Annotated in this window: 48 protein-coding genes and 1 tRNA gene (1 of these 49 cut by a window edge); 15 read left to right on the top strand and 34 right to left on the bottom strand. The window is 68.0% G+C overall.

Annotated features, from left to right (window positions below; translation table 11 throughout):
• A protein-coding gene (locus MF270_RS12950; RefSeq protein ID WP_238366319.1) for an NAD(P)-binding domain-containing protein crosses the window boundary here: on the top strand, window positions 1-726 show its 3' end. 894 nt of this gene lie to the left of the window's left edge; the window shows 726 of its 1,620 coding nt (coding positions 895-1,620); its start codon lies off the left edge, out of view; its stop codon occupies window positions 724-726.
• Between the two features lie 109 nt (window positions 727-835).
• Window positions 836-2,074, top strand: a complete 1,239-nt coding sequence (locus tag MF270_RS12945; protein ID WP_238366318.1) for an MFS transporter — start codon at window positions 836-838, stop codon at window positions 2,072-2,074.
• Here the strand turns inward: MF270_RS12945 and MF270_RS12940 are convergent.
• From MF270_RS12940 to MF270_RS12930, 3 genes are all read right to left on the bottom strand, one after another.
• Window positions 2,071-2,991 carry an alpha/beta fold hydrolase gene (locus MF270_RS12940; RefSeq protein WP_238366317.1) on the bottom strand — a complete coding sequence of 307 codons (921 nt, stop codon included), beginning with the start codon at window positions 2,989-2,991 and terminating at the stop codon, window positions 2,071-2,073. The genes MF270_RS12945 and MF270_RS12940 overlap by 4 nt on opposite strands.
• Complete coding sequence (locus tag MF270_RS12935) at window positions 2,988-3,902, bottom strand: ornithine cyclodeaminase family protein (protein ID WP_238366316.1); 915 nt, start codon at window positions 3,900-3,902, stop codon at window positions 2,988-2,990. Before MF270_RS12935 ends, MF270_RS12940 begins: the two co-directional genes overlap by 4 nt.
• 72 nt (window positions 3,903-3,974) lie before the next feature.
• Window positions 3,975-4,427, bottom strand: a complete 453-nt coding sequence (locus tag MF270_RS12930; protein ID WP_238366315.1) for a YaiI/YqxD family protein — start codon at window positions 4,425-4,427, stop codon at window positions 3,975-3,977.
• 119 nt (window positions 4,428-4,546) lie between these two features.
• On the opposite strand from MF270_RS12930, the gene MF270_RS12925 reads away from it, so the two are divergent.
• Window positions 4,547-4,972, top strand: coding sequence for a c-type cytochrome (locus MF270_RS12925; RefSeq protein WP_238366314.1), 426 nt, complete (start codon window positions 4,547-4,549; stop codon window positions 4,970-4,972).
• An 18-nt stretch (window positions 4,973-4,990) separates the two neighbouring features.
• On the opposite strand, the gene MF270_RS12920 is transcribed toward MF270_RS12925, so the two are convergent.
• Window positions 4,991-6,319: a DUF1963 domain-containing protein gene (locus tag MF270_RS12920; protein WP_238366313.1), complete on the bottom strand. Its 1,329-nt coding sequence runs from the start codon at window positions 6,317-6,319 to the stop codon at window positions 4,991-4,993.
• Between the two features lie 133 nt (window positions 6,320-6,452).
• On the opposite strand from MF270_RS12920, the gene MF270_RS12915 reads away from it, so the two are divergent.
• From MF270_RS12915 to MF270_RS28185, 5 genes are all read left to right on the top strand, one after another.
• Window positions 6,453-7,574 (top strand): THUMP domain-containing class I SAM-dependent RNA methyltransferase, encoded by a 1,122-nt coding sequence (locus MF270_RS12915; RefSeq protein ID WP_238366312.1) that lies wholly within the window; start codon window positions 6,453-6,455, stop codon window positions 7,572-7,574.
• Complete coding sequence (zapE, locus tag MF270_RS12910) at window positions 7,574-8,641, top strand: cell division protein ZapE (RefSeq protein WP_238366311.1); 1,068 nt, start codon at window positions 7,574-7,576, stop codon at window positions 8,639-8,641. The genes MF270_RS12915 and zapE overlap by 1 nt, the downstream gene beginning before the upstream one ends.
• 186 nt (window positions 8,642-8,827) lie before the next feature.
• The gene (locus MF270_RS12905) at window positions 8,828-9,349 is read left to right on the top strand and encodes a TRAP transporter small permease (protein ID WP_238366310.1); all 522 of its coding nucleotides are present in this window, start codon (window positions 8,828-8,830) and stop codon (window positions 9,347-9,349) included.
• Window positions 9,336-10,658, top strand: a complete 1,323-nt coding sequence (locus tag MF270_RS12900) for a TRAP transporter large permease (protein WP_238366309.1) — start codon at window positions 9,336-9,338, stop codon at window positions 10,656-10,658. The genes MF270_RS12905 and MF270_RS12900 overlap by 14 nt, the downstream gene beginning before the upstream one ends.
• 113 nt (window positions 10,659-10,771) lie before the next feature.
• Window positions 10,772-11,260 carry a GFA family protein gene (locus MF270_RS28185; RefSeq protein ID WP_272490750.1) on the top strand — a complete coding sequence of 163 codons (489 nt, stop codon included), beginning with the start codon at window positions 10,772-10,774 and terminating at the stop codon, window positions 11,258-11,260.
• 49 nt (window positions 11,261-11,309) lie between these two features.
• Here the strand turns inward: MF270_RS28185 and MF270_RS12890 are convergent, their stop codons facing one another.
• Window positions 11,310-11,753: a hypothetical protein gene (locus MF270_RS12890; RefSeq protein ID WP_238366308.1), complete on the bottom strand. Its 444-nt coding sequence runs from the start codon at window positions 11,751-11,753 to the stop codon at window positions 11,310-11,312.
• Between the two features lie 173 nt (window positions 11,754-11,926).
• Window positions 11,927-13,321: an aminotransferase family protein gene (locus MF270_RS12885; protein ID WP_238366307.1), complete on the bottom strand. Its 1,395-nt coding sequence runs from the start codon at window positions 13,319-13,321 to the stop codon at window positions 11,927-11,929.
• Between the two features lie 352 nt (window positions 13,322-13,673).
• Here MF270_RS12885 and MF270_RS12880 point away from each other — a divergent pair, with 352 nt between their 5' ends.
• The 3 genes from MF270_RS12880 (at window position 13,674) to MF270_RS12870 (ending at window position 16,813) form a co-directional block, all read left to right on the top strand.
• The gene (locus MF270_RS12880) at window positions 13,674-14,663 is read left to right on the top strand and encodes a taurine ABC transporter substrate-binding protein (protein ID WP_238366306.1); all 990 of its coding nucleotides are present in this window, start codon (window positions 13,674-13,676) and stop codon (window positions 14,661-14,663) included.
• Between the two features lie 72 nt (window positions 14,664-14,735).
• Window positions 14,736-15,542, top strand: a complete 807-nt coding sequence (locus tag MF270_RS12875) for a taurine ABC transporter ATP-binding protein (protein ID WP_238366305.1) — start codon at window positions 14,736-14,738, stop codon at window positions 15,540-15,542.
• Window positions 15,539-16,813: an ABC transporter permease gene (locus MF270_RS12870; RefSeq protein ID WP_418887883.1), complete on the top strand. Its 1,275-nt coding sequence runs from the start codon at window positions 15,539-15,541 to the stop codon at window positions 16,811-16,813. The genes MF270_RS12875 and MF270_RS12870 overlap by 4 nt, the downstream gene beginning before the upstream one ends.
• 56 nt (window positions 16,814-16,869) lie before the next feature.
• Here the strand turns inward: MF270_RS12870 and MF270_RS12865 are convergent, their stop codons facing one another.
• A complete protein-coding gene (locus tag MF270_RS12865; protein WP_238366304.1) occupies window positions 16,870-17,826 on the bottom strand; it encodes a zinc ABC transporter substrate-binding protein in 957 nt (318 codons plus the stop codon).
• A gap of 72 nt (window positions 17,827-17,898) precedes the next feature.
• On the opposite strand from MF270_RS12865, the gene MF270_RS12860 reads away from it, so the two are divergent.
• Genes MF270_RS12860 through MF270_RS12850 form a run of 3 tightly spaced genes read left to right on the top strand, consistent with a single transcriptional unit; the run spans window position 17,899 to window position 19,927 of the window.
• The gene (locus tag MF270_RS12860; RefSeq protein WP_238366303.1) at window positions 17,899-18,381 is read left to right on the top strand and encodes a helix-turn-helix domain-containing protein; all 483 of its coding nucleotides are present in this window, start codon (window positions 17,899-17,901) and stop codon (window positions 18,379-18,381) included.
• The gene (locus MF270_RS12855; protein WP_238366302.1) at window positions 18,378-19,145 is read left to right on the top strand and encodes an ATP-binding cassette domain-containing protein; all 768 of its coding nucleotides are present in this window, start codon (window positions 18,378-18,380) and stop codon (window positions 19,143-19,145) included. The genes MF270_RS12860 and MF270_RS12855 overlap by 4 nt, the downstream gene beginning before the upstream one ends.
• Window positions 19,142-19,927, top strand: a complete 786-nt coding sequence (locus MF270_RS12850) for a metal ABC transporter permease (protein WP_238366301.1) — start codon at window positions 19,142-19,144, stop codon at window positions 19,925-19,927. The genes MF270_RS12855 and MF270_RS12850 overlap by 4 nt, the downstream gene beginning before the upstream one ends.
• Here the strand turns inward: MF270_RS12850 and MF270_RS12845 are convergent.
• From MF270_RS12845 to dapF, 22 genes are all read right to left on the bottom strand, one after another.
• On the bottom strand, window positions 19,912-21,738 hold the full coding sequence (locus MF270_RS12845; RefSeq protein WP_238366300.1) for a ComEC/Rec2 family competence protein: 1,827 nt from the start codon (window positions 21,736-21,738) through the stop codon (window positions 19,912-19,914). The two genes, MF270_RS12850 and MF270_RS12845, sit on opposite strands and share 16 nt — an antisense overlap.
• On the bottom strand, window positions 21,735-24,017 hold the full coding sequence (locus tag MF270_RS12840) for a gluzincin family metallopeptidase (protein WP_238366299.1): 2,283 nt from the start codon (window positions 24,015-24,017) through the stop codon (window positions 21,735-21,737). Before MF270_RS12840 ends, MF270_RS12845 begins: the two co-directional genes overlap by 4 nt.
• Before the next feature lie 33 nt (window positions 24,018-24,050).
• Window positions 24,051-28,049, bottom strand: a complete 3,999-nt coding sequence (locus MF270_RS12835) for an eCIS core domain-containing protein (RefSeq protein WP_238366298.1) — start codon at window positions 28,047-28,049, stop codon at window positions 24,051-24,053.
• Window positions 28,046-29,491, bottom strand: coding sequence for an eCIS core domain-containing protein (locus MF270_RS12830; RefSeq protein WP_238366297.1), 1,446 nt, complete (start codon window positions 29,489-29,491; stop codon window positions 28,046-28,048). The genes MF270_RS12835 and MF270_RS12830 overlap by 4 nt, the downstream gene beginning before the upstream one ends.
• Window positions 29,492-29,501: 10 nt before the next feature.
• Window positions 29,502-33,044: a hypothetical protein gene (locus MF270_RS12825; protein ID WP_238366296.1), complete on the bottom strand. Its 3,543-nt coding sequence runs from the start codon at window positions 33,042-33,044 to the stop codon at window positions 29,502-29,504.
• A 13-nt stretch (window positions 33,045-33,057) separates the two neighbouring features.
• The gene (locus MF270_RS12820; protein ID WP_238366295.1) at window positions 33,058-34,695 is read right to left on the bottom strand and encodes a hypothetical protein; all 1,638 of its coding nucleotides are present in this window, start codon (window positions 34,693-34,695) and stop codon (window positions 33,058-33,060) included.
• On the bottom strand, window positions 34,688-37,654 hold the full coding sequence (locus MF270_RS12815; RefSeq protein ID WP_238366294.1) for a baseplate J/gp47 family protein: 2,967 nt from the start codon (window positions 37,652-37,654) through the stop codon (window positions 34,688-34,690). The genes MF270_RS12820 and MF270_RS12815 overlap by 8 nt, the downstream gene beginning before the upstream one ends.
• On the bottom strand, window positions 37,651-38,895 hold the full coding sequence (locus MF270_RS12810) for a baseplate J/gp47 family protein (RefSeq protein WP_238366293.1): 1,245 nt from the start codon (window positions 38,893-38,895) through the stop codon (window positions 37,651-37,653). Before MF270_RS12810 ends, MF270_RS12815 begins: the two co-directional genes overlap by 4 nt.
• A complete protein-coding gene (locus MF270_RS12805) occupies window positions 38,888-39,292 on the bottom strand; it encodes a GPW/gp25 family protein (RefSeq protein ID WP_238366292.1) in 405 nt (134 codons plus the stop codon). Before MF270_RS12805 ends, MF270_RS12810 begins: the two co-directional genes overlap by 8 nt.
• On the bottom strand, window positions 39,292-40,122 hold the full coding sequence (locus tag MF270_RS12800; protein ID WP_238366291.1) for a phage baseplate assembly protein V: 831 nt from the start codon (window positions 40,120-40,122) through the stop codon (window positions 39,292-39,294). Before MF270_RS12800 ends, MF270_RS12805 begins: the two co-directional genes overlap by 1 nt.
• Window positions 40,123-40,129: 7 nt before the next feature.
• Entirely contained in the window at window positions 40,130-41,299 is a 1,170-nt protein-coding gene (locus MF270_RS12795) for a phage late control D family protein (protein WP_238366290.1), read from the bottom strand.
• Complete coding sequence (locus MF270_RS12790) at window positions 41,296-41,622, bottom strand: hypothetical protein (protein WP_238366289.1); 327 nt, start codon at window positions 41,620-41,622, stop codon at window positions 41,296-41,298. Before MF270_RS12790 ends, MF270_RS12795 begins: the two co-directional genes overlap by 4 nt.
• Before the next feature lie 9 nt (window positions 41,623-41,631).
• Entirely contained in the window at window positions 41,632-42,258 is a 627-nt protein-coding gene (locus tag MF270_RS12785) for a hypothetical protein (protein WP_238366288.1), read from the bottom strand.
• Window positions 42,248-42,472 (bottom strand): hypothetical protein, encoded by a 225-nt coding sequence (locus MF270_RS12780; protein ID WP_238366287.1) that lies wholly within the window; start codon window positions 42,470-42,472, stop codon window positions 42,248-42,250. Before MF270_RS12780 ends, MF270_RS12785 begins: the two co-directional genes overlap by 11 nt.
• Window positions 42,469-43,845 carry an ATP-binding protein gene (locus MF270_RS12775; RefSeq protein ID WP_238366286.1) on the bottom strand — a complete coding sequence of 459 codons (1,377 nt, stop codon included), beginning with the start codon at window positions 43,843-43,845 and terminating at the stop codon, window positions 42,469-42,471. Before MF270_RS12775 ends, MF270_RS12780 begins: the two co-directional genes overlap by 4 nt.
• A 1-nt stretch (window position 43,846) precedes the next feature.
• Window positions 43,847-44,827: a Pvc16 family protein gene (locus MF270_RS12770; RefSeq protein ID WP_238366285.1), complete on the bottom strand. Its 981-nt coding sequence runs from the start codon at window positions 44,825-44,827 to the stop codon at window positions 43,847-43,849.
• 1 nt (window position 44,828) lies between these two features.
• The gene (locus MF270_RS12765) at window positions 44,829-45,797 is read right to left on the bottom strand and encodes a hypothetical protein (RefSeq protein WP_238366284.1); all 969 of its coding nucleotides are present in this window, start codon (window positions 45,795-45,797) and stop codon (window positions 44,829-44,831) included.
• Complete coding sequence (locus MF270_RS12760; RefSeq protein WP_238366283.1) at window positions 45,794-46,591, bottom strand: hypothetical protein; 798 nt, start codon at window positions 46,589-46,591, stop codon at window positions 45,794-45,796. Before MF270_RS12760 ends, MF270_RS12765 begins: the two co-directional genes overlap by 4 nt.
• Window positions 46,591-47,103 carry a phage tail protein gene (locus MF270_RS12755; RefSeq protein ID WP_238366282.1) on the bottom strand — a complete coding sequence of 171 codons (513 nt, stop codon included), beginning with the start codon at window positions 47,101-47,103 and terminating at the stop codon, window positions 46,591-46,593. The genes MF270_RS12760 and MF270_RS12755 overlap by 1 nt, the downstream gene beginning before the upstream one ends.
• A gap of 42 nt (window positions 47,104-47,145) precedes the next feature.
• Complete coding sequence (locus tag MF270_RS12750; protein ID WP_238366281.1) at window positions 47,146-48,711, bottom strand: phage tail sheath family protein; 1,566 nt, start codon at window positions 48,709-48,711, stop codon at window positions 47,146-47,148.
• Between the two features lie 442 nt (window positions 48,712-49,153).
• Window positions 49,154-50,413, bottom strand: coding sequence for a tRNA (N(6)-L-threonylcarbamoyladenosine(37)-C(2))-methylthiotransferase MtaB (gene mtaB / locus MF270_RS12745; RefSeq protein WP_238366280.1), 1,260 nt, complete (start codon window positions 50,411-50,413; stop codon window positions 49,154-49,156).
• Window positions 50,410-51,249 carry a diaminopimelate epimerase gene (dapF, locus tag MF270_RS12740; protein WP_238366279.1) on the bottom strand — a complete coding sequence of 280 codons (840 nt, stop codon included), beginning with the start codon at window positions 51,247-51,249 and terminating at the stop codon, window positions 50,410-50,412. Before dapF ends, mtaB begins: the two co-directional genes overlap by 4 nt.
• Before the next feature lie 108 nt (window positions 51,250-51,357).
• Here dapF and MF270_RS12735 point away from each other — a divergent pair.
• Window positions 51,358-51,433 (top strand) — tRNA-Lys (locus tag MF270_RS12735).
• Between the two features lie 52 nt (window positions 51,434-51,485).
• Here the strand turns inward: MF270_RS12735 and MF270_RS12730 are convergent.
• From MF270_RS12730 to MF270_RS12710, 5 genes are all read right to left on the bottom strand, one after another.
• Entirely contained in the window at window positions 51,486-52,466 is a 981-nt protein-coding gene (locus MF270_RS12730; RefSeq protein WP_238366278.1) for a tyrosine-type recombinase/integrase, read from the bottom strand.
• Window positions 52,467-52,866: 400 nt separating this feature from the next.
• A complete protein-coding gene (locus MF270_RS12725; RefSeq protein ID WP_238366277.1) occupies window positions 52,867-53,196 on the bottom strand; it encodes a DUF2190 family protein in 330 nt (109 codons plus the stop codon).
• A 1-nt stretch (window position 53,197) separates the two neighbouring features.
• Window positions 53,198-53,413: a phage head-tail joining protein gene (locus MF270_RS12720; RefSeq protein WP_238366276.1), complete on the bottom strand. Its 216-nt coding sequence runs from the start codon at window positions 53,411-53,413 to the stop codon at window positions 53,198-53,200.
• A 1-nt stretch (window position 53,414) separates the two neighbouring features.
• Window positions 53,415-55,196: a prohead protease/major capsid protein fusion protein gene (locus MF270_RS12715; protein ID WP_238366275.1), complete on the bottom strand. Its 1,782-nt coding sequence runs from the start codon at window positions 55,194-55,196 to the stop codon at window positions 53,415-53,417.
• Window positions 55,186-56,127 carry a phage portal protein gene (locus MF270_RS12710; RefSeq protein WP_238366274.1) on the bottom strand — a complete coding sequence of 314 codons (942 nt, stop codon included), beginning with the start codon at window positions 56,125-56,127 and terminating at the stop codon, window positions 55,186-55,188. Before MF270_RS12710 ends, MF270_RS12715 begins: the two co-directional genes overlap by 11 nt.
• Between the last annotated feature and the right edge of the window lie 91 nt (window positions 56,128-56,218).

Genomic DNA, 56,218 nt, shown 5'->3' with positions numbered 1-56,218 from the left:
TGCCACATGGACAAGTTCCCGGTGATGACCGCTCAGTGGGAAAGCGAAAGCACCCCGGGCCTGTTCTTTGCCGGCACGATCATGCAGGCGCGCGATTTCAAGAAGACCATGTCGGGCTTTGTCCACGGCTTCCGCCACAACGTCGCATGCCTCGCGCAGTTCGTGGCCGGCCGCGTCACGGGCGAAGCCTACCCGACCACGACCCTGCCCACGGGCACGCAAGAGCTGACCACGGCGATCATCGACCGGCTGTCGACCAACGCCGGGCTGTTCCTGCAACCGGGCTTCATGACCGACGCGATCGTGCTCGACGGCGCGGACGCGGGGCTGTCCTACCAGGACGTGCCGCTGGCCTGGGTGCACGAGGCGCCGGGGATCGCTGGCCGTGACTACCTGACCGTGACGCTGGAATACGGCGATTTCGGCGGCAACTCGCTGCACGTCAAACGGTCGCACAACGTGAACGGAGAGACGCCGGACGCCTTCATCCATCCGGTCATTCGTCTCTATCGCGGGGGAAAACACGTCTCCGAGGTGCACTTGGCCGACCATCTGGACGCCGACTGGCGCCCGCGTGAAGACCGCGACCCGAACGCCGCGACCGTGCTGCGGATGACCTTCCGCGACGCGGGCCAGACCCTGCCGCCATCGGAAGTGGCGCAGCGGCAGCTGTCGGGATTCCTGGCGGCCCAGGGCTTCGGCGCAATCAGCGAAGCGGCCGAGTAACCGCCCCGAACGGCCCCGTGCATCACGTCTTGTGATGCACGGGCGCACATTTGAACGATTGACCAACGCGATTATCCGCGCAAAACCATCCGCATTGGGAGTGCGCGCGATGCAAGACAGACAACCCCTCGTGACACCGGTGCTGCTGGCCGGGTGCTTCATCATCCTGATCAGCTTTGCGGTCCGGGCCAGTTTCGGTGTCTTCCAGATCCCGATCGCCGAGGAATTCGGCTGGCTGCGCACCGAGTTCTCCTTCGCCATCGCGATCCAGAACCTCGCCTGGGGGATCGGTCAGCCGATCTTCAGCGCGATTGCCGAACGCTTCGGCGACCGCAAGGCCATCGTGCTGGGCGCGCTGGTCTATGCGCTGGGGCTGGTGCTGTCGTCTTTCGCCGTGACGCCGGCCGAGCACCAGTTCTACGAGATCCTCGTGGGCTTCGGCATCGCCGGGACCGGGTTGGGCGTGATCCTGGCCGTGGTCGGGCGGGCCAGCTCGGACGCGAACCGGTCGATGGCGCTGGCCATCGCAACGGCTGCCGGGTCCGCCGGGCAGATCGTCGGACCGCCGCTGGCCGAGATCCTGCTGGGGTTCGTCTCGTGGCAGACCGTCTTCCTGATCTTTGCCGCCGCGCTGATCGCGATGCTGGCGCTCGTGCCCGGTGTGCGCGTGCCCCAGCCTGCCAGCCGGGCCGAGCTGGAAGAGACGATGGGCCAGATCCTTGCCCGCGCCGCGCGCGATCCGTCCTACGCGATGATCTTCCTCGGCTTTTTCTCGTGCGGATACCAGCTGGGCTTTGTCACCGCGCATTTCCCGGCCCTGGTGACCGAGATGTGCGGGCCGATTCTTCAGGGCGGCGTGCTGCATTCCATCGGGATCACCACGACCTCGGCACTGGGCGCCATGGCCATTGCGGTGATCGGCTTCTTCAACATCGCGGGCACGCTTCTGGCCGGCTGGCTGGGCAACCGTTTCCCGCGCAAGTACCTGTTGGCGTCGGTCTACACGCTGCGCACCATCGCCGCTGGCCTGTTCATCATGCTGCCGATCACGCCGGTTTCGGTGCTGGTCTTCTCGGCGGCGATGGGCTCGCTCTGGCTGGCGACCGTGCCGCTGACCTCGGCCCTCGTGGCGCATCTGTATGGGCTGCGCTACATGGGGACGCTTTACGGAATCGTGTTTTTCAGTCACCAGCTGGGCAGCTTCATGGGCGTCTGGCTGGGCGGCCGGATGTACGACGTCTACGGGGATTACACGCTGGTCTGGTGGATCGGCGTCGGCGTTGGGGCCTTTTCGGCCATCATCCACCTGCCGATCCGCGAGACCCGCGCCCAGCCCGTCCTGGCCTAACGCGCCTCGTCGAGAAAGCTTCGGATCTCGGCCGCGACCCGGCCGGGATGGGTGTAGGGCAAACCGTGGCCCGCGCCGGGGATCGCCTCGTGCCGGGCCGTGCGGTTCCATTGCGCCAGCCGCCCCATGTGCCAGATCGGGATGACGGCGTCGTCCTCGCCCCAGATCGCCAGAACGGGCAGGCCCGCCGCGCGGACGGCGGCGTGGTCCGCCGACAGGTCCTCGGACAGCATACCGCGCAAGCTCGACAGCACGGCGGGCAGGAAGCCGCGCCAGCGCAGTTCGTCCTCTTGCCGGTCGTGGACGGGGGCAGCCTTGGGAAAGGCCGCGCGTTCGCGGGCGATCGCTCGGCGGTGCCCCCGACCGTAAAGCGTCAGCATCAGCCAGTCGCCCAGCACCGGCACATCGCGCATCATCCTGGCGATGCGGCCCAGTTGCAGCCCGGTGCCGGCAGGCGCCAGCAGCACCAGCTGGCGCACCCTCTCGGGGTGCGCGGCGGCATAGGTCGTGGCGATGGCGCCGCCCATGGAATAACCGACCAGCAGGACCGGGCTTTTCAGCCCCTGGTTTTCCAGCAATTCCTCGAACTGACCCAGAAAGAACGCCCGGTCCTGCCGCCCCGGCGGGCGATCCGACAGCCCCCGGCCGTAAAGGTCATAGGTCAGCACGCGGTAGCCTGCCTCGGCCAGGTCCGTCGCCAGCGCATGCCAGACGAACGATGGCGTGGTCAGCCCATGCACCATCACCGCCACCGGTCCGCCGCCGCGCCCGTACCAGCGGTAGCGGGTGACGCCCCGCGACAGCCTGGCGAACGACCCCTTCCGGTCGGCCCGCACCGCGTCGGTCATGGCCGGGCGCAGCGCCTCGACCACGAAGGGCGCGGCAATGGCCAGCGCGAGGGGCAGCAGCCAGATCATGCGGCGCCGCGAACGAGGTCGAGGATGTAGCGGCTGGTCATCAGGTCCAGATGCGCCCCGCCGCCGTTCTTGAACAGCGTGATGTCCCCCGGCGCGCGGGTGAAAGCCGCGGGCTGGTAGTAATCCGCCAGCACGTCTTCGCGGGTGATCGCACCGCCGGCGAGGGGGATCTTGAGCTCTCCGATATGGCCGATGGTGGTGTCGTAGCTGTCGACGAAGATGCGGGCGCGTTTCAGCGCCACGTCATCCGCTTCGCGCATGTCGGGGCGATAGGCGCCGATCAGGTCGATATGCTGGTCGGGGCGCAGCCAGCTGCCGCGGATCACCGGGTCGGTGGACATGGTCGCGCAGGTGACGATGTCGGCACTGGCGACGGCCTCTCCCAGGTCGGTCTCGACCTCCATGCCCGGGTAGCGCTCGGCCAGGTCATGGGCCCGCGTGCCGGTCCGGTTCCAGACGGCAAAACTGGCCTCGGGAAAGCCCGCCCCGTAGGCCTCGCGCAGCGACTGGGCGACCGCGCCGGCGCCGACGATCAGGATGCGGCTGACCTTGGGCGGGGCCAGCTTGAGCGCGGCGCAAAGCGAATCTCCGGCGGTCTTCCACTTGGTCACGAGGTGAAAGTCGATGACCGCCTCGAGCGACCCGTCGGTATCGGAGAGCAGGTTCACCACCCCGCCGACCACCGGCTTGCCCGCCTCGGCATTGCCGGGAAAGATCGTCGCCGACTTGACCGCCACGCCCAGCCCGTCGATCCAGGCGGCGCGGCTCAGCAGCGTATCGGGCGTGCGGTAGAGGAAACTGTCCGCGATCTCGGCTTTCGGCAGCCTGTGCCCCGCGTCAAAGGCCGCGCAGAGGCCCAGCCAGTCCATCCGGGCCTCGCCCGCCTCGAAGGTGATGTGGGTAAAGCTCATGATGCCCCCTTTCCGGGGCCAAGGGTGCAACCCCGGGCCGCCGGGGGCAAGCGGATTGCGACGGACGGGCGGTCAGACCGCCTTGGCCTTGCGGATCGCGGTTTCCAGCGCGTTCAGGAACCGGCTGCGGTCGGCCTTGGAAAACGGCCGCCCGCCGCCCTGCCGGAACGGATCGGCGGCGCGCAGGTCGGTCATCAGGTTCCGCGTGGCCAGCGCATTGCCCACGTTCGCGGCGGTCAGCACCTCTCCGTCCGGTTTCAGCACGACCGCGCCGGCCTCGACGCAGGCGGCGGCCAGCGGGATGTCGCTGGTGATCGTGACGTCCCCGGGGCCGGCCCGTTCGGCGATCCACTTGTCGGCGACGTCCGGGCCTTCGGGCACGATAACATTCTCTACCAAGGGGTTTCGGCTGGGCCGCAGCCCGCCGTTCGACACCACGCACATGCGGATATTGTGCCTTGTGGCGACACGCTCTGCCTCTTCCTTGACCGGGCAGGCGTCGGCATCGACGTAAAGGACTGTCATTTCGCGCGCGATCTCCTGGTTCAACCGAAAGTGAGTGTCCCGAGCCGTGCCACTTGCTATCGTCACCCTGTCCGTTGCCATACACGGCGCGGCGCCCTTTCGCAAAGCAGGAGAGCCAGATGCGCCTGAGGTACATTATCCCGATCATTGCCCTGTCGACCGCCGCCATTGCCGCGGATGCCACGGACCCCTACGTCAAGGCGCGCCAGGCGCTGATGAAGGAATTCGGTGGCGCGATGCAGGTCATCGGCGGCATGGCCCAGGGCAAGATGGCCTTCGACGCCGAAAAGGCCGCGATGGCCAAGGCCGCGATGGCCGCAGCCGCGCCCCGGATCCCCGCCGTGTTCGAGCCCCAGGCGACCGACCCGGAATCCGAGGCGCTGCCGGCCATCTGGGAGAATTACGACGACTTCACCACCCGCGCCATGACGCTCGAGACGGCGGTGGCGGGGCTGGAAACCGGCTCGTTGGACGATCTGCGCGCCGGCATGGGCGCGTTGGGTGGCGCCTGCGGCGCCTGCCACAAGCTCTACAAGGCCGACTGACACCGCGCGGGGCGCGGGTCAGTCCAGCACCGCGCCCCAGCATTGCGTGAAATCCCCCAGCGCGATGTCATCGGCGCTGGCAAGGACATGAAGCGTCGACAGGCCGGTCGGGCCAAAGCTCCATCCCGGCAAGCCACCCGACGGCAGGCTCAGCAGCCGCAGCGTCGACGCGCGGTCCGGATGGGCGGTGCCCTGCACCGGCCCGCCCAGGCGCAGGGGGTGGCGCGCGGCCGCGTGGGCCCACAGCGGAGCATAGGCCGCCTGCACCTCGGACGGCAGCGTTCCGGGCGCGACCAGCGACAGGGCGCGGGCATGCAGTTCCCGTGCCGTGCGGGTCGCGGCATCGGTCTCGGGGCCCAGCAGCAGGTGTGGCGCCTCCATCCCCTCTGGCGGGGTGTCCAGCCGCGTCAGCGCGATCTGCGCCAGCTCGGCCATGTCCAGGGAAAAGGGCGCCAGCTTGCTCGCCCGGCGCAATTCGTTCTCGAGAGAGGTCAGCTTTGCCTGACGCCGGATCAACTCGTGCAGCAGGGTCGGATGCGTGGCCAGCGCGCCTTCGGCCGGGGTGAGCGCCCGGATCTGGCGGCACAGCGTGGCCGATGCCGACGTGACCCCTGCGAAAAGGCTGGGCCAGTCGAAGGGCGCCACCTGCAGCAAGTCCACCACGTCGCTGTCCCTTGCCGGCCCGAAGGCAAGCGGCCAGCGGGTCGCCTCGGCCGGACGGTCCAGCTGCCTGGCCTGGCGCAGGGCCATCGCCGCCGGACTGCCGGTCGGCAGGGTCTCGACCGGCGGGACGTGATCCACCAGCGTGCCGGTCACGTGCAGGACACGGACCCGGGCCGGGTCCGTCAGCCCGCAGAAGAACGCCAGCTGTCCGGCGTCGGGCGCCTTGCCCGACCACGTGCCTTCGGGCAGGCGCGCGCAATCGAGCTGGGCGAGGAACCGCGCGGGCTGGCCGTCGATCTGCGGCCAGGTCCGGGTCGCAGGCAGCGCGGGGCCGCCGCCCAGCCATCCGACCGGCGGCACGGCGCGGTCGATGGGCAGCGCGATGTGCATCAGGCCCTGCCGCGCTTCGGTGGCCCGGGCCGCCTTGCGCCGCGCCCCGGCCAACAGGCTGGCGCCATCGGCCGGCGGCGGCGCGCCGGCGCGACCGAAGAAGGGGCGCAGCAGCGGGTGCCCCAGCGACTTGGGCAGCAGGGCGATCCCGATGCACAGGATGGCCAGGGACAGCATCTGGTTGCCCGGCACCATCGCATCGTAGCCTTCGCCCGCATCGGCCATGTTCACGCCGCCCAGCGCCACGAGCGCCAGGCCGATTAGGGAAGTCAGCGTCTTGAACAGGTCTTTCATGGGCGTATCGCCAGCTTGGTCCTGGCGTCATCATCCGCCGAAATCGGGCCGGATTGTGGCGCCCCCGGGTTGCCCGGCTGGCTTTTGTCGCAGCTTGTCTTTTCCACCGCCGCGACACGCTGTATGACGCGGCATGGATCGCGCCGAACCCCTTGAAATCTTCCTTGTCGTCGCCCCCGGGCTCGAGCCGCTGCTGGCGGATGAAGCCCGCGCGGCCGGGTTCACCGTGACCGAAACGATCCCCGGCGGTGTCACTCTGACCGGCGGCTGGCCCGAGGCCTGGCGCGCCAACCTGGTGCTGCGCGGGGCGACGCGGGTGCTGGTGCGGCTGGGATCGTTCCGGGCCTTCCACCTCGCCCAACTGGACAAGCGGGCGCGCAAGTTCGACTGGGGCGGCATCCTGCGGCCGGGCATGGCGGTGCGGGTGGATGTGACCACGAAGGCGTCCAAGATCTACCACGCCAAGGCCGCCGCCCAGCGGATCGAGACCGCGCTGCGTGAAGAGGCGAAGGTCACGATCGACCCCGAGGCGGCGATCTCGCTCAAGGTGCGGATCGACGACAACCTCGTGACCTTCAGCGCCGATACCTCAGGCGAGAGCCTGCACAAGCGCGGCCACAAGCAGGCCATGGGCAAGGCGCCGATGCGCGAGACGCTGGCCTCGCTTTTCCTACGCGCCTGCGGCTATGACGGGGCCGAGCCGGTGGTCGACCCGATGAGCGGGTCCGGCACCTTCGTCATCGAGGCGGCCGAGATCGCGGCGGGGCTGCAACCCGGCCGCGCGCGGTCCTTCGCCTTCGAAAACTTCGCCGGCTTCGACTCCGACGCCTTTGCCGCGATGAAGACCGCGCCCGGCCCGCTGCCGGACCTCGCGTTCCACGGTTTTGACCGCGACCAGGGCGCGGTGCAATCGGCCACCGCCAATGCGGACCGCGCAGGCGTCGGGTCCATCTGCCACTTCACCCACCGCCCGGTGTCCGAACTGGTCCCGCCCGAAGGCCCGCCCGGCCTGGTCATCGTCAACCCGCCCTACGGCACGCGGATCGGCAACAAGAAGCTGCTCTTCGGTCTTTACGGCGCGCTGGGCGGGCGGCTGCGCGACGGTTTTGCCGGCTGGCGCGTGGGGATCGTCACCAGCGACAACGCGCTTGCCAAGGCCACCGGCCTGCCGTTCAAACCCGCCGGGCCGGGGATCGACCATGGCGGGCTCAAGGTGCGGCTTTGGCAGACCGGTCCGCTGAAAGGGGGCCAGTGATGACATCCGTTCGCGATGCCTACGACGCACGCGTCGCCGCCGGAGAGCTGACGCCCGACCCGGCGCAACTCGAGGCGCTGCCCGACCTCGACCGCATCCGCGTGGCCCTGCACCAGCCGGTCAAACGCGGCCTCTTCCGCAAACCGCCCGAGCCGCCGCGCGGGCTTTACATGTGGGGCGGTGTCGGGCGCGGCAAGTCCATGCTGATGGACCTCTTCGTGTCCACGCTCGACGTACCTGCCCGCCGCGTGCATTTCCACGCCTTCATGCAGGAGGTGCAGCGCGCCCTGACCGCCGAGCGCAAGGCCGGCACGTCCGACCCGATCAAGCCCGTCGCCGCCCGCATGGCCGAGGGGCTGCGCGTGCTGGCCTTCGACGAGATGCAGATCACCGACATCGCCGATGCCATGATCGTCGGCCGCCTGTTCGAGCTGATGATGCAGGCCGGGGTGGTCATCGTCACCACGTCGAACCGGGTGCCGGACGACCTTTATAAAGACGGGCTGAACCGCGCGCTGTTCCTGCCCTTCATCGAGCTCCTCAAGCAGAAGATGGTGGTGCACGAGCTGGTCAGCCACCGCGACTACCGGCAGGATCGGCTGGCGGGGCGGCCGGTCTATTTCACCCCCGACAACGCCGAGTCGCGGGCGGCCTTCGCCCGGCTGTGGAAGGACCTGACCGGCAATGACGTGGTGCCGCTGGACATCGAGGTGCTGGGCCGCACCGTGACCCTGCCCGCCTATTCCAACGGCGCCGGGCGCACCAGCTTCCACGCGCTGTGCGGCGCGATGCTGGGTCCGGCCGATTACCTGGCCGTGGCCGAATCCGTCCGGGTGCTGTTCCTCGAGGGCATCCCCAGCCTGTCGCGGTCGAACTTCAACGAGGCCAAGCGCTTTGTCACCCTGATCGACGCGCTGTACGAGGCAAAGGTGCGGCTGATCTGCACTGCTGCGGCCGAGCCGGAATACCTGTATGTCGAGGGCGAAGGCAGCTTCGAGTTCGAACGCACCGCCAGCCGGCTGCGCGAAATGCAGGCAGAGGATTGGGGCGACCCCTCGGAAAGCTGACCTTTCCGTGAAGGCCGTCGGGGGGCGACAGCAATAATGCTATGCATACGAACAATTCTACCCTAGACAAACGCCGTGAATTGACCGCCCGCGCGCGGTCGGTCGGGGATTTTGGGCTTGCCGGACAGGGCCGGGCAGCCCGATAAGACGCACGCCTGCGGGCGGGCGAGGAAAAGGGGAGGGCCGATGTACAGGCTTATCGACACGAGCGCCGCGTGGATCGCGCGCGCCATCGCGTTGCTGGGAGGGTTCGTGCTGATCGCGGTGATCATCATGACCTGCCTCAGCATCATCGGGCGGACCGGAACCGCCATCGGGCTGGGCCCGGTGCCGGGCGATTTCGAGCTGGTCGAACTGGGCGTCGGCTTTGCCATCTTCTGCTTCATGCCCTGGGCGCAATACGCCCGGGCCCATGCGCGGGTCGACCTGTTCACCCCCGCCTTCAGCGGCTGGCAGAACCGGCTGATGGACGTGGTGGCGGACCTTGGCCTGCTGGTCTCGGCCTTCATCATCGCCAAGCAGCTGCGGCTGGGGATGCTGGACAAGATCCAGTATTTCGAGACCAGCTTCATCCTGCACATGCCGCTGTGGTGGGGCTATGCCGCCGCCATGCTGGGCGCGGTGGCCTGGGTGCTGGTCGCGGCCTTCTGCCTGATGCGCAGCAGCCTGGACCTGGCCAAGGGAGGGGAAGCCTATGAGCAACTTTGAAATCGGCCTCTGGTCCTTTCCCGTCCTGCTGGCGCTGATCTTCCTGCGTATGCCCATCGGCCTGGCCATGCTGGCCGTGGGGTTCGGCGGCAAGTGGATCGTCAACGGCGGCACGCTGATGTCGATGATGCAGCTCAAGAACGAGGTCTATTCGACCTTTTCCAGCTACTCGCTGTCGATCGTGCCGCTGTTCCTGTTGATGGGCCAGTTCGCGACCCATTCGGGCATGTCCAAGGGCCTGTTCAAGGCGGCCGAAAGCTGGCTGGGCCACCGCAAGGGCGGCGTCGCCATGTCGGCCGTGGGCGCCTGCGCCGGATTCGGCGCGATCTGCGGCTCGTCGCTGGCCACGGCGGCGACCATGAGCCAGGTCGCCCTGCCCGAGCTGCGCCGCTACGGCTATTCCGGCCCGCTGGCCACCGGCACGCTGGCCGCGGGCGGCACGCTGGGTATCCTGATCCCGCCCTCGGTGATCCTCGTGATCTACGCCATCCTGACCGAGCAGAACATCGCCAAGCTCTTTGCCGCGGCCTTCATCCCCGGCATCCTGGCGGCGGCGGCCTACATGGCGACCATCGCGATCTACGTGCGCCTTGTCCCCGGATCGGGCGGCACGCTGGAACGCCAGCCCTACGCCGAGCGCTTCCGGGCCCTCGCGGCGATCTGGCCGGTGATGCTGATCTTCCTCGCCGTCGTGGGCGGGATCTATGCCGGCATCTTCACCCCGACCGAGGCCGCCGCAGTGGGCGCCGCCGGCACGGGGATCGTGGCGCTGGTCTCGGGCGGGCTGGGCTGGGCAAAGATCAAGGAATCGGTGCTGTCGACCGGCAGCTCGACGGCGATGATCTTTCTCATCGTGCTGGGGGCGGGGCAGTTCAACTCGTTCCTCGCGCTGACCCAGCTGCCGCAGATGTCAGCCGAATGGGTGGGCGCGCAGGGCTTCAGCCCCTGGATCGTGCTGACCGCCGTGCTGGTGCTGTACCTCGTGTTCGGCTGCGTGATGGATTCGCTGTCGATGATCCTGCTGACGGTGCCGATCTTCTACCCCATCATGGTGGGCCTCGATTTCGGCATGTCGGTCGAGGATTTCAGCCTGTGGTTCGGCATCCTGGTGCTGATCGTGGTCGAGGTCGGGCTGATCACGCCGCCCGTGGGGATGAACCTGTTCGTCATCAACTCGATGGCGCGGGACATTCCGATCAAGGACACGTTCAAGGGCACGCTGCCCTTCGTGCTGGCGGACCTTGTGCGGGTGGTGATCCTGACGGCGATCCCGTCGATCACGCTGGGGTTGGTCTGGTTGATCTACTGACCGGATTGGGGGCGCTGCCCCCCGTCGCCTTTGGCGACGCCCCCCGGAGTATTTGTGGAATAATGAAAGGGGCTGCCGGTGGGTGGCCCCTTGGTGCATTGGGAGGTTGGAAGATGGCCGAGATGACGGGGCAGTGCCTGTGTGGCGCGATGACATACGAGCTGGCGGCGGCGCCGCAGCGGGTGACGATCTGTTATTGCCGCTTTTGCCAGCGCGCAACGGGCAGCACCCAGGCCGTGCTGCCGGTGCTGCCCTTGGCCGATCTGTCGGTATCGGGCGAAGAGCGGGTGCATAGGCATGTCTCCAAGGGAAGCGGCAAGGAGGTGCACATCCACTTCTGCGCCGCCTGCGGGACGAATGTCTATGTCTCGTATGAGCGCTGGCCGGGCATGGTCGGGCTGTTTGCCGGGACGCTGGATGGGCCGGTCTCGCTGGACCCGGCGACGACCAAGCAGATCTTTGTCAGCTCGGCCCGGCCGGGGACGGTGATCGCGGCGGGCATCCCGGCGTTCTGGGAGCATGCGGCGACGCTGGACGGGGCGGCGGAAGAGCCGTTCGTGCTGGAGGTGGCGACGGTGGTGGAGGGGCTCAGGCGGGGGTGAAGGTTGGGAAGGGTCGGAGTGTAGACAAACCACTGATCAAAAACTCATCTCAGCGGCTGACGCGATAACCTGTGTAAGCCCAAATGCATAGAAGAACGACCACTGCAAACACAGGGTCGATGAATGCGAGGTTCATGCCGCCCGGTAATTCCTCTGCCAACCAATCTGATACGATGTTGTCATTGCGCAGAATAACCCCAATAGCCGCATATCCGACTAATGAAAGCGTTGCAAACGCGGCTTCAGCAATTGCTCTGCGGTGGTCCTGAGCCAGTGAAGCAGGCAAAAACCTGCCAAATGCACCCAGTATTAATCCGATGCTCCAGGAAAAAGCCCAGACAAGGAGGAAAAACAAGAAAGCACCAATCCCGGCATCAAGGTCTTTGAGCGCAATCAGGCCAGAAATCACCAATGGGATAACAAGCCATAGCTTGTACTTCGCACCCAAACGGTCAATTTTCTCATTCCACTGCTCTGGCTTTTCGTCTGGCAACGACGCTTCCTCTCTTGGTTTTTCGACAAGATTTTAGCGCATAGAAAAGATCCGTCAAAACTGCAGCTTGGACTCGAGGTGGTCGTTTTATGTCTGCACAAATGGTTCGCCGGCGAAAAAGAAAAGGCCCCGCCAAGATGACAGGGCAATCAGGTCGCGGCGGGGCCGGAGACTCAGCCAAACACCTTCGTCAGCGCCCCGTCCACCGCCGCCGTGATCGCGTCGATGTCGTCCGCGGTCGAGATCAGCGCGGGGGAGAAGCACAGCGTGTTGTTCCGGCCGGGGATCGAGCGGTTGGTGACGCCGATGATCACACCCGCCGCGCCGCATTCGGCCACGACCTTCTGCGCCAGCGCCTCGGCCACCGGCTCCTTGGTCGACCGGTCCGCGACCAGCTCGGCGCCCTGGAAGAGGCCGAGGCCGCGGACATGGCCGATCACGGCGTGTTTCTCTTGCAGCGCCAGCAGGTTGGTCATCAGCCGCTCGCCCATCGCGGTGGTGTTGGCCAGCAGGCCCTCGTCCTCGATGATGCGCATGTTCTCGATGGCCGCGGCGGGGCCCGCCGTGCAGCCGCCAAAGGTCGAGATGTCGCGGAAGTAGTTCAGCGGATCGTTCGCGTCGTCCTTGAACATCTCGAACACGGCCTCGGTCGTGACGCAGCAGGCGATGGCGGCGTAGCCCGAGGCGACGCCCTTGGCCATGGTCACGAAATCGGGCTGGATGCCGAAATGCTGGTAGCCGAACCATTCGGTGCCCGTGCGGCCGACGCCGCAGACGACCTCGTCGATATGCAGCAGGATCTCGTACTTGCGGCAGATCTCCCGCACCTTCTCCCAGTAGCCCGTGGGGGGCGTGATGACGCCGCCGCCGGCCGTCACCGGCTCGAGGCAGAGGCCGCCCACCGTGTCGGGGCCTTCGCGCAGGATCACTTCCTCGATCTGCTCGGCGGCCCAGAGGCCGTAATTCTCGTCCGGCGCGCCAGCCTGCTCGTGCTTGCGGTACTCGAGGCAATGGGGCACGCGCACGAAATCGGGGACAAACGGCCCGTATTGCGCGTTGCGCTCGTCCTGGCCGCCCGCCGACATGGTGGCGATGGTGCCGCCGTGGTAGTCGCGGTCACGATACAGGATCTTGGTCTTCTTGCCGCCATAGCGCTTGTGCGCGATCTGGCGGATCATCTTGAAGGCCTTCTCGTTCGCCTCGGACCCGGAGTTGGTGAAATAGACCCGGCTCATCCCCGGCATCTTGGAGATCAGCTTTTCCGAGAAGAGCGCGCCGGGGATCGACCCGCCCGAGCCCGCGAAATAGGGCAGCTTGACCAGCTGGTCGCGGATCGCGTCGGCAATGGACGTCCGGCCGTAGCCCACGTTCACCGTCCAGACCCCGCCCGACACGGCATCCAGGAATTCGCGGCCGTTCTGATCCCAGACGCGCAGGCCCTTGCCCTCGACGATGATCCGGGGTTCGCCGGTCTCGAAGGGCTTGTGCTGCACCAGGTGGTGCCAGACATGGGCGCGGTCGGCCTCGACCACGTGGGAGATATCGTTTTCGCGCAGGGTGCCGTCCATGGCCTGTCCTTCCTATGCGTGAGATCATGCGCCACGGCCGATGCGGGATCGGGGGGCGTTCCTGCCTATTGTCTGCCATTCCCGCGCAGGATCAATAGGGCCAGTTGAACGCGGCGTTTGGGTCCAGTTTCGGGCCGTTGCCCAAGTGCATGTCGGAAAAGACAATGTTCCTGCCGATCAGCCGGGCAAAGATCCGGCGATTTCGGGGTAATTGACCCGCCAGTCGAGAAAACCGTTGATCGGAATCGGCTTTTCCGGTCGGATTGAGACCGGTGCAGGCACCAGATCTGCATGGAAAATTTCCGGGCCGGCCCGAGCGCCGCGCCGAAAAAGACAACGGGGAGCTTAAATTATGATCCGCAAGACAGCATTGATGGGGGCCGCCGCGGTCCTGGCGCTGGGCGCTGCCGCATCCGCCGAAGAGATCACCGTGGGCTATTTCCTCGAATGGCCGATGCCGTTCGAATATGCCAAGCAGATGGGCACCTATGACGAGGAAATGGGCGTCACCGTCAACTGGGTCAGCTTCGACACCGGCACGGCGATGAGCGCGGCGATGGCGTCGGGCGACGTGCAGCTGAGCGTCAGCCAGGGCGTGCCACCCTTCGTCGTCGCGGCCAGCGCGGGCCAGGATCTGCAGATCCTCGACGTTGCGGTCAGCTACTCGGACAACGACAATTGCGTCGTCGCCGAGGCGCTCGAGATCGACAAGGACAGCGCCGCTGAACTGGAAGGCAAGAAGGTTGCCGTGCCGCTGGGCACCGCCGCGCATTACGGGTTCCTCAAGCAGATGACCCATTTCGGCGTGGACATCTCGACCATGGACATCGTCGACATGGCGCCGCCGGACGGTGCGGCCGCCATCGCGCAGGGCGCGGTCGACATGGCCTGCGGTTGGGGCGGGTCCCTGCGCCGGATGAAGGAACACGGCAACGTCCTGCTGACCGGCGCCGAAAAGGAAGAGCTGGGCATCCTCGTCTTCGACGTGACCTCGGGCCCCGCCTCCTGGGTGGCCGAGAACAGCGACCTGGTGGCCAAGTTCCTCAAGGTGACGGCTGATGCCAATGCCATGTGGGCGGACGAGGCGAACCATGCCGAGATGCTGCCCGTCATCGCCAAGGACGCCGGCATGGACGAGGACGCGACCATGGCGACCATCTCGACCTTCATCTTCCCGACGGTCGAAGAGCAGATGACCGCCAAGTGGCTGGGCGGCGGCGCGCAGGAGTTCATGAAGGGCGTCGCGGATGTCTTCGTCGCGGCCGGCAGCATCGACGGCGCTCTCGACAGCTACGACAGCACGGTGAACACCGGCCCGCTGGAATCGGCCGCGGGCATGTAAGACCCTCGGGGTTCGGGGCGTCGCGTCCCGGACCCCACCGCCAATCCCACGAAAAAGAACAAGGGACGAGGCATGAGCGGACTCTCCATCGAACACCTGTCCATGCGGTTCGACCTGCCCAACGGCAGCTCGGTGCAGGCCTTGCAGGACGTGAACCTGAGCCTTGCGCAGGGCGAACTCCTGTCCGTGCTTGGCCCGTCGGGCTGCGGCAAGACCACGCTGCTGAACATCGTCGCGGGGTTCCTGGCCCCGACCGAGGGGCAGATCGTGCTGAACGGCCACAAGGTCACCGGCCCCGATGCCGAACGCGGCATGGTGTTCCAGCAGGGTGCCCTCTTCGAATGGATGAGCGTGCGCGAGAATGTCAGCTTTGGCCCCCGGATGAAGGGCCAGAAGGAATCGCAATACGGCGCCAATGTCGATCACCTGCTCGAGATCGTCGGCCTCAAGGATTTCAAGGAAAAGGCGATCTACGAGCTCTCGGGCGGGATGCAGCAGCGCGTGGCATTGGCCCGCTGCCTTGCCAATGACCCCGACGTGATCTTGATGGACGAACCGCTGGGCGCGCTGGATGCGCTGACCCGCGAAAAGATGCAGAGCCTCGTGCTGAAGCTCTGGAAGGAGACGGGCAAGACCATCATCCTGATCACTCACTCGGTCGAAGAGGCGCTGCTGCTGGGTGAACGCCTGCTGGTCATGGCCCCGCGCCCCGGGCGGATCCACAAAGAATACGCGCTGCCCTTCGCCGATCTCGGCGTGAACGCCGACCTGCGCGAGGTCAAGAAACACCCCGAGTTCGCGCAGCGGCGCGAAGAGATCCTGGGCATGATCTGGGACATGGAAGAGGAAATCATGGGCCGGTCGGAGGCAGACGCATGACCGGCCTGCTGATCCTTGCCGCCTATGTCGCGATCTTCGTCGCCAGCTTCCTGATCGTGAAATACGCGGTCAAGACGGCGCGGCGCGACTTCACCTCGCTCAAGACCGTGACCTTCGGCGACGAATCGGCGGTGAAATCGAACCGCATCGCCAGCGTCGTGTCGATCCTGACGATCTTCCTGATCTGGGCCTCCTTCACCGGCTCGGCCTGGGTGCCGTCCTTCCTGCATGTCCCCGGCCCGTTCCAAGGCATCGCGACCTTCGACTACACGGCCGAGGCGGACGATGGCACGACCGACGACGCCACCGTCACCGTGCTGGTTCACCCGGTCGGCGAAGACCCCGAACCGCCGCAGGTCGCGCCGGGCGAGGGCTGGGCCAAGAACGACAGCGACGTGGTGGCAAGCTGGCGCAGCGGGCTGATCCGCGTCGACCAGAACGACGAGAAATCGCGCGACGAGGGCCACCGCGTGATCGCCGTGAACGGCGAGCCCATCGCGCCGGGCGGAGAGGTCATCACCGAGTACGGCCGCGTCGGCATGTCGCCCAAGGGCACGCTCAACTTCGAACCCGCCAAGGGGTTGCAGATGGAGTCGATCTGGCTGCCCCCGCCCGAGGCGGTCGTCGCCCGCGTCGTCGAGATCGCCCGCGACGGCTACCGCGATTCGACGCTGTGGGAACACCTGGGCTATTCGCTCTTCCGCGTGATCGCCGGGTTCTTGTTTGGCGCGCTGGTGGGCATCCCGCTGGGCTACGCCATGGGGCTGAGCGACTGGTTCCGCGGCTGGTTCGACCCGATCGTCGAGTTCATGCGCCCTGTCCCGCCGCTTGCCCTGATCCCGCTGGTGATCATCTGGGCCGGCATCGGCGAGACGGGCAAGATCATCCTGCTGTTCCTCGCCGCGCTCTGGATCATGGCCATCGCCGCGCGCTCGGGCGTGTCGGGCGTGCGCATCTCGAAGGTCCACGCGGCCTATTCGCTGGGCGCGTCCAAGTGGCAGATCCTGCGCCATGTCATCATACCGAACTCGCTGCCCGACATCTTCACCGGGGCCCGCGTCGCCATGGGCGTCTGCTGGGGCACGGTCGTCGCGGCGGAACTCGTCGCGGCCGAAAAGGGCGCCGGCATGATGATCATGGTGGCGTCCAAGTTCCAGCTGACCGACATCGTGCTCATGGGGATCATCCTGATCGGCATCATCGGCTTTGGCATCGATATGCTGATGCGCTGGGCCGAACGGGTGCTGGTGCCGTGGAAAGGCAAAGGTTGACCGCCCCTGCGGGGCGAGGAAATGGTAAGGGCTGAGGTCTCCCCCAGCCCCTCAGGTCATTTGCCGCAGGCTGCCAGCTGCCCGGCGAGCGAGGTGATCATCGCCGGGTAAAGATCGGCCACCGGCACGTCGAGCCAGCCGCCCATCGGGTCCGCGACGACAAAGCCGATCTCTCCGCCGCCAAGTGTCCGCAGCTGCCGCGCCGAGGCCTCGCTTTCGACCAGCAGGCAGGCGATGCCGGCATTCGCCAAGCGTTCCTGGATCTCGGCCATCTCGCGCGGGCCCGGCTGGGCGTCGTCCGTGGTCGTCACGGTCAGCACGGCATGCAGGTCGAAGGCGCGTTCGAAATACTGGAAGGCGTCGTGGTCCACCGCGATGTCGTGGCTGGGGATGTCCGCGAGGTCGGCCGTCGCGGTCTCCACAGCCTCGGCCAGCCGGGCCTGCGCGGCGGCGGCATTGGTGGCATAGGTCGCGGCGTTCTCGGGGTCGAGCGTCGACAGCTCCTCCGCGATCACCTGCAGCCAGACCGCCGCGTTGGCAGGCGCGAGCCAGGCATGCGGGTCGGTGTCGCCGTAGTCATGCCCGTCCTCGTCGCCGTGGTCTTCGTGCCCCTCGTCCGCGTGATCGCCATGCGCGTCGTGGTCATCATGCCCGGCCCCGAAATCCGCGCGCTGGCGGAAGGGCAGGCGCTCCGTCCCCTGCGCCGCGCTCAGCTCCAGCACCCGCGCGTCCCCGGCGAGCGCGGGCAGCGATTCAGCCACGCCCGGCATCAGCCCGGGTCCGATCCAGACCACCAGGTCCGCCCCGGCCAGCGCCTGCGCCTCCGAGGGGCGCAGGGTGACATGGTGCGGGTCGGCACTGGCCGGCAGGAAGCTTTCAGGCGCGCCCAGCCCGTCCATCACCTGCGCGACCAGCGAGGTCACGGGCGGAATATCGGTCGCGACGCGCGGCACATCGGCCAGCGCGGCGGTTGCACCCAGCAGGGACAGCGAGATAAGGGCAGGGCGGATCATCGGGGCACCTATGGCTTGTGTTCACCGGTTCAGCGGCGTAAATGATATGTTATAACATTTCAAGAGGCCAAGATGGACACCGACCCGTCGCTCGGGTTTGCCCGGCACGATCATGCCACCTGCGTCGGCACCGCGCTGGCGCAGGCCGAACGGCTTTGCGCCGACCGGGGTCTGCGGCTGACGCCGACGCGGCGCCGCGCGCTCGAGATCCTGCTGGAAGGCCACGCCGCCATGGGCGCCTATGACATCCTCGAACGCTTCAGCGCCGAGGGGCTGGGCGACAAGCCGCCCGTCGCCTATCGCGCGCTCGGTTTCCTTGTCGACAACGGGTTTGCGCACCGGATCGAGCGGCTGAACGCCTATGTCGCCTGCACCCATCCCGGCGACGCCCATGACCCGGCCTTCCTGATCTGCCGCGACTGCGGCACGGTGGGCGAGGCGCTAACCGAGGCGCGGGCGCTGCAGCAGGCTGCAAAGGCTGCCGGCTTCCGCATCGACCAGCGCCTGATCGAGGCCGAGGGGCTGTGCCCCACCTGCCAGGACAAGCCCGCATGAGCCTGATCGACGCCCATGGCATCTGCCTGTCCTACGGCGGGACAGAGGTGCTGCACGACGTGTCCCTGTCGGTCCAGCCGGGCGAGATCGTCACCATCGTCGGCCCGAACGGATCGGGCAAATCGACCCTGCTGCGCGCGCTGATCGGGGCGCTGAAACCCTCGCACGGGCAGATCGTGCGGCAGGCCGGCCTGCGCATCGGCTACGTGCCGCAAAAGCTGCACATCGACCCCTCGCTGCCGATCACGGTGCGTCGCTTCCTGTCGCTGCCCGAACGGGTGCATGGGGCGGCGGCCGAGCGGGCGCTGGAGGCCGCCGAGGTCCCGCACCTGGGCGACCGCCAGATGGGCGCGCTGTCGGGCGGGCAGTTCCAGCGGGTGCTGCTGGCCAGGGCCCTGCTGCGCAACCCGCATGTGCTGATGCTGGACGAGCCGACGCAGGGGCTCGACCAGCCGGGGCAGGCCAGTTTCTATCGCCAGATTGAGGCCGTGCGCGACCGGATGAACTGCGCCGTCGTCATGGTCAGCCACGAGCTTCATGTGGTCATGAGCGCATCCGACCGCGTGATCTGCCTGAACGGTCATGTCTGCTGCGAAGGCGCGCCGGACGTGGTCAGCTCGGCCCCGGAATACCGGGCGCTGTTCGGGTCGGGTACGGGCGGAGCGCTGGCGCTTTATCGCCACGACCACGACCATTCGCACGCGCATGGTCACGTCCATGACCACGACCACGCGCATCACGACCATGGCGGAGGCGCCGCATGATCCCCGATTTCATGATCCGCGCCGCGCTGGCGGGCTTGGGCGTCGTCGTGGCCGCCGGACCGCTGGGCAGCTTCGTCGTCTGGCGCCGCATGGCCTATTTCGGCGATGCCACGGCCCATGCCTCGCTTCTGGGGGTCGCGCTGGCGCTGGGGCTGGGCGTGAACCTACTGGGCGGGGTGCTGGCCGTGGCGGTGCTGATGGCGCTGGGCCTCGCCGCCATGTCGGGGCGCGGGATCGGCGCGGACACGGCACTGGGCGTTATGGCCCATGGCGCCTTGGCAGCGGGCCTCGTGGGGCTCTCGCTGTTTTCGGGCCGCGCGGTGAATATCGAGACCTACCTCTTCGGTGACATCCTCGCCGTGCGCTGGGCGGACCTTGCCTGGATCTGGATCGGCGCGCTGACCGTGCTGGGCGTCGTCGCCTGGCGCTGGCAGGCCTGGCTGACCGCGACGCTCAGCCCCGACCTCGCGGCGAGCGAAGGAATCGACCCGCGCCGCGAGCAGATGCTGCTGACGATCACGCTGGCCATCGTCGTGGCCGTGGCGATCAAGGTGGTTGGCGCGCTGCTGATCACCGCCATGCTGATCGTCCCCGCCGCCGCCGCCCGCAGCCTGTCGCGCACGCCCGAGGCGATGGCGGCCGGCGCCAGCGCCGCCGGGGCCGTCGCGGTGATCGGCGGGCTCTGGATGGCGTGGGAACTGAACAGCCCCGCAGGCCCCAGCATCGTCTGTGCCGCCGTGGTCCTCTTTGCCCTGTCGCGCCTGCGTCAGCTGCCCGGGTAGCGGCAGAAGGGCGGCCGCTCGCGCGGCTTTTCCGGCCCCTCGCCCGAAGTGTCGTCCACATGCAGCTCGATATACAGCCGGGTGTAGCGGGCGCGGGCCGACAGGTCGTCGAACCCGGCTCGGCGCGGATCGTCCTCCGCAGGGCCGGTGTAATCATCGCCCGCGCCCTCGGGCCGGAAACTTTCCGCCAGCGTCAGGTCCGACGCGGCCATGACGCGCCCCTTGGCCTTGACCTTCAGCGCCTCTTCGATGGCAGGCAGGGGGTGCTTCCAGGGGTGCGGTTTCTTCTTGGCCGCCCAGTGCTTGTTCGACGGAACCATGGCCGTGAAGCCCTGGGCAAACTCGCCCGTCCCGAGCCAGTCGAGGTTGGCGTAATCGTTCTGCACCGTGACCTTGAGCGTCGCGTTGTGCGACCCGTGGTGCCCGGCCTTGTAAAAGACGCAGCGGCCCAGCAGCTCCTTCGCCGTGACCCCGCCAAAGCTGAGGTTAGACCAGGAAATCCAGCTGCCGCGCTGGGCGTCGCCGGTGAATAGCAGCGTGCGCCCGGTGTTCTGCAACTCGAACAGCAGCACGAGCGAGGTGTTGTTGACCTCGGAGTTGATCCGCAGCGCCAGCTCGCCCGCGTCGTCCAGCCAGCCAAGGCCGATCTGGCGGTAGCCCACCTGGTCGATGGCCGTGTTGCGCCGCGCTTCCAGCTCGGTCTTGGTCAGCGGGTCGCTGCCCCGCGCACGCATCGCCTCGATCTGCGCTTCGGCTTCGGCGCGGTCGGCATCGGGAATGCGGCGCAGGTGGAAATTGTAGGCATTGGCATAGTGCAGCCAGGGCGCCTCGGCCATCTGTTCGGCCTTCTTGTCCGCGTTGCCGGACCCGTAGGGGCCGTTGTTGCGCGACAGCACCTTGTCTTCCTCGATCCGGTATTTCGTCGCAAACGGGCTGCCACCGGTGCCCTTGTTGCCCGCATGGCCGGAAAAGGCGCGGAAGAGGCCATGGCCGGCGGCCGAGGTCGGCTTGGCGCCCAGCTTGAACTCTTCGGCGGAAAGCGGATCGAGGCTTTTCAGCAGCCCGATGTCGCGGGGCGGGCCCAGCGGGTAGACCTTGACGCCAAGGTCCGGCGACAGGGCCTTGGCCGCGCCCGCCGCCGGGTCGAGAAAGACGATGTTGGCCTCGCCCACCACCCGGCGCAGCCCGGCAAGGCGGACCTTGTAGGTATAGCCGGCGGGCTTGGACGCGGCAAAGGCGTCGCCCGGCCCCTGCGCGCCGATCCCGGCCAGGAAGGCGTCGGGCTGGCGCATCCCGGTCTCGAGCTCCAGCAGGTCGGCGATCATCGCGTCGGTCTCGCCATCCGCGCCCAGCGCGCGGCGATGCGCGGCCGCGGCGGCAAGGGTCACGAGCTGGTCGTTGTAGTCTTCGCGGATCTGGTTGGCCTCGGCGTCGGTGCCGTCCTCGGTCCAGGCCAGCCAGAGCGTCTTGATCTCGATGTCATGGAACGGGTGATCCGCATGCTCGAGGTCGTCGATGCTGGGAAAGCCCGAGACGTGGTCCTCGTGCTCATGCGTCACCACGGCAAGGTCGATCACCCCGCCGGTCGTGGCGTGGATGTCGGTCCAGACCTCCTCCATCGTGACCTCGGATGTGCCGCCCGCGCCGTCGTCGGCCAGGATCTCGGAGCCGGATTTCTTGCCGTAGTCGATCAGCACGTGGAACAGGCGGTCGTCCTCGCGCAGGTCGCGCGGGTAGAAGCTGAGCAGGAAGCAGTCGCCATGCCCCTGCCGGTACATGCGGATGCGGACGCCGGTGCGGGGGTCGGTCATCGGAAGCCTCCGGTCGCGTCGGGCCCGTGCCGGTGCAGCGCGGAAAAGGCGGATTCGTCCGGGACCGGGTCGTCGGAGAACGCCGTCATCTCGGCATGGCGCTGCCGGGCAAGGTGGTCACGCAGCCGTCCCAGCGCCGCATCGTCGGTGATCGTTGCGGCCGACCGGATCAGCCGGCGGATTGCGAAGGTGCGCGCGTTGACGATCAGCGTGCAACCCGCGCGGAAGGTGAAATCGGCAGCAGGATAAAGGTACTTTTCCCCGGTCTCGGAATTCAGCGCCATGCGCAGCCAGCCGGGTTCGCCGTCCGCCTTCGCCTGGTGATCGGGGTCGAAAAACCCCTGCCTGCTTTGCTGCAGTTCGATCACGTATTCACGTTCCAGCGCGCCGTTGCGTCCGACCCGCCGGGCCAGCCGGATCGGCAGCACATGGACCGAGGGCAGCCCGGTGTAGCCACTGCGCCGGATCGACAGCGGCGCATCTTCGCCCAGCACGATGCCGAGCGTGCGCAGCAGCTCGGGCGTGCTGCGGGTGACCAGCAGCAGCCAGATCAGCCGGGAATAATAGTCGCGGATGTGGAAATCGACCTCGCGCCCGGCCCCGTCAAACAGGTTGAACAGGTTGCCCGTCAGCCCCGTCGGCTGCGTCTCGAGCGTCTTGTAATCCACCGTGCCGCCGACGCTTTCGGAATCCTCGCGCCCGGTCGCCCGGCCGCGGGTCTTGCGCGCCGCGTCCAGCCGCGACAGGTGGGTCTGCAGGATCTTCAGCCCCTGTTCGCGGCTGGCCTCGAGGTTGCGGGCGTTGCGGTTCATCGACTCGTCCGCCAGCTTGCCCTGGCTTTGCGGCACCCAGTCCTGCAACTCGCTTTCGACCACGTCGGGCCGTTCGAAGGCCGCGCCCAGCTCGGCATAAAGGCGCGAGAAATTGACGTATTCGCCCTCGGGCACTTCGCTGCCATGCAGGTCGAAGTCGATGTCGTCGGCCACCTGCCGCAGCGACGGCCACAGCAGCGCGGGTTCGGTCATCACGGCCATGCCGGCCGGCACGATCCCCCATTCGGCGAAGCTGTCGACAAAGGCGTCGCGGTAGCCCAGCTTGTCCTCGGGGTAGAGATCGTGATCCGCCGTCACAAGCGCCCGCAGGTAGTCGCCGAAGGTGACGGCGACGGGCGGCACGTAATCCATCGCGCGAATGCAGATCGACAGCACGCGGCGGGCAGTATGGGCGGCCTCTTCGCTGAGGCGCCGGCAGAGATCCGGGTCGATCTCGCCTTCGCGCAGCAGCCCTGACCCGCCCGAGGCGATGCGGAAGAGGTCCGCCGTGCGCCGCTTGTAGATCGCGAGGTAGGCGTCGAAGATCGCGGCAACCAGGATCGCGCCCCGCTCATGCGGGCCATGCGCCTTGCGCAGCGCGAAGCGATCGGGCTGGCGGCGCGTCCAGACGCCGTCCTTGACGTCGCCAAGGGCCGAGCGCAGCGCGCCCGCGCGGCCCAGCGATTGGCCGAATTCCTGCGCCAACTGCCCCAGCATGGATTGTTTTTCGAGATCCCCGCGCGTGCGGGCGATCTGGCTTTTCAGCACCTCGGGGAAGGAAAACAGCTGCAAGAGCGCGACGATGTCCGAAAACGCCTCGTGCAACGCGCGCATGTCGGGGCCGCTGTCCTCGACAAAGCGCGGATGCATCCCGTCGAGGATCGCATGCACCGTCTCGTGCACGATGATGTCATGGCTGAGGCAGGTGAACACGGTCGAGCCCGGCGGCGCTGCGCCCGAGCTCGCCCCGGCCTCGAAATAGCCGAACAGCAACGCCTTGCGCGCGGGGTCGTAAAAGGCGTTCGCCTCGCGCAGGGCATGGGGGTAGATGCGCAGCCGCTTGACGTAGTCGATGCGCCATTCGTCGCCCACCTTGTGCTCGCGCGGGGCCCATTGCACGTGGCGGCCCAGCGCCTCTTCGAACAGGGCCACCGTGTTCATCGCGACGGCATAGACCATCTGCTGGTGAAAGCGCGGATCCTCGGCCGAGGGCGTCAGGCCGTCGTTCTCGCGGATCTCGGCCGCCTCGGGGTCGAAGGGGCGGTAGAAACAGCGGCTGGCCGGGTCGTAGTCGATCACCTCGATGCAATCGCCGGTCGGGCCGAGGCCCAGTTCGGGGTCCATGTCGGGCGCGAGCGTGATCGTCACATGACGGAAATCGCGGTTCTCGTAGGACCGGGCCGAGCTGGGGTCGAAGGAAAAGACCCGCAACCGCCGGGGGCGGATGAACTCGGGTTGGGCGGTCATGCGCCGGGCCTGGGAAATATCAGGGGCATCGGGTCAATCCGCTGAATAAGAGCCGTTGGAGAAAAGGGCATTCGTCTTCTGGTTGGCCTTGTTTAACGAATTATACACGTTTTGCGCAATCGCCAGCATCTGGCGCTTGGCCAGCGGTTGCGCCTGCGGGGGGTGCAGGGCGGTCACGCGCTGGATGTCGGCGCGGTATTCGTCGGCGATGGCGCCCTCGTGCAGCTTGCTTTGCCCCTGGAAGGCCGATTTGACCTTGCCCGCCAGGCTGGCCTGTATCTGCGCGACGCCGGGGCCGGTGTTGCCCTCGACCACATGGCGGGCAAGGTCGTCCTGGACTTCGGCCCGCCTGGCATCGAGCGTGGCAATGACCCCCTTGTCGCCCGCGTTGACCCGGGCGGTCACCCGCTTGGCGATGGTGAAATAGATCGGAATCGCATAGCCCTTGTGCTCGGAATAGCTCGACATCGCCAGCGCCGGGTCAAGGAACGGCTGGCGTGTCAGCGCGTCGAGCCGCGCGGCCTGGCCCTTGGACAGGGCGCGTGTCTTGCCCTTGGCGACGCGCAGGTCCTCGGCCTTTTTCCGCACCGCCGCCGAGTCGCCGTCGCGCAGCAGGCGTTCGGCCTTGGCGTTGATGGGCCAGGTCTTGTCGATCACATGGTCGGATTCCAGGTGGCCCCGCGCCGACTTGGCGCCGGGATCGTACTTGCCGCCCTTGCCCTCGATCTCGAGGAAGTTGGGCGCATGGGCGCTGCCCGCCATCGGCGCGTCCGAGGGGCCGAACTTGGCATCGCCCGCCAGCATCCGCGGGGCCTTGTGCACCACGTTGCCCAGCGGCTTGGCGTCGAAGCCGTAGAGGTTCACGTTCGAGGTCAGCAGCGTCTTCAACCCCGCCTCGACCTTGGTCTTGACCTCGGCCGGGACGGCCTTGTCGGCCTTGGTCACTGTGCGGATCAGCCCCACCTCGTGGTCGAACTGCTTGCGCAAGGCCGTGCGCAGGTGATCGTGACGCGTGGCCGGCGGTTCCTTGACTGCCGCCGCGACGATGTCCTTGGGGTTGCCCAGCGGAGACACCTTCTGCGGGTCGTGGTTGGTGCGGTACAGCGCGATGGCCGGCAGCTCGCGCCCGGCATCGCCGATCTTTTCCAGGTTGACGATACGCTTGCCCGCGCCGGGGACGATCTTTTCCTTCTCGGACTTCTGGCCCAGCCGCTCCAGCGCCGCGCTGTCCTCGCGGTAGACCGTCGTTTCGCTGGGCCGGTCGTTGGCGGTGTTCCGCTCGGCGCGGGTCGCGGGTGTGTTCAGGTCGCCCTCGGGCCGGCTGTCCACGCTGTCCTTGGCATCGAGCATCTTGAGATTGTCGAGGATGTACTTGGGGTACTGCTTTTCCACCACGTGGTCCCGTTCGTAGAAGTCCGACCGCTTGTTGCCGGTCGTGCCGGTGATCGGCAGGTCCATGTCCTTGTCCATGTCGCCATGCAGCGCCGCCTTGCCCTCGAACTCCAGGTCGCGCGGTTCCGAGGCGCGAAACAGCGCCGGGTTGTCGTCGCCCGAGAACTCGATGAGGAAGGGGATCTCTCCGATGCCCTGCTGGGCGATGCCGAATTCATTCGCCGCCTCTTCCAGCTCGCGCTGCAGGGACTTGATATGCGGCAGCTGGTTCTCGGAGGTGCTGTCGGGCTTCAGCTTGGCCTCTTCGTCCTGCACGTCGGTGTCGGTCTTCTTGACCGTCGCCTCGATCTGGCCAGCCACCTTGGGGGCCTTCTTGTCCGACAGCTTCTGCAGCTTCTTCAGCTCGGCCTTGGTATAGCGATGCACCAGCTCGATCGCGGCGGGTTTCGACGCGATCTGCACCTCGACCTTGCGGCCCTTTCTCGCGCCGAAGATCCGGTGTGACTTGCGCCCGATCTTGAAGTTGACCGAGGGCAGCTTGCGCTTGCCGTTGAGCTTGGCGATGAGCTTGGACAGCAGCTTCTTCGCCTTCTTGACGACGAATTTCAGCAGCTTGTCCATCGCTGTCTTGACCGGCTTCTGCAGCTTCTTGATGACGTCGCGGATCTTGCCCGAGATGCCGCCCAGCCCCAGCACGGCGGCGAGGAACGAGATGACGACCGGCACCGTGCGCCCGATGGTCTGCTCGACGAAATCCACAGCCTGCGTGACCTGACCCCGCGCGATGGCGCCGACCGAGGAAAAGATCGACTTGGCCACGTCCATGATCTGCTCGAGCCGTTCGAGGAAGGCGACGATCATGTCGTAGATCGCCAGCACTACCTTGATCAGCGCGCCCACCGGGTTCGACAGCCCGGCCAGCCAGCCGAGGCCGGCGCGGATGACCGTCTGGATCACCATGGTCGTCATGCCGCCGATCAGCGTCTGCTTGAAGCCCTCGATCAGCTCGAGCATCTTCTTCCAGATGCCGGCGAAGCCTTCCTTGAGCAGCACCTTGACGATCTCGACCGACTTCTCGATCAGCGCGACCTGCTTTTCCCCCTTGGGCCCCAGCGCCTTGACCAGCCGCTTGCGGAACGCCTCGTAGGTCAGGCCAAGGATCTGCATCACCAGCGACATCAGCCCCTTGAAGTCGAACCTGGCCGGCAGCTGGATCCCCGCCGAGCCCAGCGCGCCGAAGAGCCAGCCCAGAAGGCCGTTCTTGAGGTGGGTCAGGATGTTGCGCCCGAACTTGGCAAAGCCGCCGACCACCGCGCGCACGAGGTTCTTGGCGAACCCCAGCGGGTCCTCGAGGATCAGGTTCAGCACGTTTCCCGCCTGTTGGATGATCCCCCAGACCTTGTCCGCATAGGGCCCGGCAAGCTTCAGCGCGCCGCGCACGATGAACTCGAGCACCTTGGCCGTGATGCGTTTCACGAAGGTCAGGATGTCGCGGACCACGGCGCCGAGGATGCGCTTGGCATTGGCGACGGGCGAGAGAGAGATCAGCCCGTCGTAGAGCGCGTCGATGGTCGACTGGAAGCGGGACCATGTGAGGTTCAGCTCGGTCAGCTGGCCGGTGACCCAGGCGTAGGCCTCTTCGAGCACCCGGGCTTCCTTCAGCCGATCGAAGATCACCGTCCCCCCGGGGACAAGGCCGAAGAGCCCGCCTAGGAGGTTCGTCGCCGTGCGGTCCACCCGGTCGCCCGAGATCAGCTTGCGGCCGATGATGACCGTGATCAGAGTATAGCCGGGCACGTGGCGGGCGGCGCGTTCGGCCTTGCCGGTGAACCAGCCCTCGCGCCGGATGACCGGGGCGCGGTTCAGCGGCAGCGTCTCGGCGCCGCGGGTCTGCTGGACGACGTGGGTCAACTCGTGCGCCATGAGGCCGGTGTTGGTCTCGGTCTCGCCGCGGCCCAGCCAGACGTGGTTGCGATGGGTAAAGGCGCGGGCGCCGATGCGGGCGGCGGCCTGCTGGTCGGCGGGGCTGTCATGCAGGCGCACATCCTCGAACGAAGTGCCGAAATGCGGCTCGATCCGCGCCCGCGCGGCGCGGGATAGCGGCCGGCCGGGGCCGGGCTGCGCCACCAGCTGCGCCACGTCGCTCGGCGCCGCGCCGCCCGACCGGCCCACGACCGCCTCGCCGCGCATTGGCATCAGCGGTGGCAGGACGGGGGGCGGTTCTTCTTTGAGCGGAGGGGGATCGCCGGCGGTGTCCTGCGGGCGGCCGCTTTCGATCTCGGCCATGTCCTCGCCGCCCAGCTTTTCCGTGGTCACATCCTCGGTCTTGGGCAGGTCGAACTCGGCCTGGTCGGCCGAGACGGGTTCGGGCACCAGCTCGTCCGTGGTCGGCTGGTCCTCGACCGCGCGCAGGAGCCGGGCGGCGGGTTTCGATACATCCGTAGGCGTATGGTTGGCCGCGACCCTCGGCGCCGAGGCGCCGACGACCCGGGCCGCCATCGCCTCGGCCTCGCGCTCGGCCGGGTCGTTGACCGCGCCGACGCGCAGGCTGGGCTGGACAAGGCGCATCGCGGGTTCGACCCGCCGCACCGGCGGCGCGCGGCGGGGCACCTTGGGTGTCGCCTGCGCCCGGGTCTTCATTTCAGTCCCGCCAGCGGGTACCGGCGGCGGGTTTCCAGGATGAACGTGTCATCGGCATTCCAGCCCGCGACCATGCTCGCCAGGTCATTCAGCGAATGGAACCGCTTGCCCGGATCGAAATGGGCCCAGAACTTGTCCTTGCCCATGTAGATGATGTTCTCGCCCTCGAGGCCAAGGGCCGGTTTCGGATCGGTGTTCTTGACATAGCCCCAGTCGCCCGGAACCCATTCGTGCCAGGCCGGGTTCTTGCGCACGTCCGTGAAAATGCCCGGATCGACGTGCTTTTCCTGCAGCTTCCCCCCCGCTCCGTACATCACCGTCGCCGTGGTGATGAAGCAGGCGGCGGTATAGGGGCGCAGGCCGGTCTTCGTCTTCTCCCAGGCCTTGCTCTTGTTGATGATCTCCTTCATCGCGGCGTCGAACTTCGGCTTTCCGGCCTCCTCCTGCATCACCTGCTTGATGAAGTGCAGACGTCCGCTCTTGATGATCGCGACCCTGTCCTTGAAGGGCTTCTTGTCGAAGTCGGGGATCTTGGCGATACCGGCCCTGACCCGGTTCCATGCCTCGTCATTCACGAATTTCAGGGTCGTCTGAAGGTAGGTTTCGTCTTCGGCGTCGAACTCGAACCGCACGGTCCTTGCCGCCTCGATGGCGGCGCGCCGGGCCGCGAGGTGGTCGCGCAGGCTGGCCTCGGCCCGGTGCAGGTGGCTGCCCTTGACGTTGAACGTGATGGACGAGGCCAGCATCGCCGAGGCGATTTCCTTGTTGATCGGGCCGGACCGGTCGGCCTTGTCGATGGTCCAGTCCTGGCCGCTTCGCTTGAAGCCGGTGACGCCGTAATCCTTTTTCAGCTTGTAGCCGATGTTCGACGTGTCGCCCTTGGTGATGTCGGTGTGGATCTTGCGCCGTACGCCGGTGTCGCCCTGCGCCACATGGGCCAACTCATGCGCCATCGTCAGGCGGTCGCGGGCGCCCGGGGCAAAGGCGATGTCCTGACCGGTCGTAAAGGCGCGCGCGTCCAGTGCCTGTGTCGCGCGGATGGCGGCGGGGCCCTCGTGCAGCCGGACACCGGAAAAGTCGCGCCCGAACCGGGGTTCGAAATCCGCACGTTCCACCAGGCTGAGCGGGCGGCCGCCGCCAAGCGAGTCCAGGGCACGGCTGGCGCCTGCGGGCGCGGGCGCGGCGGCGGCGCCCGGGGCGATGCGCGGGGCCGGGGCGTCGCGCCGGACCGGCACCGCGTTTCCGGCCGCTGGCGCCTGACCCGGGGCCGGCCCGCCGGAAAGTGCCTGCGCCGTCAGCGTGTCGGCTGCCTTCTCGGCCGGGTCATGCGCGCCGCCGATCATCGGTGCGCCGTCGCGCTCGGGCGCCACCTTGCCCGCCTGCGGCTGGCGCCGGACGACGGGGTTGCGGGGTTTCAGCTTGCGGCGGATGCGGCGTTTCATCGGCCCCTCCTCACAGCTTGAAGTTGCGGCTGGCGTCGATCACGCTGTCCGACCCGGTGCGCGAGCCGCTCAGCGCCCGGTCGAGCTGGGTCTTGGACATCGCGTCGAGCTGCCCCTTGGTGGTGATCCCGGCCGCGCGCAGCGCCTTGCCGGTGGTGCTGCCCACCACGTCCTCGATCGGCGCCGCGCGCAGGACCGCCCCCTCCATCGTCTTGACCGAGGCATTCAACGCCTCGATCGTGCGCATCGCCTCGGAGTTGGCGGCGGCCAGTTCGTCGTTGCGCCGGCGCAGGGTGTCCATCTCGGCCTCCATCGCGGGCGAGGTGCCGGTGGTGCCTTCCATCACGGCCACCTTGGCCTCGAGCGCGGCGAACTCCGTCGGCTTGACGCCAAAGCTGCCCGACTCGATGGTCTTGAGCCGGCTGTCGAGTGAGGCGAACCCGTCGACCTGCCCCTTCAGCCCCGCGATCTCTGCCTCGAGCGCGCCGATGCGCGGATCGCTTGTCCCAGACTCGAGCGTCCTGATCCGCCCGTCCATGGCCGAGACCACGCCAAGGTCGCCCTTCAGCCCCGCGATCTCTTGTTCGAGGGTCTTGATCCGGGGATCGACGGGCTCGGCTTCGAGCGTGCCGATGCGGTCCTTGAGGTCCTTGAACCACGGGGTGCTGTCGTCGGGCTCGGCCAGTGCAAGGCCGCCCTCGACCTTCAGGTCGGGCTTGTAAACCTCGAGCAGGGCGCCGTAGTCGACATAGCCCCACCAGAAGGCCTGCTGCACCACGTAGATGTCGCGGACCATCCCCTCTGAGGTGAAAAAGCCCACCTTGTCGCCCTGCTTGGCCTGGTAATCGAGGCGGATCGCCTTGCTTGGGTCCTTGTCGAGGATGCCGATCAGTCGGGCAAAGATGTCACCCTTGTCGAGGTCGATATGTGCATCGCTGACCACGCCGACGCCCGCGCCGCCCATCACCTCGGTCGCCTTGGACACGGTCAGACCGCGTACATCCGGTCCCGTACGGTCAGTCACATGGGTGATGCCGGGATCGGGCGGCCAGAACTCGGACCCGACGGCGGCCGACAGCATCTCGGCCGAGGGGCGGTAGGCGTTCAGCGCGGCAGAGGTGTCGTCATATTGCCGGTCGCTGCAACATTGCTCGGCCCATTCCTTGTACATGTCCTCCATCGGGTCGCCGTAGTAGTAGCGCGCCCGGCGCCAGTTCTGTGACACCTTGCGACAGCAGAAGTCGCAGACGCGGTCCGCGGCCAGCTCGCCCGGCTCGAAGCTGAAGAGTTCGACGCAGCCGATGGGGATCAGTGCCAGCCTGTCCTCTTCGGGGCAGACCGGCAGGACGTTGTCGCATGCGCAGGATTGCTTGTTCTCCATCTCGACCAGGGCGAGGATGCCGAAGCGGGCGACCATGTATTGCATCTGCCGCTGCTCTTCGGCCGAGCCGGAGCGGGTGAGGACTCTCTCATGCTCCTGCCGGGCCCGTTCCATCAGCACGTCGAGGGACGCCAGCGCCGTCTCGCTGGCAAAGCCGCGGAACTCGTCGGTCAGCTTTTCCAGGATGCCCTCGGCGATGCCCTGCGCCTTGCTGTCCAGCGCCATGGTGGCGCCCAGCACCTTGAGGTTGGTCCAGGCGACGTGGACCTGGTTCAGCACCACGCGCTCGTCCTCGGTCAGCTTGGCCAGCACCGCGCCGGTGTCGAGCGTCTGGCGCTGCTCGAGGCAGGCGCGGATGCGCTGCTCCATCGTCAGGTCGTCGCGCGTGTAGGGGAAGTCGGGGTCCGACAGGTGGAACCGCGGTTCGCCATCGGTCAGTTCAAGCGACAGGCAGACCTCGCCGTGGCGTTCCATGATCTCCTTCAACTCGCCGTGGATTGCCTCCTTGTCGATCTTGCCCAGCTTCAGCTCCATCTCGGGCAGGGCGCGCAGGTCGCCAAGGCGGTTAAGCACGGTGCCGGGGGTGATGCGGATGGTCTCGGCGTCCACCAGCGTGGTGCGCAGCCCGCAGACCACGCCCCAATCGGCCATGGTGCGCAGCATCAGCCGCAGCGTCTGGTCGTCATCCGCCTTGCACAGCGCCATCAGCGCATCGTGCACGTTGTCGGTGCCGGTCAGCGTCTCGCAGCCTTCCTCGGGATCGAAATGCACATGTTTCGCGTTCAGACCGCAGATCGCGTCCAGCGCCTGTTGCACCGTTTCGGCACCCTTGTAGACCGGGCAATCCTCGGGCGGATGATAGGACACGTGATCGGCCGGCAGGTCGCTGAGCGCCGGGAAGGAGGTCGCACGAAACAGCCAGTCGGGCTGTTCCTCGGCCGGCTTGCCCTCCTTGGTCAGCAGGATCGGGCAGAAGTGGTGCAGGATGCCGTGGGGCGGAGCGCTGTCGCCCTCGGCCCCGACAAGGCGCAGGCGGTCCGGCTCGTCCGCGTGGCGGCGCATCTCGACCAGCCAGTAATCGCCGACCAGGTACTCGGCCCCGTCCAGCGGCAGCGAGAGGGTGAAGAAGGGCGTCGGGATCTCGACAGTCTTGCCCTTGATGACCGGCTGCGCGGCGCCGAGTTTCGATGTCACCTCGGCCCCCGAGAGGTCGACCACGGCCTGCCCGTCCCAGCGCCGCACCAGCGGGAAGCCGTCCGGGTCGCCCAGCAGCGGCGCCGCGTCGAGGTCGGCGGTAAAGGCGCCATGCAGCGGTGTGACCTTGCCCAGGACCCAGCCTTGGTGCGTCTCGCTCGCGTCGGAAAAGAACTGGTAGACCGCGCCGCCGCGTTTCAGCGCGCCCCGGGTGGCTTCGGTATTGGCCTCGATGGCGGCGGCGTTCTCCATCGACCAGGCCAGTTCCAGCCCCGTCACCTTGTCCGCGTCGTCGCGGATCACCCGGGTGATTTCCAGCCGGAAGAGCGCGTTGGGCACCGCCTGGTCGATCTCGACCAGCGCCGCGCAGGGGTCGCAGTCGTCCAGCGCCACGTCGGGCGCCACGGCGGCGATCCTGGCCCGTGCCGTGCCCCGGCGCAGGAAGGCCGGGTGCTTGGCCATCAGCTCGGCGATGGCCTCCTGGCTCGCGTCCTCGACCGGCAGCGTCTTGAGCTGCACCATGGTGCGCGTGCGGTAGCTGGTCTCGATCCCGTGCAGCCCGGCATCGGTCATGTCCGGGTCCTGCGCGGCAAAGACCGCGCGTTCCCATACGTCAACGTATAGAAGGGCCGCGTCGTCGGTCATCTCGGGGGCCGAGGGGTAATCGGCCTGCGCGGCCAGGATGGCCTTGAGATCGTCGGGATCGGCCTTGCCCGTCAGCCGGAACTGCCCCTGCTTGCCTTCGGCAAAGACCGTCCCTTCGGTGATGCCGGGCCGGTCGTCCTGCCACCGCACCATCCCGCCCGTGACCGGCACGCCCGAGGCGGCAAGCGCCCGGCCCTGCGCCTCGTCCCGTGCCAAGCCAATGGCCGCCGCCTCGCCCAGGTCGGAATCGGTGATCATCCCGCCCTGCACCTGGTAGACGTTCGAATAGCGGTGCGCGGCGTCGAACTGCAGGCGCGAATTGGAACCTTTCATCGGAACGTCTCCTTCAGTCTTCCGCCATTACGGGCGGGTCCAGGGCGAGAAGCGGGTCGTAGGCCAGCGCGACCTCTTGCCCGAAAGGCAGGAAGCTGCGGAGTTTCTTGTCGAGCGCGCGGATCGCGGCGAGGTGGTGGTGCCCATGATGGGCGCCCATCTCTCCGTCATCCTCGGCCCTGGAGGCGATGGCGGCGGGGGTGGTCGTGTCCAGCACGCCATAGCCCGGCTTTCCGTACGCGGCGGGGCGCAGGGTGCAGCTGTCGCCGTCCTTGATCCAGAGGCGCAGGAACTCGGGCGTAGCACGGGTGTTGCCGGGCGCGGCGATCTCGGCGCAGGGCGTGCCGGGCGTCAGACCCGTGCGCCCGATGGCCGAGTAGCGGATGCAATGCCCGGCCGCGTCGTCGCAGGTCAGCGTGTCGGCCAGGTCGGCCAGGATGCAGTCCGAGGCGTGCAGCCGCTTGGCATCCAGCGTCCCGGCCACGGTCACGTATTCCAGCTGCACCCAGGCATCCGGGGCCAGCACCTCGCCCAGCAGGCTGTCGCGGGCGATGACCGAGGGCGCATCCGCGAGCGACCCGTTGACCGACACCTTCTCGACCGCGCAGCCTGTCAGCTCGACCTGCGCGCCTTCCATCAGGCGGAACCGGATCGGGTTGCCGCCCTTGCGCCCGGTAAAGAGGATGCCGTCGAACCGATGCAGCCCGGACGGGATCTTGAAGTGATCCGTCAGCTTGACCACCAGCCGGTCCGAGGGCGGCAGGTCGTTGGCGGCGCAGAGGTCCGCAGCGGCGAAGGTGCTGACGCCGTTCTCCTCCATCGGGAAGGCGGCGGCGACCTTGGCGGCTGTGTTCAGGGTCAGGACGGGCAGGTGGCTGGCGAACATCCCCTCGGGCGGGCGCATGTGGATCATCGTGCGGCGCGGATGCGGGCCCGGCCGCGCGGTGCGGGCGGGGTCGCGCAGGTCGGGGGTGCGCACGGACATATCGTCATAATGGCCGGGAAAGCAGGGCAGCCCGCCGGGGTTCAGCGCCCGCCAGAAGAGCGTCTTGCCCTCGGGATCGCCTGCGCGCGGGCGTAGCCGCTGCATCGGGCCGGAGCCGTCCGGGTCCTGCACTGCGCGGGACATGACCCGCATGTCCGGGCAGCCGCGCGGCGCCATCTCGGCCACCAGCGCGGCCGTGCCGGGCGCCTCGGGCGGCGCGGTGAAGGGCGGCACGTTCATGCGCGGCGTCACCGCCACCATGCGCCAGCCCTCGCGCACCGCGCTTTCGGTGCCCGCCACCACGTCGGCGATGCTGTCGATATTGCCGAGCGTGCCCTTGGACTTGTACCAGCCGACCGTGCTGTTCAGCTCGGCCGTGCGCTGGCCGGTGTCGGGCGCGACCAGCTGCGCGCCCAGCAGCTCGGCCAGGTAGGGCAGCAGCCAGGGCTGGATGCTGCGCCCGTCCACCGGTTCGGCGAAGCTGTCGGCATGGGCCTGTTCGGTCGTGGCGCGGATCAGGTCCAGGAGGTGCCCGGGGCCGTGCAGGAAGGCCTCGAGATCGCCCAGCTCTCCGGGCTCCGAGGCATCCCGGTAGCGGTATTCCTCGGGCAGTTCGCGGTAAAGCAGGCGGCCCGCGCGACTGCGTATGGCGTCGATGTCAGGCATCCGCGCTCTCCACGATCAGTTTCAGGTTGGCCTGCGGCGCGCCCGTCCGCACCGGGCCGAGGAAGGCGACCTGCCGCCCCTCGGGGAAGATCGCGGCGATGGCGCCGTCGCGGCTGGCGGTGCGCTGGGGCGCTTCGGCCTCTCCGGCGCGGGGCGGTTCGGTGTCGAAATCGGTCATGGTCGCGGTGACGATTCCGGGCACGGTTTCCAGCGCGGCCAGCACCTCGGCCACGAAAACCGGCTGGCCAAAGCCCCGGGCCTCGAGCGCGAAGACCCGCGCCAGCTTGTCCTGCGCGGCGGCGAGGATGTCGGTGCGGTCGTGCGCCACGAGGTCGGCGCGGAAGCGCGCGCCCAGCACCAGCCGCACGGGGCCAAAGTCGGAAAAGCCGAACTGCACGCCGGGCAGGGCATAGCGCGTCAAGAGGTCCGACAGGTCGGATTTCAGCGTCGTCTCCAGCCGCCCGCCGCCCGCCGGGACCAGCGTGATGTCGACCCCGCGCATCCGGCCCGCGCCGCCGCGTTCGACCGCCCGCGCGCGCCAGACCGAGGCATGGCCCTGCACCAGCCGTTCGAAATCCGTGAGGCTGACGGCGCGGCCATTGGCCTGCAGGCGCGCGGGGGCCGAGGTGCGCAGGCTTTCCACCGCCTCGCGGTCGGCGCCGCCGGTCGCGGCAAAGGGCTGGTGCACCGTCTCGACCGCCGGGTGCTTGCGCATCGGCTTGGCGATGGCCAGCGGCGGCACGCCGTTGCCGCGCGCGCCGGTGCCGATGCGGTGCCGCAAGAGGCGCACGTTGTTGGTGCCCGTGGGTAGGCGGCGGCGGAAATGCAGCCGCAAGAGGCCGTCTTCGCCCAGCACCGGCGACCAGGCGCGGGTGCCGTCCGCCGTGGCGTCGGTGTAGTCGCGGAAATCCCAGGCCTCACCGTCGACCGTGACCGTGATGTCGGGCACCACGCCGCAGGTGGCAAGGGTCGAGGGCACATGGCTGATCCCCGGCACCTTGAGCATGAACACCTGTTCGGCGAACTCCCCGTCGCCGGACCCCAGCGTCTTGGGCCCCATGCTTTCGCCATGGGTCACGGTCACGGCGTTGAGCCGCACCAGCAGCTGGCCCAGCACGAAATCGCCGGTCTCGCCATCGGGCTTGAAGGTGATCTCGAGCTGGTCCTCGCGATGGTTGAGCGAGGTCAGCACCGCCGCGACATCCGGGCAGGCGCGGTCCTCGGCACACAGGATCAGCGGCCGCCCGGGCCGCAGGATCGCCGCAGCCTCGGCCGGGATGCCGGTCAGGGTCAACGCCTGAAGCGCACCGGGCAGGGCCTTGTGCGGGTTGCGGTCGTAGCCCTCGGGGTGCAGCGGCGCCTTCATGGGCCCGTGGTATTCCGACAGCTCGGGGCTGGCGTCGGCATCGGCGTGGAGCGTGACCTCGTAGCGCCCGGTGGCGGTTCGGATCGACACCACACGCAGCGCGGTCAGCCCGCCCGCCGGGTCGCGTTCAACGATCCAGGACCCGCCGGCCAGCGCCTTGGGCGGCTTGCCCTCGAAGATCACGCGGCGCAGGCTTTCGCCATCGGCCAGCCTGTGCGAATGATCCTCGACCGTGGCCACCAGCGGCTCGGTATCGGCGCGGTCCACGTAGCCCGAGACGCCGGTCATGCCGGACAGGGTGAAGGCAAAGCCGATCTCGACATTGGCCTCGGTCTTCAGCGTCTCCACGCCGCTGTCGGCCCTGCCCTTGCTGCGGATGCCGGTGGGGCCGGTGTAGAACATGGTCGACAGGCCCCTGTCGCCGGTCTTGTAGGTCCCGTCCTCGTCGCGGCCGACGGGCGAGAGCGGAAAGATCTCGACTTTTCCGGGCAGGTCGGTGTCGGTCTGCACCCAGATCTCCTCCCCCTTGGCAATCGTGACCTCGACCACCTCCGACAGGCCCCGGGCGACCAGCCGGATCAGGTCGCCTTTCTGCAACCCGACCTTGGAGCCGTGGATCCTGAGCTTGTATTCCCCCACCCGGGGCCGGGGCAGACCACGGCGCACATCCTCGGACCGGGTCAGCAGCTGCGCCTTTCCGGTCTGTAGCGCGGGCGAGGTGACGCCAGTGGGAATCGTGACGGCCAGTTGCGCGAGGCCGGTCATGCCGGGCGTGATCGCGGCGAGGGTCGCCGCGACGCCCTGCACTCCGTCGGTGAAGACGACAAGGTCGCCGGGCGCCAGTTCCGTGTCCTCGGGAAAGATCCAGTCCACCGCCTCGGTCAGGCGGATGGGCACATCGTTCACGTCCCAGTCCACCGGTCGCGCGGCATTCAGCGCCGGGTGGGCCGAGAGCGGCGTGCGCGTCTCGAAGATCAGCGGCCCGCCCTCTTTCGGCGCGTGTTTCAGCGCAAGGCCCGCCGAGACCTCGGTCGGGCCAAGCCCTGCCTTGAGCCCCAGCGCCACCAGCATCGAGGCAGAGGCGGGCGGGGTCGGCTGGTAGTTCACCAGCGCCGCCAGTCGCCGCAGGTTGTCCCATTGCGTGGCCGTGCGCAGGTAGCCCTCGCGCGTATAGGCGTCGAGATGCCCGGTCAGCACATGCGCGGCGCGGGCAAAGGCGCGCAGAATCTCCCAGGCGTGGTCTCCATCCGGTGCCGTATTGTATTGCCCCAGCAGCCGGGTGCGGCGCTGGCCGCGCGTCTCGAGGGCGGTCGGCGCGGGCGGCGCGATCCGGTCCCAGTCGACGGCACCCAGCAGGGCGGGCAGGTCGCGGCCTGCGCGGCGGGCCGGGTCGGTCTCGTCGAGGAAGAGATCGCGCCAGGCGTCGGCGGTGCGCTCCTCCATGTCGCCTTCGCCGCGCATGTAGAGGCCGATCAGCGCCAGCCGCAGCTCTTCCAGCCAGGCGGCGGCATCGCCGTCCACGTAGTCGAAGCGCGTCAGTCCCGCGCGGTTCCAGCGGGTCAGATCACGGCGGATATGGGGCTGGTGGCTCATCCGGCCTCTCCTCCGTTCACGTCGATGCGGAAGGTGCCGCGGCCGGGATCGGTCGGGTCGTTCATGCAGCGGATGAACTCGTCATCGGCCACGGGGATCACACCCTCGGCGGTCTGATCCGGGTGCTTCCTGCCCGCCCGCTTCATGAGGTTGAGACAGGCGACCGCGACCCCTTCGACCTGCATCGCGGCCTCGATGATGTCCGAAGCATAAAGCGCCGCGCCAAACCCCAGCCGGCCCGGTTCGAAGAACCCGCCGGTGTCGGCGGTGAAGACCTGCGCCAGCGCCTGCCGCAGCTCGCTGCGGAAATAGCCCGGCCTGGCGCGAACCGAGAGCACCAGCGTCACCGTCGCCGGGCGCGCGGTCTCGAGGAAGACCTCGGAGCCGATCATGCGGTATTGCTCGATCATCCCGCGCAGGATGCGGCGGCCGCTGAGCGCGGCATTCACCGGCGGCAGGGGCAGTCCGCGCACCTCGTGGAACAGCACCACCTCGGCCCAGAGGTCGGGGCGAAGGGCGCTGGGCACCTCGGCCGGGGCGCCTTCGTGCAGCGGATCGTCAAGGCCCAGATCGCCAACCAGCAGCGCGGCGACCATCAGCGATTGCCAGGAGCCGGTCCAGACCAGCCGGGATTTCGCGAGGGCCACCAGCGGGTGGCTGCGCAGCATGACCTCGTGATCCTCGGCGGTCACCATGCGGTTCTGCTCGAAAACGCGGCGCGGGCCGGCGCGGCGGGCGGCCTCCATCCTTGTCGGGTTGCGGCGCCAATGCTCTTCGATCAGCAGGGACATGTCGCGGGGGGCGATCTGGTCCTCGGGGTCGAGATCGGCGTTCAGGGCGGCGACGCGGGCGGCCTCCGCCTCGGCCAGGTCCGTCTGCGTGGCCGGATCGACCTGCCAGCCGATCAGCCCCAGCAGCCGCCGCACGCTTTCCGGCCGGCGGGCGCTGTCGATGAACCGCTCGCCCTGCACCCGGTCGAGCGCATGGCTCGCCCGGTCGAGCGCGGCGGCCAGCAGTTCGACGATGACCACCTCGGTGTCGGCGGGCGTCCAGCGCTGCCGCTCGGGGAAGCGCGAGGCGAGTTCCTGCATCATGAACAGGCGGAAGCTGTCGTAGTCGCGCACGCGCCAGTCGAAATCGTCCTCGACGCCGGGGATCGGCAGGGGCAGGCGGGCCACCCGCTCTCCGCAGTCCGGGCAGGCGCCGTCGAAGCGCAGGGTGGGGGGCGGCAGCTCAGCCATGGCTCACCTCGAATTCATGCACTTCCTGGCTTTGCAGCGCGGCGATGGTGTAGCCGATGCGAACCATCAGCACGTTGGGCTGCCCCTCGGGCGCGCCGATCTCGACCTGGATGGTCTTGGGATCGACCTCGCCCGCCAGCGCCTCGGCCAGCGCGCCGTAGAGGCGGTTGCGGGCGTAATCCCAGAGCGGCTGGGCGTTCATCTCGAACACATGCTGGCGCGCGCCAAAGCCCCATTCGGGGCGGAACACCCGTTCGCCGGGAGAGGTGAACAGCACCTGTTCGACCTGCTGGCGAATGTGGTCAAACCGCGCCGCCGTCGCCGCCCCCTTGCGCGTCATGCGGAAGGGGAAGGCCATGTAGCCCACGCGGGGCAGGGTGGACCGGGTCTGCGCCATCACGAGGCCGTCGACTTGGTGGTGAGAACGGTGGGCGTCAGCGGGACCATCGGCGGCAGGGTCGGGGCGCCCGGCGCGGCGGTGGGATGGGTGTGCGAATTGAAGAGCGACAGGAAGGTCGTGCCCTTGACCAGCGGCTCGCCCCCCGACCCGGCCACGGTGACCATCGACCCTTCGATATTGACGGTGGCCGAGGCCTTGATCTCGACCCCCGACCCTGATGCCTTGATCTCGTTTCCATTCGCATCCGTACAGATGATGCCCGACGGGGACATGACCAGCGAGTTGCCATTGCCGTCGGCCACGGTCAGCTCGCCCGCCTCGGCGTCCAGAGTGACGGTGGACCCGGCGCTGTCGGTCAGAACGAGGCTGCCATTGGCGTCCATCACCAGCTCGGCCCCGGCGCTGCTGACCAGGGTCACCTGTTCTTCGCCGCTCGTGTCGTCCAGCACCAGCTTGTGCCCGCTTTCGGTCATCAGCACCTTGGTCGCCTGGCCCTTGTCGGCGTAATCCTGCGGCGCCTGGCCCGATTGCCGCCAGAAGGCGCCCGTCCACATCGGTTGGCTCGGGTCGCCCTCGAGGAACTCGGCCACCACCGCGCTGTCCACCGGGGGAATGGCGAGAAATCCGTAGTGTTCCCCCCCGCCATAGGGCACGACCGGCAGGGCCCAGTCGCTTTCGGCGGTGCCCAGAACGGACGGGATCGACAGCTTGACCCGGCCCATGGCCTTGGGGTCGTCGACATCCGTCACGATGGCGCGGTACTTGCCGTAATAGCGGTTGCGCTGGCCCCGGACGGTGCTTTCGATGGTCTTGAAGAGCTCGGACATGGGGACCTCAGAACAGGGATGAGATGGCGGACAGGGCAGAGGCGAGGGGCGGCGCGCCAAGGCTGTCCGCGTCGCCGGTGGCGTTGCGGATCAGCTGGAACTGCTGGCGATACCCCTCGGGCGTGAACTGGTGCGTGACGCTGTCGACGTAGTAGAGCCCGCCATTGCGTTCGCCCGTGCCATCCACGCGGACGGTGCGGCCGGGCAGCAGCACATGGCCGTAGAGCGTGCCGTCCAGCTCTCCCGTCGCGGTGATCTTGAAGGCGTTCTCGTTGGCGAGGCCCTGCGCGCGGGCGCGGGTTTCTTCCTCGGTCTCGTCGCCCTCCTTGCTGACCCGCAGGACCGAGGGCGTGCCGACCCCCGCGCCCGAGGCCGCGCAGGGCGTCTGGCCCAGCAGCGGCAGGTCGGGCGTCACCTCCTCGGTGATCGGGTCCGAGCCTTCCTCGCGCGGGGCGAGCTCGAAGGCGATGGCGTCGGGCTTTTGCGCATCCTCGGTGACGTTGAACGACAGGCAGTTGGTGGCGGACCCGGCATAGACCATGATCGTGGCCTGCGGGTCACTTTCCAGCTGCATCGGGCCGAAATAGACTTCGCCCGCCAGGAAGGTCAGCTCGAACCCGTTGGCGCGGGCGCGTTCGCGCAGGAACTGGATCGGCGTCGCGTCCTGGGTCAGGCTGCGGCTGGCGGCGCCGTCGGGGCCGGGCAGCAGCGACAGGGTCAGGGCCTGGATCGATTCTTCGACGATGCTGCGGTCGGTGGCGGGCTGGTCCTCGGACCCCCAGACCTTGCGGACCTGTTCGCGCCCCAGCGCGGCGCTGTCGTCCTGCACCTCGAGGGTCAGCTTTGCCTCGCCGCCGTTCTGCGGGTAGGTCGGTTTCAGCTGGGTGATGTAGCCGCGCAGGACCTCCTCCACGTGCGTCTGGAAATCGGCCGAGATCACGATGGGCGTCCAGGCGTCGAAGAGCCCGGAATCAGCGGCCATCCAATTGCCGGTCTCGTCGCGCCGGTCGTCGATGGTCAGCGTGGCGGTCGCCGCCTCGGCCCGGCCGACGCGGACCTCGATATGCGACACCAGCGCGGCGACCGAGCCGATGTCGGCTTGCGCCTCGCCCACCTGGATCAGGACGGAGGCCGCCTGCCGGAAGCCGGGGTCGAGCAGTTGGGCAAGCAGGCTCATCGCGTGCCCTCCCGCCGGCGGGGCACCAGCAGCGTCTCGCCGGTCTTCTCATGCGCGACCTCGCCCTCGGCCGTGTCCCACACCAGGTCCTCGGGGAAGATCACGTCGGGGTTGCCATCCGCCAGCCGCCGCCAGTCGCGCGGGTTGCCGTAGTAGTTCTGGCCCAACTGGTCGATCCGGTCGCCGACCGCGACGCCATGTTCCAGCACCGGCTGCGGCGCGGGGATCGCCCGCGCGCGGGTACCGCGAAAGCCCCGGGTGCCGTCCTCGGGCGGATCGAAGGGGGGAAGATCCTCGTACCAGCTGCCTTTGAAAAACGCCATCTCAGCCCCCTATCCCATGCCGCCGACGAGGTTCAGCGCGGTGCCCATGGTCTGGCGCACCTTGTCGGCCAGGAAGAACGGGTTCGCGCTTTCGATCACCTGCATGGTCAGCCCCATCTCGGCGCGGTAGGGCATGAGGTTGGGCAGGTGCATGGTTTCCTTCTGGCTGACGCTGGTCAGGAAGACCGGCAGCAGCTGCAGCCCCCAGGCAAAGACCAGCACGCTCGCCACCTCCTGCCGCTCGAAGGCGCGCGCGCCGGGCAGGCCGAGCGCCGAGAGCACCTTGACCCCGCCCGGCCCCTGCGCCTTGGGCTCGGCCATGGCGCGCAGGGTGTCGATCTGCGGCTGCACGCCCATGGTGGCGGCGATCGGATCGCCCTCGTTCAGCTTGTCAGTGGCGTCGAGAAGGACGGTGATCGAAAAGCTCTCGGCCTGCATCTCGACCCCTTGGGAGACACGGGCGGTCTCGAGCGGCGTCAGGAAGTCATAGCCGCCCCGCGCGCCGGGCGCGTTGCCGGTGCGGACGGTGACGGTGCGGGTACGGCTGATCTCGGTCGGGTTGAAGCGGAAGACCAGCGCAAGCGGCGGCAGGGTCAGCCCGTATTCGAACAGCATGCCGCGCGTCTCAACCGCCATGACGCCCCCCTTTCGCGGCCTGCGCCACGCGGGTCGCCAGCACCGGGCCCATCTGGCCGTGGGCTTGCAGGGTGATCGGGCCCAAATTTGAACTCTGAGCCGCACCCTTCTCGGTCAGCGCGCGGCCCAGCGCCTCGGCGATGGCGCGGGCGTCGTGTTCAGCGGTGCCGCGCATATGGGCCGGCAGGGTCAGGGTCAGGCGGCGGATCTTCATGGGGCCTCCTCCAGGTACTCGGCCAGCAGCCCGATTTCGGACTTGCGCACCTGCCGGGTGTCCTTGGTGAGTTCCGCCCAGACGGCGCGGGCAAGGTGCGGCAGGTCGATGGGGCTGCCCGCCTCGGCCGCCAGCACGGCGGCGTAATCGGCCGCGTTGCGGATCGACCCGCCCGACAGTCGCACGGCCTGGCCCAGCGCGGGCAGGTTCACTCGAGGGGCGATCGGGGCATTGCGTGGCAGCAGCACCTGCCAAAGCCGCGCGCGCGCCTCGGCATCGGGGGCGGGGAAATCGACGATCAGCTGGAAGCGGCGCAGGAAGGCCGTGTCCACGTTGCTGCGCAGGTTCGTGGTCAGGATCACCGGCCCGGCGTGACGTTCAAACCGGGCGAGCATATGGCTCACCTCGAGGTTCGCATAGCGGTCGCGGGCGTCCGAGACCTCCCCGCGCTTGCCCAGCAGCCCGTCCGCCTCGTCGATCTGCAAGACCGCGTTGCGCCCCTCGAGCGAGTCGAGCAGGGCGTTCAGGTTCGCCTCGGTCTCGCCCACGTATTTCGACATGATCCGCCCGAGGTCGAGCGCATACAGCGCCCAGGGGCTGCCCGTCCGCCGCGCCAACTCGTGCACGATGACCGAGGCGGCAAAGCTCTTGCCCGTGCCCGACCCGCCGGAAAACAGCGCCAGCGGACCGTGGATCGGCCGCGCCTGCCAATCGGTCACCAACATCTGCGCGCGGTGGACCCAGGCGGCGAAGTCGTGCAGCCGGCGCAGGGTTGTGTCTGGCAACACGAGGTCGGACCACTGCCCGATCCGCTCGACCAGGTGGGCGCCGGGGGGCGGGGCGAGTTCGGTGTCGCGATGCAGCAGCGCGCGGATCAGCGCGGGGCCGGGGCGGAGTTGCGGGTTGGGGCTTATGCCCTCGATCTTCAGAAGGCCCAGCCGCACGGCGGGGGCGGTGGCATGCAGCCGGTCGAACATCAGCCCGACCTCGGCCCCGGTGCCCAGCATGAGCAGCTCCTGCACCAGCGCGACACCGGGCCAGGGGCTGGCAAGTTGCGGTTGCAGCGATTGCAGGCGCGGCCCCAGCGCGGGCGCGGCCATCGGCGCCAGCGCGAGGATCATCAGGTCGAGGTCCAGCCGGGTCAGCGTCGCCAGCGCATCCTCGGCCAGGTGACGGGCAAGGCCGGCCCAGGCGCCCGCCTCGCGCCCCTGCATCACCGCGTCGTTCAGCGCGTCGAACCGCTGGGCAAAATCCTCGGGGAGGGTGTCGCCGGTGCGCGCCGCCTCGGCCATCGTAAGCAGTTCGTGCACGCGGGCCCATTCGGGGTCGAGCATGGCCTGGCGCAGGGCATGATCCTCGGAATGCAGGGTCATGTCACGCGCCTCCGACCGTCAGCATCAGCACGTTGCCGGCCGTGGCGCCGGGGGGCGCCTTGGGCCGGGCGTAGATCCGGGCGCGGTCGCCCGTCGCGGCGTCGATCAGCGTCACGGCGATGGCCGCGCCCGGATCGTCGAGGTTTCCGGACGTGACCGTATGGTCCTGCGGTGCCTGCGCCTCCTCGGTGCCGTCCTCGCGGGTCCATTCGACGATCACCTCGGCCGCGCCGCCCGGCAGGCCGGTCAGGGCGAGCGGCGCGTTGGCCGCACCGGGCGCGACGGTCAGCGTGCTGGTCAGCCCGCCTGCGTCGCGGAACATCACCACGGGCAGCCAGTTCCCGGGCACCACGCCCATCGGCGTGGGCGACAGGCCCGGCACGGCATCAGCGCGGACGTCCAGCACGGCGGCGCGGACCGGGGTTGGCGGGGTCACATAGGCCAGCGGCTCGACCGGGATCAGCGCCAGCTCGAAAGCGGCCGAGAGGCGATAGGCCAGCTCGCCGCCCTGCGTGGTCCAGATGTGGTTCATCTCTTCCATCGCGGGCGCCTGCATCACGCATTGCATCTGGTAGAAGGTCGTCTGCGGCGCCAGCGCGGCGGCCTCGGGGCTGCCGGGCGTGGCGGGCAGGATCAGCGGCATGACCGGGTCGGACTGGATCACAGCGATGGCATGGCCAAGGATGCGCAGGTCGAGATCGGTCGCCCCGTCTTCGTCCTGCGCGCGGGGGAAGGGGGTCAGCAGGATGCTGGCCCGGACGAACTCCGGCTCACCCTTGTCGCGGTCGGCGTGAAAGCCCGAAGGCGCGAGGCGGTAGACGAAGACGTTCAGGATATCCGTCCCGGCCTGCGCGTTCTTGGCTTGCTCCGAGGCGCGCTGCGGCGTGTCCACGGTGACCGTCACGCCCTCGGGGAAGCGGTCGGTCAGGTACTCCGCGAAACCCTGGATCGCGGTCGACAGGGACGAGGGGCCGAGGGCCATCTCACAGCCCCCCGAGGTAACGACTGCGGGCGAACCGCGCGAAATCCTGCGCGGTGCCTTGGCCCGCGCGGGCGGGCTGGCCGGGTTCGTGGATCACCACGTCGACCTGGTCGATGACCACCTTGGCCGGCCCCGGGGGGATCGCCGTCTCGGCCCCGGGACGCAGCCCCGGGTCGGTTCCGTGAGTGGCGGTCTGGCGATCCCCGTCGAATTCGGGAAAGTCGGGCGCGGCCGCGTCGATACCGACGTCGCCGCCCATGTCGAAGGCGGCTTGCGGCGCAGCCTCGCGGCGCATCGGGCTGGCGCTGGGCACGTCCGGCTCGCCCGACAGGTCGTCAGGCGGGACGGCGGTTTCCGCATCCAGCCCCTCGGCATCGGGCGGGGTCATGCGGCGGAGGGTCTGCATCGCCTCTTCCTCGAGACGGCGGAGGGGCTGGGCGGCTTCTTCCTCCTCCTCGCGGCGGAGGGTTTGCAGGCTCTCCTCTTCTTCCTCGGGCTGCCGGCGGAGGGTCTGCATGGCCTCCTCCTCCTCTTCGAGGCGGCGCAGGGGGAGCGTCTCTTCCTCCTCCTCCGGCTCGCGGCGGAGCGGTTGCGCGGCCTCTTCCTCCTCGTCGCGGCGGAGGGGTTGCATGGCCTCCTCCTCTTTTTCGCGACGGATGGTTTGCAGGCTGTCCTCTTCCTCCTCCGGCTGGCGGCGAAGCGGCTGGGCTTCTTCCTCTTCTTCCTCGCGGCGGAGGGGCTGCATGGACTCTTCCTCGTCCTCCTCGCGGCGAATGGCCTGGGCCACTTCTTCCTCCTCCATACGTGAAAGTATGGTGCGCACAGCCGTGGCGGGCGCCGGGGCCCGGCGGAGAGGTTGCGCGGCCTCTTCCACTTCTTCCCGCCGCAGGGGGGCTAGGCCCTTGGGCCGGAGCGTCCGGGCAGCACCCGGCACGCCGGCGCGGGACTTGAGGCGGCTGAGCAGGCTCATCTTGCCCCCCTCCGGCCGTCCGCGGCGATCATGGCCGCGTGACGGCGGCGGCGGGCGCTTGGCAGGGCCAGGATCGTGGGCTCGTCCCAGCCGTAGCACCGCGCGATCAGGAAGATCTCGCGGTCCAGCCGGTCGGGCGCGGGAAAGGCAAAGTCGAGCGGGTCGAGCCGGGCCGAGACGCCGGCCCCGCAATCGGGACAGGTGGACTGGATCTCTTCGGCGACATCGGGCGTGGCCTCGTCCAGCGCCGCCTCGATCGCGGCAAGGTCGCCGGGCGTAAACCGCGCCGCCTCGGCCTGCGCGCGGTCCGACAGGCCGGTCAGCCCGGCCAGGGTGCGCCGGTCGGCTGTGCTGTCGCGCGACAGGTGATCCTCGGTCAGGCCGTTCGGCACCTCGAACCGGCGCGGGCCGAGCGAGGTCTGGACGGTGACCAGCGGGTAGCCTTCCAAAGGCTCGGAGCGCGGCACCTGTCCGAGGTCGAGATGCAGGTCGTACTCCCCGCCGCAACCGTCGCAGCGGCCGGAAAACCAGCCCCGCGCCGGAAAGAACGCCCGCGCGGCCCGCAAGAGCAAATGCGCCCGCGCGCCCGTGGCCAACCGCCAGAGCAGCGAGGGCGTCGCGGCCTCTCCGCCCACCCGGTCGAACAGCGCCGTGAGCACCGCCGTCACCCGCTGCGGCCGGGGCAGGCGGGGTGTCAGGGCATCGGCCAGCTCAAGCTCGACCCGCCCGGTCAGAACGCGGGGCAGGGCCGAGGGGAAGGCGACGGCCAGGGTATCCGGCGCGCGGTCGGGCATCACGCCTCGGCCGGTTCCGCCACCGCCGCGTCGCGCACGAAGCCCTCGTAGGCCAGCGTGATCGACTGGATGCCGATGGTGTTCATGTTGTTGGCGTCGAATTCCGGCAGGGCCTGGTATTCGGTCACCCAGGCGCGGCGCAGGTGGTACGAGATCGCGGGCGTGCCCTGCAGGTTCATCACGTTCACCACCACGTCGCGGCGGAAGTTGACCAGCGACATGCCGGCGTCCCCCTCGCCCACGTTGTTGACGGAATTGGCCCATTCCTCGAACACCGGATCGTGGCTAAGGCCCTGTTCCAGCGTCACGTTCTCGAACTTGGTGCCGCCGGGCATGGCGCGCTGGTGCGACGGATCGCCTGCGGCGCGCCAGTTCACGACCTCGGTCGTTTTCTTGAGCGCGCCCATCTTGGACAGGCCCGCCACGGCCTTGCCGTTGATCACCACCTGGAACTTGAAGGTGCGGTAGGGGTCGTAGCGATGCGCATTGGCGGGAAACATCGGGGCAGCCATCGGTCAGCCTCCTTTTTCATGGGGTTGGGATAGGGGCGGGCCTCAGCTGGCCTGCCCGACCTTCTGCTGGATCTGGACGACGACGAACTCGGCCGGTTTCAGCGGCGCAAAGCCCACCGCCACGCGGACGATGCCGGCGTCGATGTCGCCCTGGGTCATGGTCGAGCCCAGCCCGCAGTTCACGAAATAGGCGTCGCTGGCCTTTTCGCCCTGGAAGGCGCCGGCGCGGAACAGACCGTTCATGAAATCCCCGACCGAGGCGCGGAGCGAGCCCCAGAGCTTGTGGTCATTGGGCTCGAACACCACGGCCTGCAGCGCGCGGTAGAGGCTTTCGCCGATCATGTTCTGCGTCCGCCGCACGGGCACGTAGCGGTATTGCGGCTTGGCCTTTGTCGCCAGCGTCCGCGCGCCCCAGACCACGGTCGGGCCGATGATGGCCCGCAGGCAGTTCACCCCCCATTCGTTGAGGTTGTCCTGCAGCGCATTGCCGATCACCACCGTCGGGCCCAGCCCGCCGCGCACCGAGGCCTCGAGCCCCGCCGGGGCCTTCCACACGCCGCGGGTGCCGTCGATCCGACCCCAGATCCCGGCGGCAAAGGGCGCCGGCCCGATGTTGAAGGTCTTGGGCAGGTTGCCGGCCAGGTCCGGGTCGTAATGCGGGTTCTGCACCGTCATCTGCGGATAGTAGAAGGCCGAATAGGGCGAGGTCGGGAACCCCTGGTCCTTGACGTCCTTGGGCGTATTCAGCGCCGTGCCGTTGCCGTCCACGATCACCATGCGGTTCTGCATGAACTCGGCATGGGTGATCGCCTCTTCGTAGGTGGTCTTGTCGTCCTGCCAGGTCTTGCCGGGCAGCACGATGATCGACACGTCGCGGTAATCCTTGAGCTTTTCCAGCGCGCTGGAATAGGCCGCCTTGCCCGGGCTGCCGCTGTCCACGCCATCCTTGAGCGCCGCGCGCACCGGCAGGGCCGCGCCGCCGGCTTCTTCGACCACCTTGATGGTGATCATGGTCGAGGCAGCGCCCACGCGCGCTTCGGCAAAGGCGGGCGAGTCGGGGTCGAGCGACAGCCCCGTGATCACCTCGAGCTCGTCCTCGAAGGCCTTCTTGGCGACGTCGTTCTCGCCAAGGCTTTCGGCGGTCTGGGTGCCGATGACCAGCGTGACCAGCGAATCCACCCCTGCGTCGCGCATTTCGACCAGCAGGGTGTCGGCCCATTTGCCGGGCGAATTGGCGGTCACCGTCACCTTGTAATTCTTGGCGCCCAGCTTGACCTTGAGCTCGCCGGTGCTTTCCTTGGCCGCGTTGGTGGCGACCGGCACGATATAGGCCTTGGTGCCGCCGTTCGAGAAATAGGCGTTCACCGCCAGCCCGAACGGGTCCGCGTCGCTGCCGTTGTTCTTGACCCCGCCGGGGCCGCCGCCGACCGGGCCGAAGAGGGTTGCGTATTGTCCGACCGAGCTGATGAAGACCGGGGCGCCGTCGCCATTGACGGGGACGCCGCGGTCGACCTTGCCGATGAAGGCGGTGACCGAGGTCGAGGCAGCCTCGATGGACAAGGCGCCCGAGGGGACGTGTTCGATGTAGACGCCGGGGTGCTGATACATGGCGCGAAGGCTCCCTAGTGATGACAGGTCCGGGACAGCTCGGCCGAGCGCGCCCCGCGTGACGGAGGCCGAAACTCGCCGTATCGCCAATGTCATCCGGCATGCCTTTCCCGGTCCCGCGCGGGCGGGGTCAAAGGCCTGGCTGGCCTTGGCATGTCGTCCGGGACGGGGGCGCGCCTTTGGGGATCGGAAATGCCGTCAGCGTGACGGGAGAATGCGCGTCCCTTGCCCTTTAATGAGAATGTGCAAATGCGAACTTCAACTATTAAGAGCATGGCAGATTCTGCCATTTTGAATCAAGTACGGAATTCCTGACGGTGCCCTGGCTGGGATGGCAGGGATTTCAAAGGGTTAGGACATGAGTCCGAAAGGCATGTTTGCCGGTCAGCAGATTCTTGCCTGACGTAAAGTCATTTCGCGGTATGGGCGAGTGCCCGAAAGGTCAGGCGGCCGCGCCCTGCAGGACCTGCCCGTCATGGCCGATGATCCGGGCGCGGATGATGGCGCCTTCGGGCTGGTCTTCGGCGAATGTCACCTCGGTGAATTGCGCGGTGCGGCCCATGCGGGGGCTTTCCAGCAGCACGTCATGGATCTGCCCCTGCTGGGCACACAGATGCGCCGCCACGCGCAGCGTCCCGGCCGCGCGCAGCCGCGCCGCGCGGTCCTTGATCGCCGGCCCCTTGACCTGCGGCATCCGCGCCGCCGGGGTGCCCGGGCGGGGCGAATAGGGGAAGACATGCAGCCAGGTCAGCCCGCATTCTTCGACCAGCTTCAGCGAGTTGTCGAAGGCCGCCTCGCTTTCCGTCGGGAAGCCGGCGATGATGTCGGCGCCAAAGACCATGTCGGGGCGCAGGCGCACGGCCTCTTCGCAAAAGGCGATGGCGTCGTCGCGCAGGTGGCGGCGTTTCATCCGCTTGAGGATCAGGTCATCGCCGTGTTGGAGGCTCAGGTGCAGATGCGGCATCAGGCGCGGCTCTGTCGCGATGGCCAGCATCAGGTTCTCGTCCGCCTCGATCGAATCGATCGAGCTGATGCGCAGGCGCGGCAGGTCCGGCACCAGCCGCAGGATCCGCATGACCAGGTCGCCCAGGCGCGGCTCCCCCGGCAGATCGGCACCCCAGGAGGTCAGGTCGACCCCTGTCAGCACTACCTCGTTGAAGCCCTTGTTCACCAGCCGCTTGATCTGATCGACCACGACCCCGGCGGGAACCGAGCGCGAATTGCCCCGGCCATAGGGGATGATGCAGAAGGTGCAGCGGTGATCGCAGCCATTCTGCACCTGCACATAGGCGCGGTGGCGGCCGAAGCCGTCGATCAGGTGGCCGGCGGTTTCGGTCACCGACATGATGTCGTTGACCTGCACGCGCTCCGTCTCGCCGATGAAATCGGCGGCGAGGCCGGCCCAGGTCTCGGGCTGCATCTTCTCGGTATTGCCGATGACCGCGTCCACCTCAAGCATGGCGGCAAAGGTCTCGGGTTCGGTCTGCGCGGCGCAGCCGGTCACGATCAGCCGCGCCTCGGGGTGTTCGCGGCGCAGCTTGCGGATCTCCTGCCGCGCCTTGCGCACCGCCTCGGCGGTCACGGCGCAGGTATTCACCACCACGGCATTGTCGATGCCCTGCGCCTCGGCCAGTTCCTTCATCGCCTCGGTCTCGTAGGCGTTGAGACGGCAGCCGAGGGTCGAGAAGACCGGCGGCTTCATCCCACCTGCTCCAGCCAGCGGGCGGTGAGGACGCCGTCAAAGACATGCGCCGTGGGGCCGGTCATCCAGACGCCGTCCTCGCGCCAGTCGATATGGATCGTGCCGCCGTCAAGCTCGATGGTGACGGTGCGGCCCGACAGGCCCCGCCGCGCTGCCGCCACCGCCGTCGCGCAGGAGGAAGAGCCAGAGGCGAGGGTGATACCCGTGCCGCGTTCCCACACGCGCATCCGTAGGTGATCGGGCCCGATGACCTGCGCGAATTGCACGTTGGTGCGCTGTGGATAGAGCGGGTCATGCTCGACCAGCGGGCCGCGCGTGGCGAGGTCGATGGCGGACACATCGTCCACGAAGAAGGTGCAATGCGGGTTGCCCATCCCGGTCGCGGTCGGCGCGCCCTCGATGGGCAGCTCGAGCGTGTCCATCTCGCGCGCCAGCGGAATCTCGTCCCACGTCAGTTGCGGCGCGCCCATGTTGACCGAGGTCAGGCCATGACCCGCGTCCCTTGCCAGCAGCGTGCCCCGGTCGGTGGTCAACACGAGCGCATCGCGCCCGGTCTCGTCCATCAGGTGCCGCGCGATGCAGCGCGTGGCATTCCCGCAGGCGGCCGAGGCGCTGCCGTCGGCATTGAGGAACACCAGGTGCGCGTCACCATTGCCGCGCGGCGGTTCGATCACCGCCAGCTGGTCGAACCCCACCCCCATGTGCCGGTCGGCCAGCGCCAGCGCGAGCGCGGGCGAGACGGTCACGGGGCGCGCCCGTGCGTCCAGCACGACAAAGTCGTTGCCCAGCCCGTGCATCTTCATGAAGGGCAAATTCTGATGGTCCTGGCGCGTCATGGCGGCGCATATACGCCCTGTCCGGGGATGAATCCATAGAGCCGTGCGATTTCGTGATTTTTCGGGGTTGACCCCGGTCGCGGGTGTTTCTAGAAGCCGCCCCACAGTGGGCCGTTAGCTCAGTTGGTAGAGCAACTGACTTTTAATCAGTGGGTCGCAGGTTCGAATCCTGCACGGCTCACCACTATCCAAATGCGTGAAGCAAAATCAAAGCCTTAGCAGGCGAATTGTCAAACCTATCCTAGCGGTTTGACAGTTGGGGAACTACTCCCTTCTTCTCTGCCGATGCGCCCAAGCGCCTCCGCAGCCTGTTGCGCCAGCATCTTCCGACTCGCCGCGACGGTGTAGCGGGTCACTTCCGACAGGGTTTTGTGCCCGCTGATGGACATGATCTGGTGCGGTGTCAGCCCGGCTTCGGCCATGCGACGGCAAACCGCTTTTCGCAGCCCATGCGCACTCAGACCATCGGGCAAGGCCCGTTTCCGCTTCCCGTCCCGTTCCACGGTCACGTCCTTCACCATGTCACGGAACCAGTTGGTGAAGCTCTCCGGGGTGAGGGCGCGGCCATCGTCTGCGGCCCGGTCGGAGACAAGGAAGGTCTCTGTCTTGGGCAGCGAATCGAGCACCGCTTGAAGCTCCGGCAGGATCGGAATGTCCACCGGCTGCCCCGTCTTCTGTTGCACGATGCTGATAAAGCCGTCCTTGACGTTGGCAGGCCCCATCCTCACCAGATCGGAACGCCGCTGCCCGGTGTAGAGCAAGAGCATGAGCGCGGTGTGCGCCCGTGTGCCCGGCTGGTGATAGTTGAGGAAGGCGGCAATGTGCTCTTCCTCCCATGTGGTGAAGCCGGTCGTCTTGGCCCGGAGCTTCTTGACGGTCACGGTCGGATCGTCGGGCCGCCAGCCCAAGTCAATGGCATGAACCATGAGCGTGTGCAGCATCCGCAGAAGCCGGTTGGCGCTGGACGGGGTGTCAGACCGCTCCGCCATGATCTTCTGAATGTGCCGCTTTTCGAGCTTCGCCACCCGCTTGTCCCCGTGGTCCTTGCGGAAGCGTTCGAGGATGTTGCGATAGACGCGCTGCGTCGACGGGCTGAGCCCGATGAAGTCTGGCGTCTGGTAGTAGCTGGCGATGAGTGCGCCAATGGTGCCCGGGACGCTCTTGGAGCGGCCTATCTGGACCTTCTCGCCCTGCATGGCCTTCTCATAGGCTGCCATGAAGTCGGGGCTCCACGGCAGCCCGGGCAGCGGGCTCCGGGGGAAACCGGGGCGGCGGAAATACCATCGCGGCTTGCTGTGCCTATCGGCAAACCCCTGACAGTATCGGGGTGGTCGTCGGAGAATTTGGTTCATGGTCTAGTCCCATTCGTTGTCATCGGGACTGTCACCATCCTGCGAGTCGCAAGTGTCGTGCAAGGAATCAATGGAAGCGTCCAGCGTTCGCACGTCCCAGAGGGTGCGGGCATAGACCTTCAAGGGCCGGGGCATGAGCCCGTCAGCCATGAGCTTGTCGAAGGTAGAAGGCGACACGCCAACATAGGCAGCCGCCTCCGGGCGCGACAGAAGACGCGCGGTCGGAGGCGGCAAGGCCCTATGACGTGCCGGGGCGTTCATCGTCTCAGCCGTTGAGCCGCACGTTGACGGTGCCACTGGGGTTGGCGGCGGCGGTCACGGCCAGCCCGATTTCCGGGTTGTTGCCGGTGTCGTCGTCGGTCGTGACCAGCCCGGCGGAGTCGTCCCAGTAGACGACGGCCCCCACGGTGAAGGCGTCGGTGCTCACCTTGGGCATGGTGAAGACGCCCACCGTCACAAGGTCGAGGTCTTCGCCAATGGCGGCGTCCCCGGCGGCGATGCCGAAGAGGCTGCCCACAAGGACGCCTTCGCCCGAACTGGCGGCGGCGGTCGCGGTCACGGTGATGTTCTCACCCTTCTGCACATAGTTCTTCATCTCAGAGTCCTTTCGAGGTTCGGAAGAGGATGGTGGACGGCGGCTTGGACTGAGCCGCCGCAATCTCGGCGTCGAGCGCCGCCAGCGCCCGGGCCATCTCGGAGTCGGACTTGTAGACGACGGTTTCGCCGTTCTGGTCCCGGAACTCCCGTGCCCCGGTCATGCGGGCGGCATGGAGGTCCGCCCGCATCTTGGTCAGCTCAGCCACGGTCGCCATCTCAGTCGCCCGGGTTGAGGTAAGCGCCGCGCCAGTCGACGGCACCACAGCCGAAGTCCAGCACCACGCGGAACTCCATGCCCAGCACGTCCCAGCCTTCGCGGGACGCCATCTGCGGCCCCTGAGCGGAGCTCAGATAGCTGTATTCGAGCACAGGCAGCGCCGCCGGGTCCGCGAAGAGATACCAGCTCTCATCGGTGATGCGCGGCTCCACCAGCAGCGTCAGCCGCCCGGTGAAGGGGTTGGCGTCGGTGAAGGTCGTGGCGTAAATCTGAGCAAGGACTTGCTCCGCTTGGGTTTCGAGCTCCGGCCCCACCAGCAGATATTTCGGCGTGGCGTTGATCGGGGTCACACCGTCCAGCGCCTTCATGCCGCGCATGGCCTTCCGGGCCACGTCCAGAGCGGTGATGTCCGCCACGCTGCCCAGCGACGTGCCCGGGCTGGCAAGGTTGCCGTGATCGGCATGGAAGAGCGCGGTGGCGTCTTCGCCCATCGTCGGGTTGGACAGCAGCAGCGACAGCAGCAGGTTGGCTTCCGTCTCCGCCGCCATCCGGCCCGCCGTCGCACCCCAGTCGCGGAACGCGCCCAGATCGTCGTTGATGAGCGCCTTGCGGCTGATAGCGAACTGGGTGGCGTAAGTGTCGAGCGCATAGGACTCGGACGCTTCCGCCCGGCTGGTGTGCTTGATCTCACCCGACTCGCTCACCTCGCCCAGAGTGCCGATGTCGCTGAGCTTGAGCCGCGTCCCGGGCCGGAAGTCGGCCAAGGTCGATTGCCGCGCCAGCGTCGTCTTCACCGGGCTCTGAGCCGCCTGATAGGCCGCCACCAGCGTCCGGTTGCCGGTGCTGGTGAGAAGCTGGGGGAAGTCGGACGAGGTGTGCATGGCAGCCCGGAAGAGCTGGTCGGCGTCCATCGCCCGGGTGCTGGTGCCGGTGGCCTCCACGCAAGCCCGCGCCACGTCGAGCAAGCGTTCGCTCATGTAGGGCCGCGCCGCGTCCGACGGGGCTTCGCCAGAGACGCGGGCATAGAGCGCGTCGGAGCGGTGTTGCAGGACCGTGGCGGGGTTGTCTGCCTCGCGGGTCGCCGTGCGGATGCGCGGCGTGGTGCGGCCACGGTCCTGCATTGCCTCAAAGGCTTCCGCCCGGGCTTCGGTGATGGACAGCTCTCGGTCCACCATGTCGTCCGCCTGTTCGCTGGTCATGCCAGCGGAACGGGCAATTTGCCGGATTGCTGCCCGGGTCTGCGCCCGGTCGTCTTCGCGGGTTTCGGTGGTGATTTCGATTTCGTCGGGCTCCATGTCCTGACTCCTGAAAGTTGCGCCAAGATCGGCGGGGATTGGGACGGCGGAGACTTCAAAGATACGCCACGCCGCCGCCGTCCTCAGCCGGGCGCGGGAATTGGAGGGCTCCCAGCGGGTGACGCGGTAGCCTATGGAGACGCCGCGCAGAGTGCCTTCGCGGATTCGATCCACCACGGGGGCAGCGTCAGCGGCAGAGCTCAGCCGGATGGTGGCGACAAGTGCCCCCGGCTCCATGCGATAGGCGGTCACGGTGCCCACCACGTCGCGGGCGGAGCCCTGCCGGTGCCCGTCGAGGACCGGAGCCCCCACCAGCCCGGAAAGGTCCAGCCCGGCGGGGTCCAGCCGTTCGGTGAAGCTGCCCCGCGCATCGCGCCGGGTCACGTCCGCGAAGGTGGAGATAACAGCCTCCACGGTCATGGCGTCGGAGTCGAAACTTGCAGGCGTCAGGTCGCCGCGTCGGAAAAGAAGATCGTCAAGCGGCATTGTCGGGCTCCTTGGGCTTGGGGGTGTGCGGGGCGGCGGCAATCTCCGAGTCCAGGTCTTCCAGTGCCCAGCCCCGTTCGGCCACGGCTTTGCGGCGGCTGGTCAGCCCGGCTTCCAGCTCCGCCACGGTCGCTTGCACGTCCTTGAGCGGGTCAACCTGCATGGGCTTCGGAGGCAGCCATTCCGCCGCCAGATAGGCCCGGGGGTTGGACTCGAAGTCCGGGGCCGCCAGCTCGCCCGAGAGGACGCCAAAGGTGACGACGCGCCGCCAGATCGGGCGAAGAAGCTGGGGAACAAGGGTGCCATACTGGACTTGCTCCACCCGCTGCCGGAACGGCAGCAGCCCGGCCCGGAGGCTGGAATAGTTCGCCCCGGTCAGATCGCCGGAAAGAAGGTGCTCCGGCAGCCCCAGCCCGGCGGCAAGCTGTTGCAGGTTGAGGCGAAGGAACGCGCCAATCTCTTGGGTCTGCCCGGGCGTGTTGAACTTCACGTCATAGCCGGTGGGCAGCCGCTTCATGGTGCCGGGCTCAAGGCCGGTCTCCATGATGCCACCCGACTCCGTGCCGTCATAGGGCTCGCCCGCCGTGCCGTTCATGTCCACAAGGAAGGCGGAGTGCATCGCCGCGACCTTCACCCCGACAAGCAGCGCATCACAGAGCTGGTCAAATTCGGAGGCGGGCAGGATGACCGGGGCCAGCCAAGAGACGCCCCGGACCTGCCCCGCCGCCAGCGGCTTCATAATGTGGAGAATGTCATCCGCCGGAACCCGCACGGGCGGCGCGTAGTTGGCGAACTGGTCATGCGGGCGGCTCGGGAGGACGTGATAGGCCACCCGGTTGCCGTCCGGGTCGAACTCCACGCCCTGCACGATGCAAGCCCCTTCCGCCAGCTCGCGTGTCAGGGACTCGTCCACAAGCTCGGGCGGGATCAACCGGAGCTTCGGCCGGTCACGTCCGTCAAGGTGGTGTAATTTCCCGGATGGCCTGAGGGCATGATCAGGCGGCTTTCGTTGTTATGCTGAG

This window comes from Mesobacterium pallidum (genome assembly GCF_019966535.1).
Taxonomy (GTDB): domain Bacteria; phylum Pseudomonadota; class Alphaproteobacteria; order Rhodobacterales; family Rhodobacteraceae; genus Mesobacterium; species Mesobacterium pallidum.
Note: the sequence above shows the minus strand (reverse complement) of the source record. Positions and strands in the feature narration are given on the sequence as shown.

What these genes read in the sequence shown, in the direction of transcription:
- MF270_RS12730 (WP_238366278.1), bottom strand. Translation starts at nt 52,466, where the DNA reads ATGGCAGCCTATGAGAAGGCCATGCAGGGCGAGAAGGTCCAGATAGGC.
- MF270_RS12835 (WP_238366298.1), bottom strand. Translation starts at nt 28,049, where the DNA reads ATGAAGACCCGGGCGCAGGCGACACCCAAGGTGCCCCGCCGCGCGCCG.
- MF270_RS12880 (WP_238366306.1), top strand. Translation starts at nt 13,674, where the DNA reads ATGATCCGCAAGACAGCATTGATGGGGGCCGCCGCGGTCCTGGCGCTG.
- dapF (WP_238366279.1), bottom strand. Translation starts at nt 51,249, where the DNA reads ATGACGCGCCAGGACCATCAGAATTTGCCCTTCATGAAGATGCACGGG.
- MF270_RS12795 (WP_238366290.1), bottom strand. Translation starts at nt 41,299, where the DNA reads ATGAGCCTGCTTGCCCAACTGCTCGACCCCGGCTTCCGGCAGGCGGCC.
- MF270_RS12750 (WP_238366281.1), bottom strand. Translation starts at nt 48,711, where the DNA reads ATGTATCAGCACCCCGGCGTCTACATCGAACACGTCCCCTCGGGCGCC.
- MF270_RS12800 (WP_238366291.1), bottom strand. Translation starts at nt 40,122, where the DNA reads ATGTCCGAGCTCTTCAAGACCATCGAAAGCACCGTCCGGGGCCAGCGC.
- MF270_RS12925 (WP_238366314.1), top strand. Translation starts at nt 4,547, where the DNA reads ATGCGCCTGAGGTACATTATCCCGATCATTGCCCTGTCGACCGCCGCC.
- MF270_RS12770 (WP_238366285.1), bottom strand. Translation starts at nt 44,827, where the DNA reads ATGGCCCTCGGCCCCTCGTCCCTGTCGACCGCGATCCAGGGTTTCGCG.
- MF270_RS12930 (WP_238366315.1), bottom strand. Translation starts at nt 4,427, where the DNA reads ATGACAGTCCTTTACGTCGATGCCGACGCCTGCCCGGTCAAGGAAGAG.
- MF270_RS12755 (WP_238366282.1), bottom strand. Translation starts at nt 47,103, where the DNA reads ATGGCTGCCCCGATGTTTCCCGCCAATGCGCATCGCTACGACCCCTAC.
- MF270_RS12775 (WP_238366286.1), bottom strand. Translation starts at nt 43,845, where the DNA reads ATGACCCTGCATTCCGAGGATCATGCCCTGCGCCAGGCCATGCTCGAC.
- MF270_RS12715 (WP_238366275.1), bottom strand. Translation starts at nt 55,196, where the DNA reads ATGCCGCTTGACGATCTTCTTTTCCGACGCGGCGACCTGACGCCTGCA.
- mtaB (WP_238366280.1), bottom strand. Translation starts at nt 50,413, where the DNA reads ATGAAGCCGCCGGTCTTCTCGACCCTCGGCTGCCGTCTCAACGCCTAC.
- MF270_RS12810 (WP_238366293.1), bottom strand. Translation starts at nt 38,895, where the DNA reads ATGGCTGAGCTGCCGCCCCCCACCCTGCGCTTCGACGGCGCCTGCCCG.
- MF270_RS28185 (WP_272490750.1), top strand. Translation starts at nt 10,772, where the DNA reads ATGGCCGAGATGACGGGGCAGTGCCTGTGTGGCGCGATGACATACGAG.
- MF270_RS12840 (WP_238366299.1), bottom strand. Translation starts at nt 24,017, where the DNA reads ATGACCGCCCAACCCGAGTTCATCCGCCCCCGGCGGTTGCGGGTCTTT.
- MF270_RS12790 (WP_238366289.1), bottom strand. Translation starts at nt 41,622, where the DNA reads ATGGCGTTTTTCAAAGGCAGCTGGTACGAGGATCTTCCCCCCTTCGAT.
- MF270_RS12805 (WP_238366292.1), bottom strand. Translation starts at nt 39,292, where the DNA reads ATGGCGCAGACCCGGTCCACCCTGCCCCGCGTGGGCTACATGGCCTTC.
- MF270_RS12720 (WP_238366276.1), bottom strand. Translation starts at nt 53,413, where the DNA reads ATGGCGACCGTGGCTGAGCTGACCAAGATGCGGGCGGACCTCCATGCC.
- MF270_RS12865 (WP_238366304.1), bottom strand. Translation starts at nt 17,826, where the DNA reads ATGATCCGCCCTGCCCTTATCTCGCTGTCCCTGCTGGGTGCAACCGCC.
- MF270_RS12765 (WP_238366284.1), bottom strand. Translation starts at nt 45,797, where the DNA reads ATGAGCCTGCTCAGCCGCCTCAAGTCCCGCGCCGGCGTGCCGGGTGCT.
- MF270_RS12870 (WP_418887883.1), top strand. Translation starts at nt 15,539, where the DNA reads ATGACCGGCCTGCTGATCCTTGCCGCCTATGTCGCGATCTTCGTCGCC.
- MF270_RS12760 (WP_238366283.1), bottom strand. Translation starts at nt 46,591, where the DNA reads ATGCCCGACCGCGCGCCGGATACCCTGGCCGTCGCCTTCCCCTCGGCC.
- MF270_RS12945 (WP_238366318.1), top strand. Translation starts at nt 836, where the DNA reads ATGCAAGACAGACAACCCCTCGTGACACCGGTGCTGCTGGCCGGGTGC.
- MF270_RS12935 (WP_238366316.1), bottom strand. Translation starts at nt 3,902, where the DNA reads ATGAGCTTTACCCACATCACCTTCGAGGCGGGCGAGGCCCGGATGGAC.
- MF270_RS12850 (WP_238366301.1), top strand. Translation starts at nt 19,142, where the DNA reads ATGATCCCCGATTTCATGATCCGCGCCGCGCTGGCGGGCTTGGGCGTC.
- MF270_RS12885 (WP_238366307.1), bottom strand. Translation starts at nt 13,321, where the DNA reads ATGGACGGCACCCTGCGCGAAAACGATATCTCCCACGTGGTCGAGGCC.
- MF270_RS12940 (WP_238366317.1), bottom strand. Translation starts at nt 2,991, where the DNA reads ATGATCTGGCTGCTGCCCCTCGCGCTGGCCATTGCCGCGCCCTTCGTG.
- MF270_RS12915 (WP_238366312.1), top strand. Translation starts at nt 6,453, where the DNA reads ATGGATCGCGCCGAACCCCTTGAAATCTTCCTTGTCGTCGCCCCCGGG.
- MF270_RS12780 (WP_238366287.1), bottom strand. Translation starts at nt 42,472, where the DNA reads ATGAAGATCCGCCGCCTGACCCTGACCCTGCCGGCCCATATGCGCGGC.
- zapE (WP_238366311.1), top strand. Translation starts at nt 7,574, where the DNA reads ATGACATCCGTTCGCGATGCCTACGACGCACGCGTCGCCGCCGGAGAG.
- MF270_RS12920 (WP_238366313.1), bottom strand. Translation starts at nt 6,319, where the DNA reads ATGAAAGACCTGTTCAAGACGCTGACTTCCCTAATCGGCCTGGCGCTC.
- MF270_RS12825 (WP_238366296.1), bottom strand. Translation starts at nt 33,044, where the DNA reads ATGAAAGGTTCCAATTCGCGCCTGCAGTTCGACGCCGCGCACCGCTAT.
- MF270_RS12725 (WP_238366277.1), bottom strand. Translation starts at nt 53,196, where the DNA reads ATGAAGAACTATGTGCAGAAGGGTGAGAACATCACCGTGACCGCGACC.
- MF270_RS12845 (WP_238366300.1), bottom strand. Translation starts at nt 21,738, where the DNA reads ATGACCGACCCCCGCACCGGCGTCCGCATCCGCATGTACCGGCAGGGG.
- MF270_RS12855 (WP_238366302.1), top strand. Translation starts at nt 18,378, where the DNA reads ATGAGCCTGATCGACGCCCATGGCATCTGCCTGTCCTACGGCGGGACA.
- MF270_RS12830 (WP_238366297.1), bottom strand. Translation starts at nt 29,491, where the DNA reads ATGAAACGCCGCATCCGCCGCAAGCTGAAACCCCGCAACCCCGTCGTC.
- MF270_RS12905 (WP_238366310.1), top strand. Translation starts at nt 8,828, where the DNA reads ATGTACAGGCTTATCGACACGAGCGCCGCGTGGATCGCGCGCGCCATC.
- MF270_RS12875 (WP_238366305.1), top strand. Translation starts at nt 14,736, where the DNA reads ATGAGCGGACTCTCCATCGAACACCTGTCCATGCGGTTCGACCTGCCC.
- MF270_RS12820 (WP_238366295.1), bottom strand. Translation starts at nt 34,695, where the DNA reads ATGCCTGACATCGACGCCATACGCAGTCGCGCGGGCCGCCTGCTTTAC.
- MF270_RS12785 (WP_238366288.1), bottom strand. Translation starts at nt 42,258, where the DNA reads ATGGCGGTTGAGACGCGCGGCATGCTGTTCGAATACGGGCTGACCCTG.
- MF270_RS12815 (WP_238366294.1), bottom strand. Translation starts at nt 37,654, where the DNA reads ATGAGCCACCAGCCCCATATCCGCCGTGATCTGACCCGCTGGAACCGC.
- MF270_RS12900 (WP_238366309.1), top strand. Translation starts at nt 9,336, where the DNA reads ATGAGCAACTTTGAAATCGGCCTCTGGTCCTTTCCCGTCCTGCTGGCG.
- MF270_RS12860 (WP_238366303.1), top strand. Translation starts at nt 17,899, where the DNA reads ATGGACACCGACCCGTCGCTCGGGTTTGCCCGGCACGATCATGCCACC.